The sequence below is a fragment of the Streptomyces sp. NPDC037410 genome (assembly GCF_055602235.1).
In genome coordinates this window covers 1-52198 of sequence record NZ_JBVJWR010000014.1, presented here as the reverse complement: position 1 = coordinate 52198, position 52198 = coordinate 1, and the positions used below count along the sequence as shown (strand labels likewise).

The window sequence follows — 52198 nt, the reverse complement described above, 5'->3', positions numbered from 1 at the left end:
TCGCCACGCCCTATCACGGGGTGCGGAGGAAACTCAAGCCAAACCCCCCCCCCCCCCCCCCCCCCCCCCCCCCCCCCCCCCGCCGTGTCGTCCGTGAGGGAGCGTCACCTCCCGCCGGCCGGGAGCCGCAGGCTCAGCACGGCGGCGGCCGCGTAGGCCGCGAGGACCCAGGGCATCGCGGCGGCGAGGGAGAGGTCCGCGAAGTACGCGGTGCCGATGACGGCCGCGCCGAGGGCGCCGCCGAACTGCTGGGCGGTGGAGAAGACGCCGGAGGCTCCGCCGGCGAGTTCGGCCGGGGCGGCCGAGAGGACGATGCCGACGAGCGGGACGACGAGGAACCCGAGCCCGGCACCGGCGACGGCGAGACCGGGGACCAGGGGCCAGGCGCCGGTGTGGACGGGGGCGGCGGCGTCCATCGCGTACCAGACCCAGCCGTAGCCCCCGGCCATCAGGAGCGCGCCCGCGACGGGGACGTACCGGCCGAGCCTGGCGGCGAGCGGTTCGGCGGCCGGGGCGGTGAGGAAGCCGCCCGCCGAGAAGGCGACCATCAGGACGCCCGCCTGGGTCGGGGTGTAGCCCTGGCCGCCCTGCAGCCAGATCGCGAGGACCAGGAAGAAGCCCTGCATGCCGAGGGCGAAGAGCAGCTGGACGGCGAGTCCGTACGAGAAGGCCGGGGTGGTGAAGATCCGCCGGGGCAGCACCGCGCCGCGCACGGCGACCCCGGTCACCGCCAGGGCGCCGGCCGCGAGGAGGCCCCACCCCCAGAGCGGCCAGCCCCAGCCGTGGCCCTGGACGAGCGGCAGGACGACGGCGACGAGTCCGGCGGCGAGGACGAGGCTGCCGAGCACCGGCGGCCGGGCGGCGGCGCGCTCCCGGGTGTCGGGGACGAGGACGACGGCGGCGGCCAGGGTGAGGACGGCGACGGGCACGTTGACCAGGAAGACGCTGCGCCAGCCGAGCCCGAAGAGGTCGGCGTCGGTGAGGACCCCGCCGAGCAGCAGTCCGATCGCGGAGGCGAAGCCGGCCACCGCCCCGTACATCCCGAAGACCTTGCCGCGGTCCTTGCCCCGGAAGAGGCTCTGGAAGGAGCCGAGGACCTGGGGCATGAGCACGGCGGCGGCGACGCCCTGAACGGCGCGGGCGGCGATCAGCTCGCCGGGGCTCTGGGCGAGGCCGCAGGCGAGGCTGGCGAGGCCGAAGCCGGCGGTGCCGGCGAGGAAGAGCGCTCTGCGGCCGTACCGGTCGCCGAGCCGTCCCGCGACGACGAGGGTCGCGGCGAAGCCCAGGAGGTAGGCGGAGACGGTCCACTGGAGGGCGCTCTCGGAGGCGCCGAGGCCGTGCCCGAGGGAGGGCAGGGCGACGTTGACGATGGTGACGTCCACGAGGTCCATGAGGGCGGCGACCATCATGACGACGGCGGCGGCCCAGCGGCGCGGATGGACGGTGAACGGGTCGCCGGTGGCGGCGGTCGTGACGGTCGTGGACATCTCCACCCCTCCATTTATTTCGTTCGGGCGAACGAAATAAAAGTGCCACACGCCGGCCCGTGATCACAAGTCTTTCGTTCGGCCGAACGAAAGGAATCTTGCTAGGCTGCCGCCATGAGCGAGCGGGGCAGCGGGCAGAACAGCGGGCAGGGCCAGGACCGGGACGCGGCCATCGCCGCCCTCACCGCCGCCGGCCGGGACTCCAGCGCCGCCTCCGTCGCCTTCCACTCGGCGATCGCGGCCCAGCAGGACCTGGGCGCCACCGAGACCAAGACGCTCGACCTGCTCGAACGGCACGGCCCCCTCACCGCCAAGGAACTGGCCGAGCACTCGGGCCTGGCCCCCGCCTCCGTCACCGGACTCGTCGACCGCCTGGAGCGCAAGGGCTTCGTGCGCAGGGTGAAGCACCCGACGGACAAGCGCCGGGTGCTCGTCGAGCCCCGCCCCGAGAAGCTGGCCGAGCTCGCCCCGCTCTTCGACGACTGGGCGCGCGAAGTGACCGAGCTCTACGAGGAGTTCACGACCGAGGAACTGGCGACGATCACCCGCTTCCTGACGGGCGCGACGCAGCGCCAGCGCGCCGCGACCAAGCGCCTCACGGAGTAGCCGCCCGCACACCCGGGCGCGCACACCTCTCCCGTTCGGCCCCTCCGGCTGCTACCTTCCTCGCCGATACACCACCTAACTAACGTTAGATGGAAGAGCCCCGCGGGCCCGTCCGCCCACGGCTGTCCCACCCGAGTCCGTCTGCCGTACCGCCACCGGCCGTACGTCCGTCAGTCCGTAAGGGAGCCCAGCCATGCCCCTGTCCCGACGCGCCCTGCTCGCCACCACCGGCGCCGCGCTGCTCCTCGGCGCCGCGCCGCCCGCCGTCGCCCGCCCCCGTCCCCGCTCCGCGACCGCCACGACGATCCGGCAGATCCCGCTCCAGGGCGCGGTCAACGTCCGTGATCTCGGCGGGTACGTCACCTACGACGGCGCACAGGTCCGGCACGGTCTCGCCTACCGCGGCGACCACCTCGCCAAGCTCACCGACGCCGACCTCACCACCCTCGCCGGGCTCGGCCTCGGCACCGTGGTCGACCTGCGGATCCCCCTGGAGGTCGGCTACGACGGCGCCGACCGGCTGCCCGCGGGACCGGTCCCGGTCGCCCGGCCCGTCACCGACCACGGCCTCTTCGGGCAGCTGATGGCCGCGATCTCCTCCCGCGACCCGGTGCGGCAGGAGGACATGCTCGGCGGCGGCCGGGCCGCCGCCTTCATGCGCGAGGTGTACCGGACCTTCGTCACCGACCCCGCCAACCGGGCCGCCCTCGCGGCGACCCTGCGGGACCTGGCCGATCCCCGCCGGGGGCCGCTGCTCCTGCACTGCACCTCCGGCAAGGACCGCACCGGCTGGACCAGCTGGCTCCTGCTCACCCTGCTCGGGGTGCCCGCCGAGGCCGCCCGCGCGGACTACCTGGCCTCCAACACCTTCCGCGCCGCGTACGACGCGCGCGTCCGGGAGGGCCTCAAGCAGGGCGGGCTCATGCAGAACCCGGACCTGATCGTGCCGCTCCAGGAGGTGCGGGACGAGTACCTGGACACCGCCCTCGACCAGGTCCGCACCTTGTACGGGAGCCTCTTCCGTTACGTGTCGGTCGGCCTCGGCCTGGAGCTGCGCGAGCTCGCGGCGCTCCGCGAACGGCTGGTGCCCGGGGCCTGACGCCCGCCCCGGCCGCCGCCCGCCGCCGCACCGCGCCCGGCGCCCGCGCCGGAACCCCGGCCCGTGCCGGAGCCGCGCCCCGAACCGGCCGCCGCCCGTCCGGAGCCGGTCGCGGCGCCGGAACCCCGGCCCGTGCCCGTCGCGGTTCCGGAGGTCCGGCTTGCGGCGGGGGTGGCGGACCCGCGGCCACCGGACGTGCCGGGGGCGCGGCCCGAGGACGGTGCGGCCGTGCCCGTACCACCGCTTCCGGATCCGGCCGGACGGCGACGGCGGCGGCCACCGCCGGTGCCGCCGGCGGCCGCCGCCGGCTTGCGCGCCGGGGTCGGCTGCGGGGTCTCGATGACGACGGGGACGCCCGAGGGCTCCCGGGCGCCGGTGAGCTCGGCGAGCTCCTCGTCGCTCGACTTGATCTGCGCCATCCGGGGGCGGATGCCCGCGTTCGACATCAGCCGGCCCATGTCCCGCTTCTGCTCGGGCAGGACCAGCGTGAAGACGCTGCCCGACTCGCCCGCGCGGGCCGTGCGGCCGCCCCGGTGCAGATAGTCCTTGTGGTCCATCGGCGGGTCGACGTTCACGACCATGTCGAGGTCGTCGACGTGGATGCCGCGCGCCGCCACGTTCGTCGCGACCAGCGTGGTGACCTGGCCGGTCTTGAACTGGTCCAGGGTCCGGTTGCGCTGCGGCTGCGAGCGGCCGCCGTGCAGCCCGGAGGCCCGGACGCCGTTGGCGAGCAGCCGCTTGACCAGCCGGTCCACGGACCGCTTGGTGTCGAGGAAGAGGATCGTGCGGCCTTCGCGGGCCGCGATCCGCAGCGTGACGGCCTTCTTGTCGGTCTCGTCCATCACGTACAGGACGTGGTGCTCCATCGTGGTCACCGCGCCGGCCGACGGGTCGACCGAGTGCACGACCGGGTCGTCCAGGAACATCTTGACCAGCTTGTCGATGTTCCGGTCGAGGGTCGCGGAGAACAGCAGCCGCTGCCCGCCCGGCTCGACCTGCTTCAGCAGCTTCGTGACCTGCGGCAGGAAGCCCATGTCGGCCATCTGGTCGGCCTCGTCGAGGACCGTGACGGCGACCTGGTCGAGGCGGCAGTCGCCCCGCTCGATGAGGTCGTGGAGCCGGCCCGGCGTGGCGATGAGGACCTCGGCGCCGCGCCGCAGGGACGAGGACTGCCGGGTGATCGACATGCCGCCGACGACCGTGGTGATCCGCAGCCGCAGCGCGGAGGCGTACGGCGTGAGCGCGTCCGTCACCTGCTGCGCGAGCTCGCGGGTCGGCACCAGGACCAGCGCGAGCGGCGCGGTCGGCTCGGCGCGGCGGCCGGCGGTGCGGGCGAGGAGTGCGAGCCCGAAGGCGAGGGTCTTGCCGGAGCCGGTACGCCCCCGGCCGAGGACGTCGCGCCCGGCGATCGAGTTCGGCAGGGTCGCCGCCTGGATCGGGAAGGGCTCGGTGACACCCTGCTCGGCGAGCGTCCGCAGCAGCGCGGCCGGCATGTCCAGGTCCTCGAAGGACGCCACGGGCGGCAGCGCGGGCGTCACCGTCTCCGGCGGAGTGAACTCCTGCGGCGGCGGGGGCGCGGCGGGACGACGGCCGCCGCGGGGGCCCTTCGGCTGGGACGTGGACTTCGCCTGGGCGGTGCGGGGGCCGCGCCTCTGGGAGCGTTCGGAGCGGGTCATTCGTGCCTTCCTGGCCGGTGCGCGGCACAGCCGGGGCCCGCACCTGCGCGATGCGGGCCCCGGCTGTTCTCCCGGAACACGCGGTGCGGGCCCCGGCTGTTCTCCCGGAACACGCGGTGCGGGCCCCGGCTGTCTCTACCCGGGAACACGCGGTGCGAGCCCCGGCTGTTTCTCCCGGAACACCCGATACGGGCCCCGGCTGTCTCTCCCGGGACTCGCGATACAGGTCCCGGATGTCTACCAGGAACAATAGTGCGCCTCAGGACCTTCCCGCCCCGACCCCCCGCTCCCCGGGCTCCCCGGACGCCCCTGGACCGCGTACGGCGATTCCGTCCAGGACCATCGACAGGTACTGGCGGGCGATCTCCTCCGGGCTGTGCTGCCCGCCCGGCCGGTACCAGGACGCGGCGACCCAGACGGTGTCGCGCACGAACCGGTAGGTCAGCCGGACGTCGAGGTCCGCGCGGAAGACCCCGGCGGCGACGCCGCGCTCCAGGGCCCCGAGCCAGGCCTTCTCGAACTTGCGCTGCGAGTCGACGAGGTAGCCGAAGCGGTCCAGGCCGACGAGGTGCTGGGACTCCTTCTGGTAGATGGCGACGGCGGCGCGGTGCCGGTCGATCTCCCGGAAGGACTCGGTGACCAGGGCCTCGATGGTCTCGCGGGGTCCGAGCTCGGCGTCCAGGACTGCGTCGTACCCCTCCCACAGCTCGTTCAGGAAGGTGGCGAGGATCTCGTCCAGCATCGACTCCTTGGAGTCGAAGTGGTAGTAGAGGCTGCCGGCGAGCATCCCGGCGGCGTCCGCGATCTTGCGGACGGTGGTGGCGTTGTACCCCTGGGCGGCGAACACCTCGGCCGCCGTGTCGAGGAGCTCACGGCGCCGCTCGGGCCCGCCGCTCACCTGGTTTTTCTTCTTGCTTGCTGTGTTCGGCACGTGCCCATTCTGGTCCCACCCGGCCCGTGCGACCCAGGGGTCAGGCCTCCTGCCTCGGCGGGCTGTCGTCGTTGCCGCGCCGGATCGTCCGCGTCGGACGCCCCGGCGCCCAGCTGCGGAAGACGATCTCCTCGCCGTCCACCCAGACCCGTACGACCTCCGTCGGCTCCACCCGGAAGAGGTGGAAGGGCTGCGGCGCGCCCGCCTCGGCCGCGTACCGGTCGAGGGCCCCCTGGTCGGTGATCTCGACCGCCCTCCCGGAGATCCGGACGTCCCCGCCGCCCATGTCGGTGCCGGGGCCCGGGTTGGCCATCAGCGCGAACCGGGGGTCGCGGCGCAGGTCGAGCGCCTTGCGGGAGTTCGGCATCATGCCGAGCCAGAGCTCGCCGCCTCGGAAGTCCGCCTCGATGCCGCTGAGGCGGGGCGAGCCGTCCTTCCGCACGGTGGCGAGGGCGTGGTGGGTGTGCTGCCCGAAGCGCTCCCGCACGATCGCGGCGAGCTCGGGTTCGGCGGCCTCGAAGGCCGGCCAGGTGGTGGTCGGGTATCCGGTGTCTCCCATGAGTCCAGGAAACACCTGATACCCGACCACCACGGTCCGGATTACTCCGGACTCGCCAGTGGGTTCAGGCGGTCGCCGCGCGCTCCGCCGCGCTGCGCTCCACGCAGAACTCGTTGCCCTCCGGGTCCGTCATGGTCGCCCAGCCGGTGCCGTCGGCGTTCCGGCGGTCGTCGACCAGGGTGGCGCCGAGGGCGAGCAGCCGCTCCACCTCCTCGTCGCGGGTGCGGTCCTGGGGCTGGAGGTCGAGGTGGACGCGGTTCTTCACCGCCTTCGGCTCCGGGACCTGGATGAAGAGGAGGTTCGCGCCGGGCGAGTCGACGAGGGCCTCCGGGTCGCCGGGGAAGTCGTCGTCGGCGAGCTTGGCGTCGAGGGCGGCGGCCCAGAAGCTCGCCAGGGCGTAGGCGTCGGCGCAGTCGATGGTCACGTGGCGTACGAGAGAACTCATGGCGTCATGATCACTCCCGGCCGCGGCCGGGGGCCAGCCCTTTAGCGGCCATGAGGCTCACGACCGGACGACGCCCTGGGCCCGTGCGGCGGCCAGCCAGGCGGGGAACTCGGACACGAGCCGGTCGTACAGCTCGGCGTCCGGGACCCGGCTCGGGTCCTGGCCCGCGTGGAAGAAGCCGGCGTTGTCCAGGGGCCGCTTCGCCGGCACGTCCAGCTCGTCGAGCCTCCGCAGGAACTCGAACTGCCGGCTCCCGGGGTCGCCGAAGCCGATGAACTGCCAGAAGATCGGCAGCCGGGCCGCCTTGCAGACGTACCGCTCGGCGGCGAGCTTGTTGATCGGCCCGCCGTCCGTCTGGAAGACGACGAGCGCGGGCGCGGTGGAGCCGCTGTCCAGGTAGTGGTCGATGACGGCGTCCATGGCGAGGTGGTAGCTCGTCTTCCCCATGTGGCCGAGGCCGGCGACGATCCGGTCGATCCTGCCGACGTGGTCGTCGAGCCGGATCTCGGTCTCCGCGTCGATGCCGGTGGAGAAGAAGACCACCGGCACCCGCCCGTCGTCGTCGAGGTGCGCGGAGAGCCCGAGGACCCGGTCGGCGAGGGCCTGGACGGCGCCGTTGGCGTAGTACGGCTTCATCGATCCGGAGTAGTCGATGACGAGGTAGACGGCGACCCGCTGCCCGCCCATCCCGTGCCGCGCGAGCGAGGCCCCGGCCTCCTTGTAGAGACTCACCAGCGCGGGCGCGGCCTCCTCGACCTTCCGCAGACTCATAGCCACAGCCGTTCCCCCTTGCTCTTCGACGACATGCCGAGGGTACGGGTCTGGAATCATGGCCGACCGGGGCGGAACGACGGAAACGGGAGCGGGGGCTTGTGAGCACCACGGCGGAAACCGGTACGGAGACGGGGACGGCACCGAAGGGGGGTGTCCGCAGGGCCCTGCTCATCGGGGTCCGGGACACGCCCAACCTGGCCGGCAACCCCCGCCTGGAGAAGCAGTATCCGCCCCTGGAATGCGTCGACGAAGACGTCCGCCGCGTCGAACAGGCCCTGCGCGGAGCCGATTACCGGGTGACGTCCTTCCATCCGGGCCACCGGCTCGAAGAGAACCGCGACACGTCCAAGGACATGGTCACGCAGGCCATGGAGGACTTCCTCGGGGCCTGCGCGCCGGGAGACACCGCCCTCGTCTACGTCTCCGGTCACGGCGTCACCATCGACAACCGCGACTACGTCCTGCCCTCAAGCGCCCGCCACCGGGCCGCCGATGACGCCCTCATCCCCAAGACGCTGATCGAGACGACCGTCCCCGACCTCCTCGGCGACGTTCCCGAGGGTGTGTCCGTCGTCGTCTGCCTCGACGTCTGCCGCACCGACACGCCTGGCGCCGCGCCGAAGGGCGACCGGCCGGTGGTGGGCAACGCGTACGAGAACGTGGCCTGGCTGTTCGCCACCGGCCGGGGTCAGGCGGCGTTCGCGGACCCCGAGCGCGGCAGCTACTTCGGCCACGCCCTGTCCGAGGCCCTGTCGCCGGTCCATCCACCGCAGGCCCTCGGCGAGGTGAAGGACTTCGTCCAGGCCCGCATGAACCGGTTCATGCGGAAGCTGGACGGACGGCCGCCGGCCGTCGAGCTCAAGGCCGCCCCGGGGCGCGAGGGCTGGGCTCGCGAACTGCCCCTGTGCAACGGCTCCGAGGAGACCGACCGCTGGGAGCGGCTCCTCTCGGGCTCGGTCCTGTGGCAGCACACGTCGGGCAGCGCCGAGGCCCAGGAGCGGGTGAAGGAAGCACTCGCGCTGTTGGCGGCCGAGGTCGCGCGGAGCCGCGTCGGTCCGGACGCGGAACTCACCGCGCCGTGGCACGACCCCTCCTACCCCGAGCGCGTCGTGAACCTGCTGGGCCAGCTCGTCGAGCGCGCCCGACTCAAGGGCTCCGAACGGCTCGCGCCGGCCGAGACGGCGGCGCTGCTCGCCGCACCGCTGCTGCACGAGGGCGTCGTCGCCGTCGCCCTCAGCGAACTCGCCGCGCTCCGCCCCGATCGCCTCGACCGGCCGGCGAAGGACGGCTGGGGCCGGGAACCCGCCGAAGGGCACGGCCGGCTGGTGTGCGACGCGGCCGCCGACGTCTGCCGCGCCCACTCCCGGGTCCACCTCACGGCCACGACGCTCCGGCGCCGGAAGCTGACCGACGCGGCCACCGCCGCCGACCACTGGCTGCGCCACCGGTTCATCGCCGACTGGGACCGTCTGTGGGACCGCGCCCCGGACTATCCGGCCGTCAACCAGCTCCTCGACATGGTGGTCGCCGCCGTCTCGGCGGCGGCCGAGGGCGCTTCCCGCCCCCAGCAGTCGGCCGTGGACCGCCATGTCCGCCGGGTGCTGCCGCACATGACGGTCGCCCCGGGCTCCAGCCCGCGCGTCGACGACTCCGGCAGCCCCGACTGGGGCCGCTACGACCGCCCGGTGCCCGGCAACAGCTGGCGCGGCGAGGAACTCGCCTACCTCCTGTGGCTGGCGGCGCTGCTCGCCGCCGACCCGCGCCGCATGTCCAGCGTGCTCGTCGACCACCTGGGCGCGCACGAGCCGTTGACCGCCCCCGATGTGGTGGGCGCACTCGCCGACTTCGGCTGGGAGGTGTTCGAGGCCGAGGGCGACGAGGGCACCACGTATTCACTGCGGCTCGCCTGCCCGCACCCCGCACTCCACGCGGCCCTCGAAGAGCTCGCGGCCACCGCCGACGGCTCGGTCCGCGCCCGGCACCGCCGCTGGCAGGACGAACGGCGCAAGGCGCCCGACCTGCTGCGGGGCGTGCCACGGCGGGTGAACACCGAGTTCCTCGAACCGGCCGACCGGGGATACACGAAGCCGCTGGAACGGTTCCGCCTCGCGGAGGACGAGATCCGCCCGCTGCTCATGGGCACGCAGCTGTACGGCGACCGGATGCTCGCCGTGCGCGAGCTGTACCAGAACGCGCTGGACGCGTGCCGCCACCGGTGGATGCGGAGGGAGTACGGCCGCGACCAGAAGCGCTTCCGGGGCGCGGACGACGAGCTGCCCGGGATTCGCTTCGTCCAGGGGTACGACGGCGACCGGTCCTACATCGAATGCCGCGACGAGGGCTCCGGCATGAGCCGCGAGAAGCTCACGTCGATGTTCGCCCGGGCCGGCAAGCGGTACGAGCAGGACCCCGACTTCGTCCAGGAACGCCGCAACTGGCGCCGGGCCGGCCTGAAGCCGGTCCCTTTCAACAGCCGTTTCGGCATCGGCGTGTTCAGCTACTTCATGCTGGCCGAGGAGGTCGTGGTCAACACCTCCTCCGTCGACGCGTTCGGCAATCCCGCCCATGACGTCGCCCCGCTCAAGGCCACCGTCCAGTCGGGTTCCGGCCTCCTCCAGATCGGCGACTCGAACGACGCACCGGTGCTGGGCGGGACGACCGTCCGCCTCTACCTGAACGCCGATCCGGACGAGGGCCCGCCACCGTCGGTGGTGGAAACGCTGCGGCGGCTGCTGTGGGTGAGCGACTTCCCGGTGACGGCGGTGGAGCGCGACCGGGAGGGCAACGAGATCCGGTCGGAGGTGTGGGAGCCGGGGGTGCTGCGGGCGTCGGCGCGGAGGGCCGGTCAGTGGTTCGGCGCGCCGGTGCGGGCGGGCGAGGACTGCTGGATCGTGCAGGGCACGGGACAACTCCTGCTCGACGGGCTTGTGGTGGAGGAGGCCCCCGAGGTCACGGGCTATGTCTTCAATCTACGGGAGCGGCACCGTCCGGTGCCGAGCGTGAACCGGAACTTCCTGGTGTCCTATGCCGGGAAGGCCGTGCTTGAGGAGATCCTTGACGGGACCCCGGAGGCGGCCCGCGCGATGGACGAGGTCTCCCTGCGCTGGCTGTGGGGTCTGGCGGTGGACGAGCCTCGGATCACCGTCCGTCTCTTCGACCATCTGGCGCCGGAAGCGGTCGGCGTCCTTGAACCCGACGCGGACAGCGATGACACGACCGCCACCCGTACCCCGCTGCGAAGCACAGGCGTTCTCCCCATGGACAACGATCACATGCAGTTCGCGAGCCCCGGTCCTTCCCCCGGGTACGGTGTGAATCTGGTGCGCAGGTGGCGTCTCTCCGCCCTGGGAGTGGGATCGCACCAGAAGTGCCTGCCGACATCCGACCAGTACCCTCGGCCCATCGGCCTTGACGCCGTACTGGTGTCCTCCGACGCCTTCGACAATGGCTGGCTTCCCGCCATGAAAGCAGCGATGGTCGCCGAGATCCCGTTGTCCCAGAGCATCCGGGCACTGCGCCGTTACGCCATCGCGGGGGCCCACGTCCCGGCTGTACGGAGCTTCGCGGAGCTGCGTTCCATAGGAACGCCCGACAGGCCCCTCGTCGACCTGTGCCGCTTCTATCAGGTGGCCGCCGGTCTGCAGCACTCCCCCATGAGACCGGCACCGCACGCCCCTCTCCTGACCGTGGCCGCCCGCCTCGGTGTGTCACCGGCCGAGCTCCTGCCCGGACTGCGCTCCCTCGTTCGCCTCGGTGTCGACATTCCCGACCCGGGTGTCCTGGAGTCCGTCGACCTGAGCTGGAAGATGCGGGCGCCGGAGCTGGCGTTCCTCTCGGCGTTCGACCCCCAGCAGGATGTGTGGCGTCCTGCCACGGTGCACCCGGTCGACCTGATGACGCGTGTGGCCCAGCCCGCGGAGCGACGCCGTCTCACCGAGAGGATGACGGCTCTGGAGCCACTCGGTTTCCTGCGAGGTGACGCGGTGGGCGAGGAGACCCTCGATCACCGACCGCTCACGTTCACCGAACGGAAGCTGCTGTCACGCGACTCCGACGGGTCGCAGCCCTGGCTTCCCGCCGGTCCCCTGTCCATGCAGCAGTTGTTCACCCGGAGCGTCACCCTGCAGCGCCCTCTCGGGGAACTCGCCCGCGAGGTCGACGACCTGGCGCCCGCGACGGGAATCTCCGCGCCGGACGTGCCGCCCGAGTGCTCGTCCTGGACCCCTCCCCCCTGGTCCGTTCTGCGCTCCCCACGCCGTGCGAGCCGCTCCCTCCAGTCACCGCTCGGATCATGGGCACTGGTCCACCGCGCACACTCCCGGGACCCTCGTCCCACCCCTGAGGAGTTCCGGCGCGACATCACCCTGATGCAGAAGTGCGGACTCCTCTCCGATCCCGTCGACGCCATCGTCGATCAGTTCAATCACCACTCCCCCACTCTCGGACACTTGTTCGACTTCGCGTTCCGCCCGGACCTGTTCCACCCGGACCTGAACGGACCCGACGGCGGAGTTGTCAGCGTTCCCCTCCTTCTGTCCTACGCGAGCAGCCGCCGCATCACGCTCGGAACCGTCGTCGACGAACTGGCCTCCGTCGACACCCGGCTGCCCCTGCGGCTGCCCCGGCTTCCCGAGGACGCGCGACGCATCGCGCCCATGCGACGGGGAGAACTGACCTTCCTGACACGCCGATACGGGGGCCACGCGATCTTCCGGAACGCGCTGACCTGCCGCGGCCTCCTCGCGATCGCCCAGGCCCGGCGCAGCACCCTCGGCGAAGCCGCGGCCGCTCTCGACGCGTACCGGGGCATCGGCGGCCCGCCCCTCCCCGGCAAGGTCACCGGCGCCCTCGCCGGCCTCGAACCGAACGACTTCGATCTGGCGGCCTTCGACACGGGGCTCCTCGGCTCCGGTCTCCTCGGCCCCATCGAACTCGTCCTCGTCGCCGGCCGTTTCGGCTGGACGCTGGGCAGGACGTACGACCGCTACGCGCCCTTCGCCGCGCTCGGGCTCGACGTCACCGTCCTCGAACCCGACGTGTTCGAGCGGGACATCGTGCCGCACTGGCGGGACGTCGTCGTACTCACCGTGGAGTTGACCGGACGCGCGCCCGCCCTCTCGGAAACCGTCACACGGGAACACGTCGTTCTCTGTTCCGAGGAGACGGAGGAGAGCGAGGACGAGGTGCTCGCCCGGCTCCGTAGGTATCAGCGACTGTTCCGGCTCGACCTGCCCACCCCTGGAGGACCGTGCGCATGAGTTCCACCGCTCGCTACCGGCAGACGGACCGTCCCGTCACCCAGCCGCTCACCACCTTCCTCTGGGAGTCCCGGGGTGACGGGCGCGTGCAGGCCACCGGGGAGTGTCCGGAGTGCCGGTGCGTGACCACCCGGGTCTGGGAGGACATCCAGTACGTCGCCAAGGGGCCGGCCGGGCCCGGCCCGCGCGGGTTCGACGACGGTGGGCCGAAGTTCGCCATGTGCCAGTGTCCGACCTGGCACGTGGACCGGCCCGCGGCCGTACCGGACGGGTGCGGAGCCTCGTTCTGGATCGCGCTGCCACCGCGCGGGCTCGGTCGGTGACCGTGGACGAGTTCACGACGCAGGAGCTGCGGGACGCCGACATCCGCGTACGGGCCATGGCCACGCCTCCCGAGCAGCTGAGGGCCGCCGTCCTGCAGGCGGAGGGGTACCGGAACTTCCTGGCCACGCTCACCGGACTCCTCACGGTGGTGTTCGTGCTCAAGGGGCAGGAGAACCTGAGCAAGATGACCACCGGGCCGCGCTGGTGGGTGATCGGCCTGCTCGCCGGGGCCTTCCTGCTGCTGCTCGTCGCGTCGTGGCTGATGGTGTCGGCCGTCCACGGCCGGCCGGGAGACGACTTCACGTCCGACGCGAAGAAGCTGCTGAAGTACGAGAAGGACCGGGCGAAGACGGTCCGCCGCATGACGGCCTGGTCCCGTTGGATGGGTCTCGTCGGAGTCCTGGCGGTGTCCGCGGCCTCGCTCATCACCTGGATCTTCCCCGGCGAGAGCTGACGACGAGCGGCAGCGCCCCCCAGTCGTCCGGTCGGGGACGTTCGGGGGGCGCTGCGCTCGATACCGTACGTCTCGTACGGGACGTTCGGTCAGACCGTCAGGGAGCGGTCCGTCGGGCGGATCGGGGCCGGCAGGGAGCTGGCGCCGGTCAGGTAGCGGTCCACGCCTCGGGCGGCGGAGCGGCCCTCGGCGATGGCCCAGACGATGAGGGACTGGCCGCGGCCGGCGTCGCCGGCGACGAAGACGCCGTCGACGTTGGTGGCGAAGTCCTCGTCGCGGGCGATGTTGCCCCGCTCGTCGAGGTCCAGGCCGAACTGCGCGACCAGGCCGTTCTCCACGTCCGTGCCGGTGAAGCCCATCGCGAGGGTGACCAGCTGGGCGGGGATCCTGCGCTCCGTGCCCGGCTTCTGGGTCAGCTTGCCGTCGACGAACTCGACCTCGACGAGGTGGAGGAACTGGACGTTGCCGTCCTCGTCGCCCTCGAAGTGGGTGGTGGAGACGGAGTAGACCCGCTCGCCGCCCTCCTCGTGCGCCGAGGTGACCTTGTAGAGCATGGGGAAGGTCGGCCAGGGCTGGCCGGCGTTCCGCTCCTCGCCCGGCTTGGGCATGATCTCCAGCTGCGTGACCGAGGCCGCGCCCTGGCGGTGCGCCGTACCGACGCAGTCCGCGCCGGTGTCGCCGCCGCCGATGACGACGACGTGCTTGCCCTCGGCGGTGATCGGCGGGGCCACGAAGTCGCCCTCGACGACCTTGTTGGCGAGCGGCAGGTACTCCATCGCCTGGTGGATGCCGTTCAGCTCGCGGCCCGGGACGGGCAGGTCGCGGGCGGTGGTGGCGCCGGCGGCGATGACGACCGCGTCGTACCGGTTGCGCAGCGCCGTCGCCGGCATGTCGCGGCCGATCTCGACGCCCGTGCGGAACTTGGTGCCCTCCGCACGCATCTGCTCGATGCGGCGGTTGATGTGCCGCTTCTCCATCTTGAACTCGGGGATGCCGTACCGGAGGAGACCACCGATGCGGTCCGCGCGCTCGTAGACGGCGACCGTGTGGCCGGCCCGGGTCAGCTGCTGGGCGGCGGCGAGACCCGAGGGGCCCGAGCCGATGACGGCGACGGTCTTGCCGGAGAGGCGGTCGGGCGCCTGCGGCTTGACGTCGTTGGCGTCCCAGGCCTTGTCGATGATGGAGACTTCGACGTTCTTGATGGTGACGGCCGGCTGGTTGATGCCGAGCACGCAGGCCGACTCGCAGGGAGCCGGGCACAGGCGGCCGGTGAACTCCGGGAAGTTGTTGGTGGCGTGCAGGCGCTCCTGCGCCGCCGACCAGTCCTCGCGGTAGGCGTAGTCGTTCCACTCGGGGATCAGGTTCCCGAGGGGGCAGCCGTTGTGGCAGAACGGGATGCCGCAGTCCATGCAGCGGCCGGCCTGCTTGCTGATGATCGGCAGCAGGGAGCCGGGGACGTAGACCTCGTTCCAGTCCCTGACGCGCTCGCCCACCGGTCGGGTCTGGGCGACTTCGCGCCCGGTGGTCAGGAAGCCCTTGGGGTCAGCCATGGGACGCAGCCTCCATCATCTTCTCGGTGGTCTCGGTCTCGGAGAGACCGGCGAGCTCAGCGGCGTCCTTGGCGGCGAGCACTGCCTTGTACGTGGTGGGGATGATCTTGCTGAACCGGGCCGCGGCGGCGTCCCAGTCGGCGATGAGCTTCTCGGCGACCGTGGAGCCGGTCTCCTCGAAGTGGCGGCGCACGACGTCGTGCAGCCAGGTCTTGTCGGTGTCCGACAGGGCCTCGATCGCTCCCAGGTTCCCGGAGTTGACGTTGTCCCGGTCGAGGTCGATCACGTAGGCCACGCCGCCGGACATGCCGGCCGCGAAGTTGCGGCCGGTCTCGCCGAGGACGACCGCCGTGCCGCCGGTCATGTACTCGCAGCCGTGGTCGCCCACGCCCTCCGAGACGACCAGGGCGCCGGAGTTGCGGACGCAGAAGCGCTCGCCGGTGCGGCCGCGGAGGAAAAGCTCGCCGCCGGTGGCGCCGTAGCCGATCGTGTTGCCCGCGATGGTCGAGTACTCGGCCAGGTGGTCGGCGCCGCGGTCCGGGCGGACGATCACGCGGCCGCCGGAGAGGCCCTTGCCGACGTAGTCGTTGGCGTCGCCCTCCAGGCGGAGGGTCACACCGGCCGGCAGGAAGGCGCCGAACGACTGGCCGGCGGAGCCGGTGAAGGTGATGTCGACGGTGTCGGCCGGGAGGCCGGCGCCACCGAACTTCTTCGTCACCTGGTGGCCGAGCATGGTGCCGACGGTGCGGTTGATGTTGCGGATCGCGACCTGGGCGCGGACCGGCTGGGCCTCCTCCGCGGAGGCGGCGTTCAGGGCCTCGGCGGCGAGCTGGATCAGCTCGTTGTCGAGGGCCTTCTCCAGGCCGTGGTCCTGCTCGACGCGGGCGTGGCGGACCGCGCCCTCGGGCAGCTCGGGCACGTAGAAGAGCGGCTCCAGGTCGAGACCCTGCGCCTTCCAGTGCGTGACCGCGCGGCTGGTGTCGAGCAGCTCGGCGTGGCCGACGGCCTCTTCGAGGGTGCGGAAGCCCAGCTCGGCGAGGATCTCACGGACCTCCTCGGCGATGAACTCGAAGAAGTTGACGACGAACTCGGCCTTGCCGGAGAAGCGGTCGCGCAGGACCGGGTTCTGGGTGGCGATGCCGACCGGGCAGGTGTCGAGGTGGCAGACGCGCATCATGACGCAGCCGGAGACGACGAGCGGCGCGGTCGCGAAACCGAACTCCTCGGCGCCGAGCAGCGCGGCGATGACCACGTCGCGGCCGGTCTTCAGCTGGCCGTCGGTCTGCACGACGATCCGGTCGCGCAGGCCGTTGAGCAGCAGCGTCTGCTGGGTCTCGGCGAGGCCGAGCTCCCAGGGGCCGCCCGCGTGCTTCAGGGAGGTCAGCGGGGAGGCGCCCGTTCCGCCGTCGTGGCCGGAGATGAGGACGACGTCCGCGTGGGCCTTGGAGACACCGGCGGCGACCGTGCCGACGCCGACCTCGGAGACCAGCTTCACGTGGATGCGGGCGACCGGGTTGGCGTTCTTGAGGTCGTGGATCAGCTGGGCCAGGTCCTCGATGGAGTAGATGTCGTGGTGCGGAGGCGGCGAGATGAGGCCGACGCCGGGCGTCGAGTGACGCGTCTTGGCGACCCACGGGTAGACCTTGTGGCCGGGCAGCTGGCCGCCCTCGCCGGGCTTGGCGCCCTGCGCCATCTTGATCTGGATGTCGTCGGCGTTGACCAGGTACTCGCTGGTGACGCCGAAGCGGCCGGAGGCGACCTGCTTGATCGCGGAGCGGCGCGCCGGGTCGTACAGGCGGTCCGGGTCCTCGCCGCCCTCACCGGTGTTGGACTTGGCGCCCAGCTGGTTCATGGCGATCGCGAGCGTCTCGTGGGCCTCGCGGGAGATGGAGCCGTACGACATGGCGCCGGTGGAGAAGCGCTTGACGATCTCGGAGACCGGCTCGACCTCGTCGAGGGAGATCGGGGTGCGGCCTTCGGCGGCGAAGCCGAACAGGCCGCGGAGCGTCATGAGGCGCTCGGACTGCTGGTTCACCCGGTCCGTGTACTTCTTGAAGATGTCGTACCGCTTGGTGCGCGTGGCGTGCTGGAGGCGGAAGACGGTCTCCGGGTCGAACAGGTGCGGCTCGCCCTCGCGGCGCCACTGGTACTCGCCGCCGATCTCCAGGGCGCGGTGCGCCGAGGGGACGCCGGAGACGGGGTACGCCTTGGCGTGGCGGGCGGCGACCTCCTTGGCGACGACGTCGAGACCGGCGCCGCCGATCTTGGTGGCCGTGCCGTTGAAGTACGTGGCGACGAAGGTCTCGTCGAGGCCGACGGCCTCGAAGACCTGGGCGCCGCGGTAGGAGGCGACGGTGGAGATGCCCATCTTGGACATGACCTTGAGGACGCCCTTGCCGAGCGCGTAGATCAGGTTCCGGATGGCCTGCTCGGGCTCCAGGCCCTCGATGAAGGTGCCGGCGCGGACGAGGTCCTCGACGGACTCCATGGCGAGGTACGGGTTGACCGCCGCGGCGCCGTAGCCGATGAGCAGGGCGACGTGGTGGACCTCGCGGACGTCACCGGCCTCGACGAGCAGACCCACCTTGGTGCGCTGCTTGGTGCGGATGAGGTGGTGGTGGACGGCCGCGGTGAGCAGCAGCGAGGGGATCGGCGCGTGCTCGGCGTCGGAGTGCCGGTCGGAGAGCACGATGAGGCGGGCGCCGCCCTCGATGGCGGTGTCGGCCTCGGCGCAGATCGCGTCGATGCGGGCGGCGAGGGCCTCGCCGCCGCCGGAGACCCGGTAGAGGCCGGAGAGGGTCGCGGCCTTCATGCCGGGCATGTCGCCGTCGGCGTTGATGTGGATGAGCTTGGCCAGCTCGTCGTTGTCGATCACCGGGAAGGGCAGGGTGACGCTGCGGCACGAGCCGGCGGTGGGCTCGAGCAGGTTGCTGCCGGGGCCGAGGGAGGACCGCAGCGAGGTGACGAGCTCCTCGCGGATGGCGTCCAGCGGCGGGTTCGTGACCTGCGCGAAGAGCTGGGTGAAGTAGTCGAAGAGCAGCCGCGGGCGGGCCGAGAGGGCCGCGATCGGCGAGTCCGTACCCATGGAGCCGAGCGGCTCGCCGGCCGTGCGGGCCATCGGCGCGAGGATGACGCGGAGCTCTTCCTCGGTGTAGCCGAAGGTCTGCTGGCGGCGGGTGACCGAGGCGTGGGTGTGCACGATGTGCTCGCGCTCGGGGAGGTCGGAGAGCTCGATCTCGCCGGTCTCCAGCCACTCCGCGTAGGGGTGCTCGGCGGCGAGGGAGGCCTTGATCTCGTCGTCCTCGACGATGCGGTGCTCGGCGGTGTCGACGAGGAACATCTTGCCGGGCTGGAGGCGGCCCTTGCGGACGACCTTGGCGGGGTCGATGTCGAGGACGCCGACCTCGGAGGAGAGGACGACGAGGCCCTCGTCGGTGACCCAGTAGCGGCCGGGGCGCAGACCGTTGCGGTCGAGGACCGCGCCGACCTGGACGCCGTCGGTGAAGGTGACGCAGGCCGGGCCGTCCCAGGGCTCCATCATCGTGGCGTGGTACTGGTAGAAGGCGCGGCGGGCCGGGTCCATGGTCTCGTGGTTCTCCCACGCCTCCGGGACCATCATCAGGACCGCGTGCGGCAGGGAGCGGCCGCCGAGGTGGAGGAGCTCCAGGACCTCGTCGAAGGAGGCCGAGTCGGAGGCGTCCGGGGTGCAGATCGGGAAGATCCGCTCCAGGGAGCCCTCGCCGAAGGCCGTGGAGTCGAGCTGGGCCTCGCGGGCGGTCATCCAGTTCCGGTTGCCCTTGACGGTGTTGATCTCACCGTTGTGGGCGATGAAGCGGTACGGGTGGGCCAGCGGCCAGCTCGGGAAGGTGTTGGTGGAGAACCGGGAGTGGACCAGGGCCACGGCGGTGGCGCAGCGGCGGTCCGACAGGTCCGGGAAGAAGGGCTCCAGCTGGCCGGTGGTCAGCATGCCCTTGTAGATGATGGTGCGGGCGGAGAGCGACGGGAAGTACGTCGCGGCCTCGCGCTCGGCGCGCTTGCGCAGGACGAACGCCTTGCGGTCGAGGTCGATGCCCGTGGCCTGGCCGGCGGCGTCGGCGACGAAGAGCTGGCGGAAGACCGGCATGGTGGAGCGGGCGGAGGCGCCGAGCAGCTCGGGGGCGACGGGGACCTCGCGCCAGCCGAGGACGTTCAGGCCCTCTTCGGCGGCGGCGGCCTCGATCCGGGCGGCGGTCTCGTCGGTGCCGTCCTCGGGGAGGAAGGCGATGCCGACGGCGTACGCGCCGGCCTCGGGGAGCTCGAATCCGGCGACCTCGCGGAGGAAGGCGTCCGGGACCTGGAGCAGGATGCCGGCGCCGTCACCGGAGTCGGGCTCGGAGCCGGTGGCGCCGCGGTGTTCGAGGTTGCGCAGTACGGTCAGCGCCTGCTCGACCAGCGCGTGGCTGGCAACACCGGTGAGGGTGGCCACGAACCCGACACCGCAGGCGTCGTGTTCGTTACGGGGGTCGTACATCCCCTGAGCAGCGGGGCGACCGTCCATGGGCGACCAGGCGTCGGAACGCATCGGCTCTCCCGTCGTCGTCGTGGCAATGGAGCTGCCGAGGGACGACGTTGGCCCTCCGCGAAATTTCGTGCAGGTTACATGATGGCTGGCTTCTCAGTGAGTGGAAAGCTCGTTCCAGCATGCGGACACCGCCGATACGCAGCGGTGGTGTGGGTTCACCTGTGGGGTGCGGCGACAGGGAGCTGCCCCGCGGGGACGGATCGAGATCCGGAGGCTCTTCGGGACTCCGGCGACCCGTCGCTGAGAGTGGGCTTCATTGCCCGGTGACGCTCAGGCCTCTTTCCCGTTGGTCATGGGTTCGAAACCGCCGAGTAACCGGCTACATATGTGGCGTCCTGCATAGTGTCTCATCGCCGCAGCGGAATGGCCCAGGGATATACGTCACAGCCGATCCGCGGCCTATGTCCCGAAAAGTGGACACGAAAAGACCGAAAGGCCCGCCATGAGGGCCTCTCGGTCTTGTGTGGGGGTACGGAATCCGCACCGGTCCCGGTGGGCTACAAGGCGGCCCCGAAGAGCATGCCGAGCCCGTACGTGACAGCCGCCGCGGCTCCGCCCAGGACGAGCTGCCGCATGCCGCTGAAGAGCCAGCCGCGGGCGGTCACCCGCGCCACCACGGCGCCGCAGGCGAAGAGCCCGAGGAGCGCGAGGAGCACGGCCGGCCAGAGCGCGGTCGCCCCGAGCAGGAACGGCAGGACGGGCAGGAGCGCGCCGAGCGCGAAGGAGCCGAAGGACGAGACGGCGGCGACCACCGGCGACGGCAGGTCGTCCGGGTCGATGCCGAGCTCTTCGCGGGCGTGGATCTCGAGCGCCTGCTCGGGGTCCCGCGACAGCTGCATCGCGACCTCGCGGGCGAGCGCGGGCTCGACGCCGCGGGAGACGTAGAGCGCGGCGAGCTCCTCCATCTCGTCGACCGGGTGCTTGCGCAACTGGCGACGCTCGACATCCAGTTCCGCCTGGACGAGCTCGCGCTGCGAGGCCACGGAGGTGTACTCGCCGGCCGCCATGGAGAAGGCTCCGGCGGCGAGGCCCGCGAGGCCGGTGATGACGACGGTCCCCGAGGAGACCGCGCCACCGGCGACACCGGTCATCAGGGCGAGGTTGGAGACGAGTCCGTCCATCGCGCCGAACACCGCCGGGCGCAGCCAACCGCCGTTCACGTCACGGTGCGTGTGGTTGTCGCGGTGGGCCTCGTGCAGTGGCGCCTGAGCTTCGATGATGGACATGACTCTCCCCTCGATCCGGCGGGCCGGGATGCACCCGCCGCCCCCAACACCCTCGAAAATACGCCCGATGTAAGGGGTGCGCTAGCAAGCCAGGCCGTACTTACTAAGGCCCGCCTCAGTGAGGGCAGCCCAACCTGGCGGGGTGTCAGCCGGGTGACAGAGACGTTTCTTCGGCGAGTTCGCGGCCCGTCGTGGCACAGATCCAGGCATCGGGGCGCCACGGTCGGCGCTCCCGTCGAGGAAGTCGAGGAAGGGGCGCGAGATGGTGACGAGGACGGCCTGCGACACGCGGGAACGGGCGAGAGGAGCGCTCCTCGGCCTCGCCGTCGGCGACGCGCTCGGAGCGCCTGCCGAGAACATGAAGCCCTCCGAGATCCGGCGCCGCTGGGGCCGCATCGAAGGCTTCGTCACGGACAGCCCGGCGGGCACCGACGACACCGAGTACGCCATCTTCTCGGCGCTGCTCCTCGCGCGGCACGGCTCCGCCCTCACCGTCCACCACGTCGAACGGGCCTGGCACCACTGGATCGCCGACCTCGACGAAGGGCCGTTCCGCGGTGCGGGCTTCTCCGAGCGCGGCACCCTGGAGAACCTCCGCCGGGGCCTGGCGGCCCCCATCTCCGCCCAGCACCGCCACGCGTGGAGCGACGGCCTCGCGATGCGCGCGGCGCCGTTCGGGGTGTTCGCGGCGGGCCGCCCGGCGGAGGCGGCCCGCCTGGTCGCCATCGACGGCAGCGTCAGCCACGAGGGCGAGGGCATCTACGGCGGCCAGGCGGTGGCGGCGGGCGTGGCGGCGGCGATGACCGGAGCGACGGTGACGTCGGTGATCGCGGCGGCCCTCTCCGTCATCCCCATGGACTCCTGGACCGCCCGCTCGCTGCGGCGCGCGGTCGTGGCGGCCCAGCGCGTCCAGCCGGACCCGCTCACCCGCGAACGCCAGGTCCGCTCCGCGGTCGTCATCGGCGGCTACCCCTGGACGGACCTGGCCCCGGAGGCGGTGGGCCTGGCCTTCGGCGCCTTCGCGGCCGCCCGGGGCGACTTCCGCACCGCCGTCCTCACGGCCGTCAACATGGGCCGCGACGCCGACACGACGGCGGCGGTGACGGGCGCCCTGGCCGGCGCGGCGGGCGGCGTGCACGCGATCCCACCGGACTGGTCCTCGGCCATCGCCCCGGTCACCGGCAGCTGCCTCCCGTCGATGCGCGGCTACCACGTCCTGGACGTAGCGGACCTCCTGACCCCGGAGGAGGCGGCGTGAGCGCGGACCTGACGACGACGGCGGCTGACGCCGCGCCTCCGGACGCTGCCACCGCTGCCGCCGTACCGGCTGTGGGCCAGGGCCCGGAGGCGGGCGCCATCGCCGCACCCGCTGTGGGCAATCGTCCCGCGGGGCGAGGGGGGTCGCCCCTGGTCGAGCGAAGCCGAGAGCTCGGGGGAGGGTGGGCACAGCCCCCGATGCCGGGTTCCGGCCCCCTGCTCGGTGACCCGCGGGACCGGTGCACGGTGCACGACACCGACGAACTGGACCTGGCCCCGCAGGGCGCCGCCCCGGTTCGGGGCACCGGGTCATGGGGCGGGCACCACAAGGCCCCGCACCCCGACGCCCCTCGCAAGGCCGGGCGCGACGCAGTCGAGGGCCTGCTCCTCGGCATCGCCGCAGGCGACGCCGCCGGCTGGCCCGCGGCACGGCACCGCGCCGCCCGCATGCCCGAATGGACCCGCCGCCTCACCCGCGAACTCGACACCTTCGCCGAGCAGAACGCCACGACCACCCTCCCCGTCCCCATCGCCCTCAACCAGCCCCCCGAGCCCCTCCGCCTCGGCCCCTCCGACGACGCCGAGTGGGCGGTCTTCACCGCCGAGGCGATCCTCGCCGCCGCGGGCCCGGTCTTCGCGGGCCTGCCCGCGGACCGCCGGCTCCGCGCCGCCGTCGACCTCGCCTGGAACGCCCTCGCGGGCCAGGTCGCCGCCGCGGCCGACCGCGCCCCCGAGGTCGAGTCGGCCGTACTCCCCCTCCGCGCCCGCATCTCGGTACGCGCCGGCCTCGGCAACCTCGCCACCGGCCTGCGCCCGCCCGCCACCGGCCACGACAACCCGCACTACTTCGACGACGCGGCCTGCGTCCGGGCCGCCGTCCTCGCCCTGGTCCACCCGGGCGACGCCCGCGCCGCCGCCGAACTCGCCGAGTTCGACGCCCGGTACACGCAGGACGGCGACGGCGTCCACGGCGCCCGCGCGACGGCGGCGGCCGTCGCCGCGGCCCTCGGCGGGGCGGCGGTCGACGAGGCCGTCGAGGCGGCGCTCGCCGAACTCCCGCCGGTCACCGAGATCGGCCGCAACGCCCGGCACGCCGTGAAGCTGGCCCGGGCCGCCGACTCCGCCTTCGAGCTCGTCCCGCTCCTGGAGCACCAGATCGTCGACCACGTCTACAGCTACGGCATCGCCGCCGCCGAGACCGTCCCGGTCGCCCTGGCCCTCGCCACCGCCGCCCGCGGCGAGATGACCGCCGCGGTACCGGCCGCCGTCTGCCTCTCCCGGGTCGCCGACTCGGCCCCCGCGCTCGCGGGCGCGCTCACCGGCGCGCTGGGCGGCGGCCGTTCGGTCCCGGGCAGCTGGCGCGAGGCGTGCAGGACCCTCGCGGGCTGCGCGCTGCCCCGGCTCGCGGGTACGGATCTGGTGGAACTCGCCGGGCTCCTCGGAGCCACGGAACCGGCCACCCCAGGTGGACAATTCCGACATGACACCCACACTGGATGACCGGATCACCGGCAGTCTCCTCGGGGCCGCCGTCGGCGACGCCCTCGGCGGCCCCGTCGAGGGCTACACCCCCGAGCAGATCCTGGAACGCCACGGCGGCCGCGTCACCGGGATCGTCGGCCCCTGGAACGGCGGCGACTGGCGCACCGCGCGGCCCATCGCGCCGTACCACAAGGGCGACGGGCACGTCACCGACGACACCTTGATGACCCACGCACTGATCCGGGTGTACGAGAAGGTCCGCGACCACCTCGACGCCTACGCGGTCGCGGACCACCTCGTCCCCGAACTCATGGGCTCCCCCGTCTGGATCCCGGAGCTGGAGGCCGAGGCGCTCCCCCTCCAGCGGATCTTCCTGGCCGAGAAGTGGATCGTGACCCGGCTCCACTACGGCCATGTGGACCCGCGCGAGGCAGGCAGCGGCAACGTCGTCAACTGCGGGGCGGCGATGTACATGGCGCCCGTCGGCCTGGTCAACGCCGCCCACCCGGCGGCCGCCTACGCCGAGGCGATCGACCTGACGGGCGCGCACCAGTCCTCGTACGGCCGGGAGGCGGCGGGTGTCTTCGCGGCGGCGGTCGCCGCGGCGTGCGCGCCGGGCGCGACCCCGGCGTCGGTGGTGGAGGAGGCCCTGTCCCTCGCGAAGGACGGCACGCGCGCGGCGATCGAGGCGGTCGCCGAAGTGGCCTCCGCGCACACGGACTTCGAGTCCGCCCTCGCCCCCCTCCGCAGGGCGGTCGCCCCCTTCGACACCGTCGGCCCCGACTACCGCGCCCCCTCCCTGGGTGCCCGCCGCCCCTCCCGCCTGCACGCGATCGAGGAACTCCCGATCGCCCTCGGCATGCTGCTCGTCGGCGAGGGCGACTTCCGCCGTACGGTCCTTGGCGCGGTCAACTACGGGCGCGACTGCGACTCGATCGCCACGATGGCGGGCGCGATCGTGGGCGCGCTGCACGGCGAGCGGGCCGTCCCCGCGGAATGGGCGAAGCAGGTGGCGGAGGCGAGCCGCCTGGACCTGCACGCCCCGGCGAGGGCGCTGGCGGGCGTGGCCCGCGAGATCTTCGCCGGGGACACGGAGGTCCGCCGGTCCCACGCGTCGGCCTTCGCCGCCCTGACGAGCGCGGACCGGTGACCCTCCGTCTGACCTGGGTCCAGCCGGAGGACCTGGTGGGCCACGAACTCCGCCAGGCGGCGGAGGACGGCCGCGACGCGGGAGCCCTGGCGGCCCGCTGGACGGCGGCGGGCGGCCCCGCGGCCCCGGAGACGGCCGGCGCCTCCGCCGTCCCCCAGCCGGACCTCCGCCGCCTGGCGGAAGAGCTCCTGGACGCCCTGGCGGCCCTCCCGACTCCCCTGTCGGCCCACGAGCCCACGCCACTCCCCGCGATCCAGGCGTTGACGGCCCCCGAACCGCCGCCCACCTCCGTGTGGGCAATCGTCCCGCTGGGGCGGGACGGGTGGGCACACGGGACGGCGCCCCCTGCCGGGCCTAGGCTCCCGCGCCTGAACCCGCACCCGGCGTGCGGCGCCGTCGTGGGTTGTGCCCACCCTCCCCCAAGCTCTCGGCTTCGCTCGAGCAGGGGGCACCCCCATCGCCCCGGCGGAACGCATGCCCACAACCCGGGCCAGGAGGCGCACAGCCCGCACCCGGCGGAGGCCCACAACCCGGGCCAGGGTTCGGGCAGCCGGCCCGCGAGGCCCGGCGCGGGGAAAGACTCCGCCCTCCTCGACCGCCTCCACGCCGCCTGGCTCGGCCGGGCCGTCGGATGCCTCCTCGGCAAGCCCGTCGAGAAGCTCCCCCTCCACGCGCTCCGCGCCCTCGCCCGCGCCGCAGGCAACTGGCCCCTCGACACCTGGTTCACCGCCCGCGGCGTCCCGCCGGAGCTGCTCGCCGCGCACCCCTGGAACCGTCGCTCCGCCGCCACCTCCCTCGCCGAGAACATCGACGGGATGCCCGAGGACGACGACCTCAACTACCCCCTCCTCAACCTGCTGCTCCTCCAGCGGTACGGCCGCGGCTTCACCACCGCCGACGTCGCCCGCCTCTGGCTCGACGAGCTCCCCGCGGGCCGCACCTTCACGGCCGAGCGCGTCGCCTACCGCAACCTCCTGGACGGCGTGGAACCCCCGCTGACCGCCGTCCGCCGCAACCCCTTCCGCGAGTGGATCGGCGCCCAGATCCGGGCCGACGTCCACGGCTGGACGCACCCGGGCGACCCGGTGGCCGCCGCCGCGCAGGCGCACCGGGACGCGGTGCTCACGCACACCGCGAACGGCGTCTACGGCGCCATGTTCGTCGCCGCCGCCCTCGCCACCGCGGCGACCGGCACGGCCGACGTCCACCGGTCGCTCGCCGCGGGCCTCGCGGTGATCCCGCCGCACTCGCGCCTGGCGGCGGCCGTCCGGCTCGGCATCGCGTACGCCGAGGCGGAGCCCGACTTCGACACCGTCGTCGACGGGCTGCACGCCGAACTCGGCGGGTACCACTGGGTGCATGCCGTCCCGAACGCCGCCCTGCTCGCCGCCGCCCTCACCCACGCCGACGGCGACTTCTCCCGCTCCGTCTGCGCGGCGGTGTCGGGCGGCTGGGACACCGATTCCAACGGCGCCACCGCCGGTTCGCTCGCCGGGCTGCTCGCCGGGCATCCGGACCGCCTGCCGGAACGCTGGACCTCCCCCCTCAAGAACCGCCTCACGACCTCGGTGCCGTCCTTCGACGGCATCGGCTTCGACACCCTGGCCGAACTGACACACCTGGAGGCAGTACGCCCATGACCAGCATCGTCGTGCTCGGCAGCACGAACATGGACCTCGTCGTCTACGTGCCGCGGGCCCCCGCCCTCGGTGAGACGGTCACCGGCCGCTCCTTCCGTACGATCCCCGGCGGCAAGGGCGCCAACCAGGCCGTCGCCGCCGCCCGCGCGGGCGGCGAGGTGGCGATGATCGGCGCGGTCGGCACCGACGGCTTCGGGGCCCAGCTGCGCGCCACCCTGGAGCACTGCGCGGTGGACATCGATCTGCTCCGCACCGCCGAGGGACCCTCCGGCACCGCCCATGTCGTCGTCGACGACGAGGGCGGCAACGCGATCGTCGTCGTCCCCGGCGCCAACGGCACCGTCACCTCCCTCGACCACGGCGACGAGGCCCTCATCGGCACCGCCGACGCCCTGCTCCTCCAGCTCGAACTCCCCCTCTCCGTCGTCGTCGAGGGCGCCGAGACGGCCCGCCGGCTCGGCGTCCGCACGATCCTCACCCCCGCCCCCGCGCAGCCTCTGCCGCCGGAACTCCTGGCCGCGACCGACCTGTTGGTGCCCAACGAGCACGAGGCCGCCGCGCTCACCGGCCTCACCGACCCGCGCGCGGCCGCGCGGGCCCTGCTGCGGTTCGTCCCCGAGGTGGTCGTCACCCTGGGCGCGGCCGGCAGCCTGTACGCGGTGCGCGGCGCCGAGCCGGTCGCCGTGCCCGCGCCCCGGGTCCGGGCCGTGGACACCACGGGGGCGGGCGACACCTTCGTCGGCGCCCTCGCGGTCGCCCTCGGCGAGGGCCGCCCCGCCCCGGAGGCCCTCGCCTGGGCGCAGACGGCCGCCGCGCTCTCCGTCCGGCGCGAGGGCGCGTCGACCTCGATGCCGTACCGCGTCGAGATCGACGCCGCCTTCCTCTCCCCCGACACGCTGGAGGCGAACGCCGTATGACCACCGAGACGTCCACGGCGCCCCTGCACGGGCTGCGCGTCCTGGATCTCGCGACCCTCTTCGCCGGCCCGCTCGCGGCCATGATGCTGGGCGACTTCGGCGCCGACGTCGTGAAGGTCGAGCACCCCCGCACACCGGATCCGTCCCGTGGCCACGGCCCCGCCAAGGACGGCATCGGCCTGTGGTGGAAGGTCCTCGGCCGCAACAAGCGGGCGATCACCCTCGATCTGTCCTCACCGGGCGGCCGCGACACCCTCCTCGCCCTCGCCGCCGACGCGGACGTGATCGTGGAGAACTTCCGCCCGGGCACGCTGGAACGCTGGGGTCTGGGCTGGGAGGAGCTGTCGACCGTCAACCCGCGTCTGGTGCTCGCCCGGGTCACCGGCTTCGGCCAGTTCGGTCCGTACGCCCACCGCCCCGGCTTCGGCACCCTCGCCGAGGCGATGAGCGGCTTCGCCGCCATCACCGGCGAGCCCGACGGCCCGCCGACCCTGCCGCCCTTCGGCCTGGCCGACTCGATCGCCGCCCTCGCCACGGCGTACGCGGTGATGACCGCGCTCACCGCCAGGACCACGACCGGCCGCGGCCAGGTCGTCGACATGGCCATCATCGAACCGATGCTCTCCGTCATCGGACCCCACCCCCTCTGGTACGACCAGCTCGGTTACGTCCAGCCCCGGACCGGCAACCGCTCCCGCAACAACGCCCCGCGCAACACCTACCGGACCGCCGACGGCTCCTGGGTCGCCGTCTCCACCTCCGCCCAGTCGATCGCCGAGCGGGTGCTGCGGCTCGTCGGCCGCCCCGAGCTGATCGACGAGCCGTGGTTCGCCGACGGCACGGGCCGGGCCGAGCACGCGGACGTCCTCGACGAGGCGGTCGGCTCGTGGATCGCCCGCCACACCCGCGAGGAGGCGATGGCGGCCTTCGAGAAGGCGGAGGCGGCCATCGCCCCCGTCTACGACATCCGGGACGTCATGGACGATCCGCAGTACCGGGCGCTCCGCACCGTGACCGAGGTGCAGGATCCCGAGCTCGGCCCGATCAAGATGCAGAACGTCCTCTTCCGCCTCTCCGAGACCCCCGGCGGCATCCGCTGGTCCGGCCGCCCGCACGGCGCCGACACCAACGCCGTCCTCTCCGAACTCGGCCTCACCTCCGCCGAGATCGACGCCCTCCGCGCGCAGGGAGCGGTATGAGCCCGCTCAGCGGCCCCACCGGCTCGGCCGCCGGGCGCGCCGAGGGCGCCACCGCGCACCCCGTCGCGCCCCTCACCTGGCTGTACGCCCCCGGTGACCGCCCCGAGGTCGTGCGCAAGGCCCTGTCCTCCGGCGCCGACGTCGTGATCGTCGATCTGGAGGACGCGGTCGCCCCGCAGCGCAAGGCGTACGCCCTCGACGCCACGGCCGATCTCCTCGCGGACGTCCACCCCGTCCCGGTGCACGTCCGCATCCACACCGCGCGCGACATCCCCACCCTGGCCCCCCTCCCCGGCCTCTCCGGTCTCCGTGTACCCAAGGTGACACACGCCACTGACATCCACCGGATCGCCGGGCTCGCCCCCGGCCGCGCGCTCTATCCGCTCCTGGAGAGCGCTCTCGCCGTGGAGCACGCCTACGCCATCGCCTCCGCCCATCCCGCCGTGCGCGGCATCGCCCTCGGCGAGGCCGATCTCCGCGCCGACCTGGGGGTACGGCAGGACACCGGCCTCGACTGGTCGCGCGGCCGGGTGGTGGTCGCGGCCCGCGCGGCCGCCCTCCCCCCGCCGGCCCAGTCCGTCCATCCGGACATCCGCGACCTGGACGCGCTGGCCGCAGGCTGCGCCCGGGGCCGTGCCATGGGCTTCTTCGGCCGGGCGGCCATCCACCCCCGTCAGCTCCCGGTCATCGAGCGGGCCTATCTGCCCACCCCGGCGGAGGTCGACGCGGCCCGTCAGGTCGTCGCGGCGGCCGCGACCGAGCGGGGCGCCCTGGCCCTCCCGGACGGCCGCTTCGTCGACGCGGCGGTGGTGGAGGGCGCCCACCGGGTCCTCGCGCTCGCGGCCCGCTCCGACTGACCCGTACCCCCGCATGCGAAAGGGCCGCCGGAACCCTTCGTTCCCGGCGGCCCTCGCGACGTACGTCCCGGTCAGCTCTTGGCGGCCGACCCGGCGCCGTGACCGGCGCCGTTGCCCTCGGTGTCCTCGTCCCCGTCCCCGGGCCCTTCGGCCTCGTCCTGAACGGCGTCCGTGACCTCGGCCTCGGCGGCCTCGGCACCCTCGACGGCGTCCGTCTTCCCGGCGGCCTTCTCCGCAGCCGCGGCCGCGGCCCTCGGCTCCACGATCTCCTCGCGGCCCGGACGGATCCGCGGCGAGACGATCAGGTAGACGACGGCGGCCAGGCCGACGAAGATCGCGGTCCACACGTTGAGCCGCAGGCCCATGATGTGGTGCGCCTCGTCGACGCGCAGCGCCTCCGTCCACACGCGGCCCGAGCAGTACGCGGCGACGTACAGGGCGAACGCCCGACCGTGGCCGAGCTTGAAGCGGCGGTCGGCCCAGATGACCAGGAAGCCGACGGCGACGTTCCACAGCGACTCGTACAGGAAGGTCGGGTGGTAGAGGCCGGCCTCGCGGTTGGGCCCCTCGGTGATCTTCAGCGCCCACGGCACGTCGGTCGGCTTGCCGTAGAGCTCCTGGTTGAACCAGTTGCCCCAGCGGCCGATGGCCTGGGCGAAGGCGATGCCGGGGGCGATGGCGTCCGCGTACGCCGGCAGGGAGATCCCGCGCCGGCGGCAGCCGATCCAGGCGCCCACCGCGCCGAGCGCGACGGCGCCCCAGATACCGAGGCCGCCCTCCCAGATCTTGAAGGCGTCGACCCAGTTCTCACCCTCGCTGAAGTACAGCTGGTAGTCGGTGATCACGTGGTAGAGGCGTCCGCCGACGAGGCCGAAGGGCACCGCCCAGACGGCGATGTCGGCCACGGTGCCGGCGGTGCCGCCCCGGGCGATCCAGCGCCTGTTGCCGAGCCAGACGGCAACGAAGACACCGATGATGATGCAGAAGGCATAGCCGCGCAGCGGGATCGGTCCGAGGTGGATCACGCCGGTCGACGGGCTGGGAATGTAGGCAAGGTCCATGGCAGAACCGACGCTACCTTGCCGGGCGGGCATGACGGCAGCCCACCCGGCAACTTCTGGGTAACCAATCCGTCCACGAACCCGCCGGCTAACCCGCCGACGGGGAGGCGGTGCCCGGCTTCTTGCCCTTGTTGGCCTCGGCGACCCACTTCTTCAGGTTCTCCGGGGAGATCTGCTCGTTCCCCTTGGTCGGGAAGATCGATTCTCCGTTGAGGAGGACGGACGGGGTGCCGCGGAAGCCGCCGTTCTGGAAGGCCTCGTTCGACTTCTTCACCCAGCTGTCGTGCGTGCCGTCGTTCACACAGCTGCGGAAGGCCGGCGTGTCGAGCCCGGGGACCTTCGCCGCCAGCTCGATCAGCTTGTCGTTCTTCGCGTAGGCGTCGTCCGTCTCCGGCGGCTGGTTGACGTACAGCGTGTCGTGGTACGCGGTGAACTTCCCCGCGTCCTGGGCGCACGCCGCCGCGTTCGCCGCGCGCAGCGAGCCGCTGCCGCCCATGTTCCCGTCGATGAGGGTGGCGAGGTGGTAGTCGACCCGGAGCGCGCCGGAGGCCTGCAGCTCGTGGATCGTGTCCCGCATGACGTTCTCGAACTGGGCGCACGCCGGGCAGCGGAAGTCCTCCCAGACCGCGAGCGTCGACGGGGCGTCCGCCTTGCCCGTGGGGATGGCGGGCTTGCCGTCCTCGTCGGTCGCGCCCGTCGGCACGACCACCGGCCCGGCCTTGTCGGATCCGCTGTTGTTGTCGCCGCCCGCGGCGATCACGCCGACGACCGCGGCCAGGCCGAGGACACCGACCACCGCCGCCGACACGATCAGGACGCGCCGCTGCTTCTCGCGGGCCTTGTCGCGCTCGCGCTGCTGCTGAAGGCGCTCCCGCGCGCTCCGGTTACCGTCACCACGGTTCTTCTCGCTCACGCCCCAGGCAACGAACCGGGGAGGCACATCCGCGCCTCCCCGGTCCCATATCCACCCGAATGGGCTACGAAGGGCGGCGGACGCCCTCGGCGAGTTCGGCCGCCAGTTCCCTTACGGCGGCGAGTCCGGCCTCCTCGTCGCCGTCGGCGTCGAGGAGGCGCTGCACGAAGGCGGAGCCGACGATGACGCCGTCGGCGAAGCCGGCGACCTCCTTCGCCTGCGTGGCGTTCGAGACGCCGAGACCCACGCACACGGGGAGCTCCGACGTGGCCCGGGTGCGGCGGACCAGGTCGGCGGCCGACTCGCCGACCGACTCGCGGGTGCCGGTGACGCCCATGAGCGAGGCGGCGTAGACGAAGCCGGAGCCGGCCGCGGTGATGGTGGCGAGGCGCGCGTCCTTGCTGCTGGGCGCGACGACGAAGACGGTCGCGAGACCGTGCTTGTCGGCGTGCTCGCGCCAGACGGCGGACTCCTGGACCGGCAGGTCGGGCAGGATGCAGCCCGCGCCGCCGGCCGCGGCGAGCTCCTCGGTGAAGCGCTCGATGCCGTACCGGTCGATCGGGTTCCAGTACGTCATGACGAGGACCGGCTTGCCGGTGGCCGCGTGGGCCTCCTTCACCGTCCGCATGACGTCGGCGATCTTCACGCCGCCGCGCAGCGCGATGTCGTCGGCGGTCTGGATGACCGGCCCGTCGAGGACCGGGTCGCTGTGCGGGAGCCCGACCTCGACGACGTCGGCGCCGCCGTCGAAGACGGCCTTGATGGCGGCGATGCCGCCGTCGACGGTCGGGAAGCCGGCCGGCAGGTACGCGATGAGCGCGGCCCGGTTCTCGGCCTTGGCCTTGGCCAGGGTGTCGCCGAGGAGCTGGATGTTTCCGGTGGTCACTTGGAGCCCCCCTCGGCGCCGTTGTCGTAGAGCCCGAAGTAGCGAGCGGCGGTATCCATGTCCTTGTCGCCGCGCCCGGAGAGGTTCACCAGGAGCAGGGCGTCCTTGCCGAGCTCCTTGCCGACCTCCAGGGACCCGGCGAGGGCGTGCGCCGACTCGATGGCCGGGATGATGCCCTCCGTACGGGAGAGCAGGCGCAGCGCCTGCATGGCGGCGTCGTCGGTGACGGCGCGGTACTCGCCGCGGCCGCTGTCCTTCAGGTACGCGTGCTCGGGGCCGATGCCCGGGTAGTCGAGGCCGGCCGAGATCGAGTACGGCTCGGTGATCTGCCCCTCCTCGTCCTGGAGGACGTAGGAGCGGGACCCGTGGAGGATGCCGGGCTCGCCGGCGGTGAGGGTGGCCGCGTGCTCGCCGGTCTCGACGCCGTGGCCGGCCGGCTCGCAGCCGATCAGGCGCACGTCCGCGTCCGGGACGAAGGCGTGGAAGAGGCCGATGGCGTTGGAGCCGCCGCCGACGCAGGCGATGGCCGCGTCGGGCAGCCGCCCGGCGCGCTCCAGGATCTGGCGGCGGGCCTCGACGCCGATGACCCGGTGGAAGTCGCGGACCATGGCGGGGAAGGGGTGCGGTCCCGCGACCGTGCCGAACAGGTAGTGCGTCCGGTCCACGTTCGCGACCCAGTCGCGGAAGGCCTCGTTGATGGCGTCCTTGAGGGTGCGGCTGCCGGACTTCACGGCGATGACCTCGGCGCCGAGCATCCGCATCCGGGCCACGTTGAGGGCCTGGCGCTGGGTGTCGACCTCGCCCATGTAGATGGTGCACTCGAGGCCGAACAGGGCGCAGGCGGTGGCCGTGGCCACGCCGTGCTGGCCGGCGCCGGTCTCGGCGATGACGCGCGTCTTGCCCATGCGCTTGGTCAGGAGGGCCTGGCCGAGCACGTTGTTGATCTTGTGCGAGCCGGTGTGGTTGAGGTCCTCGCGCTTGAGGAAGATCCGGGCACCGCCGGCGTGCTCGGCGAACCGCGGGACCTCCGTGAGGGCGCTCGGGCGGCCGGTGTAGTTGACCATCAGGTCGTTGAGCTCGCGGGCGAACTCGGGGTCGTGCTTGGCCTTCTCGTACTCGACGGCGACCTCGTCGACGGCGGCGACGAGGGCCTCCGGGATGAACTTGCCGCCGTAGGCGCCGAAGTAGCCCTCCGGGCTGGGGACCTGGCCTTCCAGGTCCGGGATGAAGAACTCGCTGGACATGCGGATGCGCTCCTCGCGGGGCGGGTGCCCCGGGATACGTGGGGTTGATGGTCACGTTATGCGCGTGACGCACTCACGTACGGCAACGTCGTCGCCCCCGTTGTGGGCACAACGGAACGGCGCCCTTGCCGGCGCCAGAGGCTCCTGAGCCTGAACCAGCACCACGTTGTGCGCCGCCGCTGGGGGGCGGGTCAGGCACAGGGGGCCAGGCGCCGCGAAGGGCGCCGTTCCGTGTGCCCACCCGTTCCGCCCTGCGGAACGATTGCCCACACGGACGCGGGCGCGGGCCCACACGGGGGGTGGCGGTCAGGCGTCGTACGTGAAGTCGCGCGCGAGGCGCAGGCGCCATCGCATCCCGTTGACCTGTCCCGGCTCGGAGCCGATGACGTAGCGGACCCGGCGGCCGTGGACACGGCGGGCGGGCGCGCGGCAGCCACGCGGGCGGCAGCCCCTGGCCAGCGGCGCGTGCTTGGAGACGGGGGCCGCGGCGGTACGGAGCCGGCCGCGGCGGCCCGAGGCGTCCGCGGGCACGACCGGGCCGCCCGGGGCGGAGCCCTGGGCGGTCGGCGTGGCGCGGACGGGGGTCATGACGGTGTCAGCTCCGGCCGTGGCGGAGGGCCGGGTGCGCGCCGGCGGCGACGAGGTCGGCGACGGCGGCCTTCGGGTCGCGGCCGGTGACGAGGGACTCGCCGACGAGGACCGCGTCGGCGCCCGCGTTGGCGTAGGCGATGAGGTCGTGCGGGCCGCGGACGCCGGACTCGGCGACCTTGACGATGTGCGCGGGGATCTCGGGGGCGACGCGCTCGAAGGTGGAGCGGTCGACCTTGAGGGTCTTGAGGTTGCGCGCGTTGACGCCGATGATGCGGGCGCCCGCGTCGACGGCGCGCTCGACCTCGTCCTCGTCGTGGACCTCGACCAGCGGGGTGAGACCGATGGACTCGGCACGCTCGATGAGGGAGACCAGCGCCTCCTGCTCCAGGGCGGCGACGATGAGGAGCGCGAGATCCGCTCCGTACGCCCGCGCTTCCCAGAGCTGGTACGCGGTGACGATGAAGTCCTTGCGCAGCACGGGGATGTCGACCCGGGCGCGGACGGCCTCCAGGTCGGCGAGCGAGCCGCCGAAGCGGCGCTGCTCGGTGAGGACGGAGATGACGGCGGCGCCGCCCGCCTCGTAGTCCGCGGCGAGTCCGGCCGGGTCGGCGATCGCGGCGAGTGCGCCCTTGGACGGGCTGGAGCGCTTCACTTCGCAGATCACCTTGACGCCGTCCCCGCGCAGTGCGGCGACGCCGTCCTTGGCCTGCGGCGCCTTGGCGGCGCGCTCCTTGAGCTCGTCGAGGGTGACCCGCGCCTGCCGCTCTGCGAGGTCGGCGCGCACGCCTTCGATGATCTCGTCGAGCACACTCACGCGAGGGGCCCCCTTCCGGGACGGTGATGATGAACCAGGTTCAGCCACTTCGATCCTATCCGCAGGACGGCCCCGGATTCGCATCGGCCGGAGGCGCGTCCCACCTGCTGGGACTCCCGAGGGGTGCTCAGGGAGCGAGGGCGGAGCCGAAGGGAAGGTTCCGGACCAGGGTGAAGAGGACGAGGACGGCCCCGATCCCCCAGGACAGTCGTGGGGAGATCGCGAGGCGCATGGGCACGCCGCGGACGGCGCGAATCAGCCAGACGGCCATGACGACGGCGAAGATGCCGTAGCCGGCGACGGCGAGGGCGTTGGCGCCGAGGGCGGCGCCCAGGTCGCCGTGGGCGACGGCGTGCGCGCTGCGGAGCCCGCCGCAGCCGGGGCAGTAGATGCCGGTGAAGCGCAGTAGCGGGCAGACGGGGTAGTGCCCGGGCTCGTTGGGGTCGACGGCCCCGACGTACGCGAACGCGGCGACGACCCCGCCGAGGAGCGCGACGGGCGTGAAGAGCCGCCGCGCGAGCGACCGCGGCGGGGGTGGTACGGGTACGGATGCGGGCACGTACGGCCCGTCCCAGACGGCGGCCCCCGCCGGCACGGGCGCCCCAGGCACAGGCGTCCCAGGCACGGGTGTCCCAAGCACAGGTGCACCAGGCACGGGCGCCCCAGGCACAGGCGCCGTCCCAGGCGCAGGCGCCCCAAGCGCTGGCATCCCCGGCACCGGCGCCCCAGGCACAGGCACGGGCACGGCCGCCCCAGGCACAGGCACGGGCACGGCCGCCCCGGCCTCGGCGGCCTGCGGTCGCGCCGGGTCCGGATCGGCCGGATTCGGGCGGGTGGGTTCACCCGGTCGGGTGGGGGAATCGTCGGTCACGGCTTCGGCCGTCGGCTGCGCGTCCACGCGGTGATTGTCGCCGCTGACGCGCGAGGGCGCAGCCCGGCGTCGCCGGACCGCGCCCTCGGGTGCGTCGTGTCGCGTCAGGCGCGGGCCCGGGCGGTCTCGGACGCGGCCTCACGGGCGGCGACGACGGCGTCCGTGTCCTTCGGCATGCCGAGGCCGGCGATCTTCATCGCACCGCCCACGAGGCCGCCGAGGATGATGACGCCCACGCCGGCCCAGAAGCCGGGCAGGTTGGCGGCCACCATGAAGACGCCGGCGATGCAGAAGCCGACGAAGGAGATGATGACACCGGTCCAGGCGGCCGGGGTGTGTCCGTGGGCGCTGCCCGCCATGAGTTGCTCCTCGTTGCAGTTGCTCGATGGTGAGGTCTCGCGTGCGCGGACACTCGGCGCTCATTGTCCCGCACGCGGGCGCGCGAGGATGAATCGGGGGTGCCGGGACGATCACGCGTCGCGGTCAGCCGCCCTGCGTGGGGTCCTCGCCGCGGTCCAGGGCCTTCCACAGGTCCTCGGGACGGTCCGGGTCGGTCGTGGGGGCCTTGCGGCCGGCGCGCGGGGCGCCGGAGCGCTCGTAGCGGCCTGACATCGCCGGCCAGTTCTTGCCGAAGCGGAGGGCGAAGAGACCGGCGAGCAGGATGAGGACGGCGCCCGCCGCGGTCACGTACGGCCAGACGGTGTGGGTGAGGTGCGCGACGGCCGCGGCGGTGTCGCCGCTGATCCGGGCGGCCTCGGCGTCGAGCGCGGCGCGGTCGGAGGCGCCGAGGACCGCGGCGAGCGCGGCGCCCGCGCCGCTGAGCGCGAGGAGCGCGGAGACGAGCGTGCGGCCGGTGCGGCGGACGGCGAAGACGGCGAAGAGCGCGGCGAGGCCGACGATCGCGAGGGCCGTGGGCACGCCGGTGACGGTGCCGCCGTCGGCCTCGACGGGGACGGTGCCGCCGCCGACGGACGCGGTGCCCTCCGCCCAGATCTGGCCCGCGGAGAGCAGGACGACGGTGGCGCCGAGGGCGCCGAGGAGGAGGGCCGCGGCCAGGCTGCGGCGGCCGCCGGTGGGGACGGCCGCGCGGGCGGCCCGGGGCTGGGGTACGGGAACGGCACTCACGTACCCCACTATCCCCTACGTCCTCAGTTGTCGTTCATCCGGTTGGCGGTGTGCACGGCGCGGAGGACGGCCGCGGCCTTGTTGCGGCACTCGTTGTCCTCGGCGACGGGGTCGGAGTCGGCGACGACACCCGCTCCGGCCTGCACGTACGCCGTTCCGTCCCGGAGCAGGGCGGTGCGGATGGCGATGGCGGTGTCCGCGTCTCCGGCGAAATCGAGATAACCGACACACCCGCCGTAGAGGCCGCGCCGGGAGGGTTCGAGCTCCTCGATGATCTGCATGGCGCGGGGCTTGGGCGCGCCGGAGAGCGTGCCGGCGGGGAAGCAGGCGGTGAGGACGTCGAAGGCGGTGCGGCCGTCGGCGACCTCGCCGGTGACGGTGGAGACGATGTGCATGACGTGCGAGTAGCGCTCGACCGACATGAAGTCGACGACCTCGACGGAGCCGGGGGTGCAGACGCGGCCGAGGTCGTTGCGGCCGAGGTCGACGAGCATGAGGTGCTCGGCGCGCTCCTTGGGGTCGGCGAGCAGTTCCTCGGCGAGGTCGTGGTCCTCCTGCGGGGTGGCGCCGCGGTGCCGGGTGCCGGCGATGGGGTGGAGCATCGCGCGCCCGTCCTCGACCTTGACGAGGGCCTCGGGCGAGGAGCCGACGACGTCGAAGCCGTTCTCGAAGCGGAAGAGGTACATGTACGGGGAGGGGTTGGTGGCCCGCAGGACCCGGTACACGTCGAGCGCGGAGGCGGTGCAGGGGGTCTCGAAGCGCTGCGAGGGCACGACCTGGAAGGCCTCGCCGGCGCGGATGCGCTCCTTGACGTCCTCGACGGCGTCCTGGTAGGCCCGGCCGCCCCAGAGGGCGGAGAACTCGGGGAGTTCGGAGGCGGGGAGGGCGGCGGGGACGGTGGCGACCGGGCGGGCCAGGTCGGCCTCCATGGCGTCGAGGCGGGCGACGGCGTGCGCGTACGCCTCGTCGATGCCGGTCTCCAGGTCGTTGTGGTTGATCGCGTTGGCGATCAGGAGGACCGAGCCGTCCCAGTGGTCGAGGACCGCGAGGTCGCTGGTGAGGAGCATGGTGAGCTCGGGGAGCCGCAGGTCGTCGCGGGTGGAGTCCCCGATCTTCTCCAGGCGGCGGACGATGTCGTAGCCGAGGTAGCCGACCATGCCTCCGGTGAACGGCGGCATGCCGGACGCGAGGTCGCGAGGGGTGTGGAGGGTCTCGACGGTGGCGCGCAGGGCGGCGAGCGGGTCGCCGTCCGTGGGGACGCCGACGGGCGGGGTGCCGAGCCAGTGCGCCTGTCCGTCCTTCACCGTCAGGGTCGCGTCGCTGCGGACACCGATGAAGGAGTAGCGGGACCAGCTGCGGCCGTTCTCCGCGGATTCGAGGAGGAAGGTGCCGGGGCGTTCGGCGGCGAGCTTGCGGTAGAGCCCGACCGGGGTGTCGCCGTCCGCGAGGAGCCTGCGGCTGACGGGGATGACGCGGCGGTCGGCCGCCAGCTTGCGGAAGGTCTCGAGATCCATGGCACGCGACCTTACTGGGATACGGGGAGCACGTCGGTGTCGAAGCAGGTGCGGGTGCCGGTGTGGCAGGCGGCGCCGACCTGGTCGACCTTGACGAGGAGGGTGTCGGCGTCGCAGTCGAGGGCGACGGACTTGACGTGCTGGACGTGCCCGGAGGTGTCGCCCTTGACCCAGTACTCGTTCCGGCTGCGGGACCAGTAGGTGCAACGGCCGGTGGTGAGGGTGCGGTGGAGGGCCTCGTCGTCCATCCAGCCGAGCATCAGCACCTCGCCGGTGTCGTACTGCTGGGCGATGGCGGGGACGAGCCCGTCGGCGCTGCGCTTGAGGCGGGCCGCGATGGCGGGGTCGAGGTCGCTGGGGGTCCGGGGCGTGCTCATGGGGACATTGTGCCGCGCTCGGGGGCGGTGTCCGGCGGGGCGTCCACTGGGCGGACGGCCCCCGTCGGCCGTACGCTGGCGGGCATGTCGACCCATGCGAAACGTGAACGGCTTCTGCTCGCCGATCTGTTGGAGGCGGCGGGCCCGGACGCGCCGACGCTCTGCGAGGGCTGGCGGACCCGGGACCTGGCGGCCCATGTGGTGGTGCGGGAGCGGCGTCCGGACGCGGCGGCGGGGAACCTCGTACCGGCGCTGAAGGAGCGGCTGGACCGGGTGCAGGCGGAGTTCGCCGACAAGCCGTACGAGGAGCTGATCCAGCTGATCCGTACGGGTCCTCCGCGGTTCTCGCCGTTCACGATCAAGCAGGTGGACGAGGGGGCGAACGTCGCCGAGTTCTATGTGCACGCGGAGGACGTGCGCCGTGCGCAGCCCGACTGGTCGGCCCGCGAGCTGGACCCGGTCTTCGCGGACGCCCTGTGGTCGCGCCTGGAGCGGATGGCCCGGCTGCTCGGCCGGAAGGCCCCGGTCGGCCTGGTGCTCCGCCGCCCGAACGGCCAGACGGCGGTCGCCCACCGCGGCACCCCGGTGGTGACGGCCTCCGGGGAGCCGGGCGAGCTGATGATGTACCTGTACGGCCGCCAGGACTCGGCGAAGGTGGCGCTGGAGGGCGAGCCGGAGGCGATCGAGCGGCTGCGGGAGACGAAGCAGCTGGGGATCTAGGGCCGTCTGGCGATTCGCGTCGGATCAGGCCGGGAAACGCCGGCGAACGCGGGGGCCGCCCGTTCTCAGCTGCGGCCCCGCCACAGGAGTACGAGGCCGGTCAGGAGCAGACAGATCCTGGCGGTCTCGCCGGCGGCCCCGTCCGCCGGCCCCCAGGACAGCAGCGGGCGGCTCACGGACGCGGCGAACACGCCGAGCAGAGCGATACCGGCGCCCCACGGACGCGGGCGGGTCACCGTCCCGCCGAGCCACCCGGGGGCCCGGTCCTTCGCGACGGCGAGGATTCCCGCCCCGGTCACGAGCAGGTCGACCACGATGACCACCGCCGAATCCACGGTTCCCATGTCTTTCCCTCCCCTTCCAAGGGCAGGAGCATGACATGCGGCTCGCTCTATCAGGAGGGCAGGTCGGCCTTGCGCAGGGCGGGTACCAGCAGGGCGAACACTCCCGACAGTGCGCAGACCGCCGCGCTGACGACGAAGACCGGGCCGGTGCCCCACAGGCCGATGGCGGCGCCGGCGAGCGGGAAGCTCAGCGGGGCGAGGCCGAGGCTGGCGAGGCTGGAGACGGCGGAGACACGGCCCAGGTACGCGGGGTCGGACTCGGTCTGGACGAGGGCGCCGCACAGGACCCCGTTGAGTCCGGCGAGCAGGCCGACGGATCCGGCGACGAGCACGGCGAGGGGCAGCTGCGGTACGAAGGCGAGGGCGCCGATCGACACGGCGCCGAGGGTCATGCTCCAGCCCATGACGGCGCCGGCCCGGGGGACGCGCCCGCGCACGGTGAGGAGCAGCGAGGCGGCGCCCGCGCCCGTACCGAAGCCGAAGAGCACCCAGCCCATGCCGGCGGCCTCCCAGCCGCGCTGTTCGGCGAGGAGCGCGAGGCCGACGTTGAGGGGGCCGACGAAGCCGAGGTCGGCGAGGAGGATGACGATCATCAGCGGGCCGAGGACGCGGTGGCCGCGGAGGTAGCGCAGGCCGTCGGTGAGGTCACGCAGGGCGGTGCCGCCGGCCTGGCCGTCCTCCTCGGGAAGGGACCGCAGCGTGAGGGTGCCGAGCAGGGGCAGGGAGAGCGCGAAGAGGACGCCGGCGACGGTGAAGGCGGTCGCGGAGCCGCCGAGGGCGACGGCGAGGCCGCCGAGCGGGGCGCCGAGGACGGCGCCGGCGCGGTGGCCGATGCCGCGCATGCCCTGGACCCGGGCGAGCTGGTCGCGGTCGGCGATCCGGGGTGGCAGGGCGCCCACGGCGGGCAGGAAGAGGGCGTCGACGGTGCCGAAGACGAGGGCGATCGCGGCGAGCACCCACAGGCCGGGGGCGGTGAGGAAGAGGATCGCGGCGAGGCCGAGGGCGGACAGGCAGCGGACGGCGTCGGAGGCGATGACGACCCGGCGCGGGCCGAGCCGGTCGGCGACCACTCCCCCGATGAGCATGAGCAGCGCGCGGGGGACGGCGGAGACGGTCATGACGAGCCCGGCCTGGGCGGGGGTGCCGTTGGTGACGGCGGTCCAGGAGAGGGCGATGTAGTAGACGCCGTCGCCGAGCGTGGAGGCGGTGTAGGCGCCGAGCCAGCGCAGGACCTGCGGGTTGCGGTGGGCGGGGCGGGCGGGGGCGGTGACGGTGGTGGTGGTCATCGCGGCCCGCCCCGGTAGGGGAAGCCGTGGAGGTGGACGGCGACGTTCTCGCGGCCCTCGGTGTCGCCGGCGGCCTCGGCGGCGCGGGCCCGCTGGTCGTACTTCTTGAGGAGCGCGTCGAGTTCCTCGCCGAGGGCGCCGAGTTCGGCGGCGGTGAGGCGCGGCAGCCACTCGGAGCTGATGGAGGCGGAGCGCCACTCGTCGGACCAGGTGAGGCGCTCGTCGAGGAAGCGGCGGTGGAGTTCGGTGCGCTGCTCGTTGACGGTGCGGCCGACGGCGTCGCTCGCGGCGGCGAGTTCGGGGCTGTCCCGGACGTCCTCGTCGCGGATGCTCACGCCGTACGAGCTCGGCTGCCACCAGCGCTCGCGCCCGTCCGCCGACTGCGTCTCCGCCTCCTCGATGAGGCCGTGCTCGGCGAGCTTGCGCAGGTGGTAGCTGACGAGGGAGACGGCCTCGTCGACCTGCTCGGCGAGCTGGGACGCGGTGGCGGTGCGGGCCACGAAGAGGGAGCGGTAGAGGCGCATCCGCAGGGGGTGCGAGATGGCCTTGAGGGTGCCGAGATCGGTGATGCGGCGGTTCTCCGACGAGGTCATGACATCGACCCTAGGTACGAAAGAAAACTTGCGCAACAAAAACTGCGCAACCGATCCTGCACATCCGGGCACGAAGAAGGGCCCCCGAAGGGGCCCTTCCCACAAGCGGAACGACGGCTCAGCGGACCGGGTGACCGGCTTCCCGCAGCGTGTCCTTGACCTGCGAGATCCGCAGATCGCCGAAGTGGAAGACGGAGGCCGCGAGCACCGCGTCCGCGCCCGCCGCCACGGCCGGCGGGAAGTCGGCGAGCTTGCCGGCGCCGCCGGAGGCGATCACCGGGACCGTCACGTGCTTGCGCACGGCCGCGATCATCTCGGTGTCGTAGCCGTCCTTCGTGCCGTCGGCGTCCATCGAGTTGAGCAGGATCTCCCCCGCGCCGAGCTCGGCGGCCCGGTGCGCCCACTCGACGGCGTCGATGCCGGTGCCCTTGCGGCCGCCGTGCGTCGTCACCTCGAAGGAGCCGGACTCGGTACGCCGGGCGTCGACCGACAGGACGAGGACCTGGCGGCCGAAGCGCTCCGCGATCTCCCGGATCAGCTCGGGGCGCTCGATCGCCGCGGTGTTGACGCCGACCTTGTCGGCACCGGCCCGCAGCAGCTTGTCGACGTCCTCGGCCGAGCGGACGCCGCCGCCGACCGTGAGCGGGATGAAGACCTGCTCGGCGGTGCGGCGCACCACGTCGTAGGTGGTCTCCCGGTTGCCGGAGGAGGCGGTGATGTCGAGGAAGGTCAGCTCGTCGGCGCCCTCGGCGTCGTACAGCTTGGCCATCTCGACGGGGTCGCCCGCGTCGCGCAGGTTCTGGAAGTTGACGCCCTTGACGACCCGGCCGTTGTCCACGTCCAGGCAGGGGATCACGCGTACGGCGAGGCTCATGCCGCATCACTCCTGTAGGCCTCGACCTCGACCTCGACCACCAGGCGGGGGTCGACGAAGCCCGAGACGATGATCATCGAGGCGGCCGGGCGGACCGCGTCGAACAGCTCCTTGTGGGCGCGGCCCACCTCGTCCACGTCCCGCGCGTGGGTGATGTACATGCGGGTGCGGACGACGTCCTCGGGGCCGAGGTTCAGCTGCTTCAGGGCGTCGAACGCCACGTTGAAGGAGTTGACGGCCTGCTCGTACGGGCCGCCGTCGGCGATCGCGCCGCCCACCACGGACGTACAGCCGGAGACCAGGACGGTCCCGTTGGGCAGCTCGACCGCGCGGGAGTAGCCGAACTGCTCCTCCCAGGGAGCGCCGGTCACGACCTTGCGCACGCTCATGCCGACGCCACCGCCGCGAGCGCCTCTTCGAGGGTGAAGGCCTTGGCGTACAGCGCCTTGCCGACGATCGCGCCCTCGACACCCAGCGGGACGAGTCCGGACAGGGCCCGCAGGTCGTCCAGGGAGGACACGCCGCCGGAGGCGACGACGGGCCGGTCGGTGGCCGCGCAGACGTTCTTCAGGAGCTCCAGGTTGGGGCCCTGGAGGGTGCCGTCCTTGGCGATGTCGGTGACGACGTACCGGGAGCAGCCCTCGGAGTCGAGGCGGGCCAGCGTCTCGTACAGGTCGCCGCCGTCGCGGGTCCAGCCGCGGCCGCGCAGGGTCGTGCCGCGCACGTCGAGGCCGACGGCGATCTTGTCGCCGAACTCGGCGATGACCTTGGCGACCCACTCGGGGGTCTCCAGGGCGGCGGTGCCGAGGTTGACGCGGGTGCAGCCGGTGGCGAGGGCGGCGGCGAGCGAGGCGTCGTCGCGGATGCCGCCGGAGAGCTCGACCTTGATGTCCATGGCCTCGCTGACCTCGCGGACCAGGGCGCGGTTGTCGCCGGTGCCGAAGGCGGCGTCCAGGTCGACCAGGTGGAGCCACTCGGCGCCGGCGCGCTGCCAGGCCAGGGCGGCCTCCAGCGGGGAGCCGTAGGAGGTCTCGCTGCCGGACTCGCCGTGGACGAGCCGGACGGCCTGGCCGTCGCGGACGTCGACGGCGGGGAGGAGTTCGAGAGTGCTCACAGGGTTCCGATCCAGTTGGTGAGGAGCTGGGCTCCGGCGTCGCCGGACTTCTCGGGGTGGAACTGGGTGGCCCACAGGGCGCCGTTCTCCACGGCGGCGACGAAGGGCTCGCCGTGGGTGGCCCAGGTGACCTTGGGGGCGCGGATGTTGGGGTTGCCGACCTCCAGGGTCCACTCGCGCACCGCGTAGGAGTGCACGAAGTAGTACCGGGCGTCGGCGTCGAGCCCCGCGAAGAGCTGGGTGTCGGCGGGCGCGTCGACCGTGTTCCAGCCCATGTGGGGGACGACGGGGGCGTTCAGCGGCTCGACCCTGCCGGGCCACTCGTCGAGGCCCTCGGTCTGCACGCCGTGCTCGATGCCCTCGGCGAAGAGGATCTGCATGCCGACGCAGATGCCCATGACCGGGCGTCCGCCGGAGAGCCGGCGGCCGATGATCCAGTCGCCGCGGGCCTCCTTGAGGCCCTTCATGCAGGCGGAGAAGGCGCCGACGCCGGGGACGAGGAGCCCGTCGGCGTTCATGGCCGTGTCGTAGTCGCGGGTGATCTCGACGTCGGCGCCGACGCGGGCGAGCGCCCGCTCGGCGGAGCGCACGTTGCCGAAGCCGTAGTCGAAGACGACGACCTTCTTAGGGGAGTTCGCGCTCATGACCACACGTCCAGACGCAGCACGCCGGCGGAGAGGCACATCGCGGCGCCGATGGAGAGGAGCACGATGAGGCTCTTGGGCATCTGCTGCTTGACGAAGGAGTAGATGCCGCCGAGCAGGAAGAGCCCGACGAGGATGAGGATGGTGGAGAGGCCGTTCACGACTAGAGCGCGCCCTTCGTGGAGGGGAGGATTCCGGCGGCGCGCGGGTCGCGCTCGGAGGCGTAGCGCAGAGCGCGGGCCAGGGCCTTGAACTGGCACTCCACGATGTGGTGGGCGTTGCGGCCGTACGGCACGTGGACGTGCAGCGCGATCTGGGCCTGGGCGACGAAGGACTCCAGGATGTGCCGCGTCATCGTCGTGTCGTACGAGCCGATCATCGGCGCCATGTTCTCGGGCTCGGTGTGCACGAGGTACGGGCGGCCGGAGAGGTCGACGGTGACCTGGGCGAGCGACTCGTCCAGCGGGACGGTGCAGTTGCCGAAGCGGTAGATGCCGACCTTGTCGCCGAGGGCCTGCTTGAAGGCGGCGCCGAGGGCGAGGGCGGTGTCCTCGATGGTGTGGTGCGAGTCGATGTGCAGGTCGCCGTCGGTCTTGACGGTCAGGTCGAAGAGGCCGTGCCGGCCGAGCTGGTCGAGCATGTGGTCGTAGAAGCCGACCCCGGTCGACACGTCGACCTTTCCGGTGCCGTCGAGGTCGATCTCGACGACGACCGAGGTTTCCTTGGTGGTGCGCTCAACGCGGCCTACGCGGCTCATCGTTCCTGCTCCTTCATCAGTTCACGGACCGCGTCGAGGAACGCGTCGTTCTCTTCGGGGGTGCCGGCGGTGACCCGCAGCCATCCCGGTACGCCGTTGTCCCGGACCAGGACGCCCCGGTCGAGGATCTTCTGCCAGGCCTCGTGCGGATCGGGGAACCTCCCGAACTGCACGAAGTTGGCGTCGGACTCGGTGACCTCGCAGCCCAGGGCGCGCAGCTCGGTGACGAGCCGGTCGCGCTCGGCCTTGAGCTGCTCGACGTACCCGAGGAGGGTGTCGGTGTGCTCCAGGGCGGCGAGGGCGGTGGCCTGGGTGACGGCCGAGAGGTGGTACGGCAGCCGGACCAGCTGCACGGCGTCGACCACGGCCGGGTGGGCGGCGAGGTAGCCGAGGCGGAGCCCGGCGGCGCCGAAGGCCTTGGACATCGTCCGGGAGATCACCAGGTGCGGGCGGCCCTCCAGGAGCGGCAGCAGCGAGTCGCGGTGGCTGAACTCCACGTACGCCTCGTCCACGACCACCATCGAGGGCTTGGCCGCCTGGGCCGCCTCGTACAGGGCGAGGACGGTGCTCGCCTCGACCGCGGTGCCGGTGGGGTTGTTCGGCGAGGTGATGAAGACGACGTCCGGCGCGTTCTCCGCGATGGCCTGGACGGCCGCCTCGACGTCGATCGAGAAGTCCTCGTTGCGCGGTCCGGAGATCCAGCCGGTGCCGGTGCCGCGGGCGATCAGCGCGTGCATGGAGTACGAGGGCTCGAAGCCGATCGCGGTACGGCCGGGGCCGCCGAAGGTCTGCAGCAGCTGCTGGAGCACCTCGTTGGAGCCGTTGGCCGCCCAGACGTTCTCCACGCCGACGCGGTGCCCGCCGGTGCGGGTGAGGTAGGCGGCGAGCTCGGTGCGGAGCTCGATCGCGTCCCGGTCGGGGTAGCGGTTGAGGCCGCGGGCGGCCTCGGCGACCCGCTCCGCGATCCGGGCCACCAGGGGCTCGGGCAGCGGGTAGGGGTTCTCGTTGGTGTTCAGCTGGACGGGGACGTCGAGCTGGGGCGCGCCGTAGGGGGACTTGCCGCGCAGCTCGTCCCGGACGGGCAGATCGTCGATCTTGATGTCGCTCACGTGCTCTACGGGACCTTCCATCCGAACCGTGCCTTGATCGCCGCGCCGTGGGCCGGGAGGTCCTCGGCCTCGGCGAGGGTCACCACGTGGTGGGCCACGTCGGCGAGGGCGTCGCGCGTGTAGTCCACGATGTGCACGCCGCGCAGGAAGGACTGCACGGAGAGACCCGAGGAGTGGCAGGCGCAGCCGCCGGTGGGCAGGACGTGGTTGGAGCCGGCGCAGTAGTCGCCGAGCGAGACCGGCGCCCAGGGGCCGACGAAGATCGCGCCGGCGTTGCGGACGCGGTCGGCGACGGCGGCGGCGTCGGCGGTCTGGATCTCCAGGTGCTCCGCGCCGTACGCGTCGACGACCTTGAGGCCGTCGGCGAGGTCGCGGACGAGGACGATCGCGGACTGGCGGCCGGCCAGGGCCGGGACGATCCGGTCGTCGACGTGCTTGGAGGCGGCGACCTGGGCCTTCAGCTCGGCCTCGGTGGCGGCGGCCAGTTCGTCCGAGTCGGTGACGAGGACGGAGGCGGCCATCGGGTCGTGCTCGGCCTGGCTGATGAGGTCGGCGGCGACGTGCACGGGGTCGGCGGTGGAGTCCGCGAGGATCGCGATCTCCGTCGGGCCGGCCTCGGCGTCGATGCCGATACGGCCCTTGAGGAGGCGCTTGGCGGCGGCCACGTAGATGTTGCCGGGGCCGGTGACCAGGTTGACGGGGGCGCAGCCGGGCTCGTCGGCGGTGTCCTCCGTGCCGTACGCGAACATGGCGATGGCCTGGGCGCCACCGGCGGCGTAGACCTCGTCGACGCCGAGGAGGGCGCAGGCGGCCAGGATCGTCGGGTGCGGAAGCCCCCCGAACGCCTTCTGCGGGGGCGAGGCGATGGCCACGCCCTCGACGCCGGCCTCCTGGGCGGGGACGACGTTCATCACGACGGAGGACGGGTAGACGGAGCGGCCGCCCGGCACGTACAGACCGACGCGCTCGACCGGGATCCACTTCTCGGTGACCGTGCCGCCGGGGACGACCTGGGTGGTGTGGGTGGTGCGGCGCTGCTCGCGGTGGACGAGCCGGGCGCGCCGGATGGACTCCTCGAGGGCGGCCCGGACGGCCGGGTCCAGCTCGTCGAGGGCGCGGGTGATCGCCTCGGCGGGGACGCGGAGGCCCGGGACGCGGACGCCGTCGAATTTCTCCCCGTAGTCGATCACCGCTGCGGCGCCATGATGCCGGACGTCCTCGCAGATCGGCCGCACCTTCTCCAGGGCGGCTTCCACGTCGAACTCGGCACGGGGCAGCAGGTCGCGCAGGGCTGAACCCTCGGGGAGGGTCTCACCGCGCAGATCGATTCGAGAGATCACGGGTCAATTCTCGCAGACGGCCCACAGCGCCGGTCGTCCGTATCACTGGCTGATACATGCCTCGGTGGCGTCTCCTCGCCACTCCTGACCGTTAGCGTTCAGCCCGTCACAGCGCGGGAAGAACGACTGTACGAATCCACGAATCCCGGGGAAGCGGAATCGTGGGAGCGGACGTGGAAAGCGAGGGGGCGGCAGTGACCGAGCCGCACGAGGACGGGATGCCGGACGGTCTCACGGGCCCTGAGCGGGCCGTGTGGCGGGCGTTCCGGATCGGCAGGACCTGCGATCTGACGGAGGGGATCGCGGAGCGGGACGATCCTTTCGGGGCGAGGGAATGGGGGGAGGAGCGGAGCGTCCGCGCCGACGTGGTGGCGCTGCTGCTGCTCGACGGGCCGCCGGCCCGGTCGGGGCGGGTGGCCGCGCTGAAGCTGCGCGGGGTCAGGATCACCGGCGTGTTGAACCTGGCGGGCGGGACGATAGGACCGTACGTGGAGCTGCACGGCTGCCGGTTCGACGGCGAGGTGGTGCTGCCCGAGGCCCGGTTCGGCACCCTGCGGATGGTGGAGTGCGCGCTGCCGCGCCTGGAGGCGGCCCGGCTGCACACGGAGGGGGACCTGCATCTGCCGCGCTGCCGGGTGCGGCGGGGCATCCGGCTGACGGACGCCCAGATCGGCACGGACCTGCTGATCAACCAGATCCAGGTGTGGCCGGACCGGCGGGGGCGGGCGATCACGGCCGACGGGATGGTGGTCGCCCAGGACCTCCAGGCCGAGCTGATCGAGACGCACGGGGAGCTGAGCCTGCGCGGGGCGAAGGTCGGGGTCTCGCTCAGCCTGCGGGGCAGCGTGCTGCGCGGGGCACAGGGCCGCCGCGCGCTGAACGCGCCGCAGCTGACGGTGGAGCGCTCGCTCTATCTGAACGCGGCCTGGGTCTACGAGGACCGGGAGAACCGGGGCGGTTCGACGGCCACTCCGCCGTACGGGGTGACGCCTGCCCAGGGCACCCGGCGCAAGCCCGTGGAGTGCCACGGCGGGGTGCGGCTCGACGACGGCCGGTTCGGGGACGCCGTGGACCTGCACAGCGCCCGTTTCCTGCTGAACGGCGCCCGGCGGGACGAGCTGTCGCTGCGCCGGATCGTGACCCCGGAACTCCGGTTCAACGGCGAGCGCCCGGAGGAGGGGCGCGTCGTGCTGAACGGCGCGAAGGTCGTCACCCTGATCGACCTGTCGACCAGCTGGCCGGGGCCCGGCGGGCTCGCGATGGGCGGCTTCGCCTACGAGAACCTCGTGCCGTACGGGCACTTCCCGCTGGCCCGGCGCCTGGAGTGGGTGGCGGCGGCGACCCCGGAGTACGCCCCCGAGCCGTACGAGCGGCTTGCGACGGTCCTGCGGAACAGCGGCGAGGACGCGGACGCCCGCGAGGTGCTGCTCGCCAAGCAGCGGCGCAGACGGGAGACCCTGCCGATCGCGGGGAAGCTGTGGGGCTACGTCCAGGACTGGACCGTGGCGTACGGCTACCGGCCGGGCCGGGCCGCACTGTGGATGGCCGTGCTGTGGGGGGCGGGCACGGTGGTGTTCTCCCACTACCGCCCGATACCGATGAAGGTGGGCGAGGGGCCCGAGTGGAACGGCACGCTGTACGCGCTCGACCTGCTGCTGCCCGTGATCACCCTGGGCCAGGACGGCTACTGGCGTCTTGAGGGCATCTGGCAGTGGGTGGCGGCGGTGCTGATCCTCCTCGGCTGGATCCTGGCGACGACGGTGGCGGCGGGGGCGACCCGGCTGCTGCGGAGGGGGTGACCGGCTTGTGCGGAGGGGGTGAGGGCGGCGGTTCGGGCTCGGAGGAGTGAAAGCGGTGTCACCGAGAGGTGAGGGTGCTGTCGTGGCCTCGTGACGCGGCTGCCGGGGAGGGCGGCGGCGGGGGACAATACACAGCACCATGTCCTTGCTCCGCGCCCTGCTCGGCACCGTCCGCTCGGTCCGGCACGCACCACGGCTCGCCGCGGCGCTCGTGCCGGACGACGACGTGCTGCTCGACGCCCCGGACGAGCGGCTCGCCCCCGCCATGGTCGCCGCCGCGCTCGGCGACCCGGAGCCCGCGGCGAAGCTGCTCGCCACCACCCGGGACGCCGGCGAGTGGGAGGACCGCGACCGGTACGTCACCCGGCTCGCCACCTTCGCGTACGGCAGGGGCGACTGGCTCACCGGGTGGCTCGCCGCGGCGCCCGGCGATCCCGACGCCCTCCTCGTCATGGCGCAGCTCGCCGTCCGCCGGGCCTGGGAGTCGCCGGCGCGGGCCGAGCGGCTGCGCGAGCTCGCCCCGCTGGTGCGGGAGGTCGCCGGGGAGGCCCCGCACGACCCGGTGCCGTGGCGGCTGGCCCTGGATCACGCGCGCGGGGCGCACGCCGGGCACGCGGTCTTCGAGTCGCTGTGGGAGCAGGCCGTGCGCCGCTCCCCGCACCACTACGGCTGCCATGTCGCCGCGCTGAAGTACCTGTCCGCCCAGTGGTACGGCTCGCACCGCGCCGCCTTCGACTTCGCCGAGCAGGCCGCCGACGACTCGGCGCCGGACTCGCTCGTCAGGGCGCTGCCGGTCCGCGCGGCCTATGACGGGCTCCGGGTGCCGCCGGGTCCCGACGGGTCCGTGCCCGCCGACCGGGTCGACCGGGCGGTGGCCGGCGCCCTGGCCCTGTCGGCGGCCTTCCCCGCGGGCGACCCGTGGCCGGCCGAGGTCCGGAATCTGCTCGCGTACGTGCTGGTCGAGCGGGGGCGCTGGGAGGAGGCGTGGGAGGAGTTCGGGCGGATCGGCCCGTTCGCGACCTCGGTCCCCTGGGGTGCCGCGCGGGGCGGCGCCCCGGGTGACCCTCCCCCGGGCTCTCGGCTTCGCTCGAACAGGGGGGACCCCCTCCTCCGGTTCCTGGCCGCGCGGGACCGGGTGAGGGGCGAACTGGCCCGCCGGACGCCGCTGCGGGGCACCGGTCGTGGACGGGCCGGACGGGGCGGGCCCGGCGGCCGTTAGGCTAAGCGGCTGTGACCACCGCTCGCCTGCCTCTCTTCCCGCTCAACGCGGTGCTGTTCCCCGGCCTCGTGCTGCCGCTGAACGTCTTCGAGGAGCGTTATCGCGCCATGATGCGCGAGCTGCTCACCCTCGACGACGCGGAGCCGCGGCGCTTCGCCGTCGTCGCCATCCGCGACGGCCGCGAGGTCGCGCCGACGGCTCCCGGCATGCCGGACCAGACGGCGCTGCCGGAGAAGGGCCCGGCAGCGGGCTTCGGCCCCGATCCCATCCAGTCCTTCCACCGCGTCGGCTGCATCGCCGACGCGGCGTCGATCCGGGAGCGCGCCGACGGCAGCTTCGAGGTGATGGCCACCGGTACGACCCGGGTGAAGCTGCTGTCCGTCGACGCGTCCGGTCCGTTCCTGACGGCCGAGGTCGAGGAGATCCCCGAGGAGCAGGGCGAGGAGGCGGGCACGCTCGCCGAGGGCGTGCTGCGGGCCTTCCGCAGCTACCAGAAGCGCCTCGCGGGGGCCCGGGAGCGTTCGCTGACGACCAGCGAGCTGCCGGACGAGCCCTCCGTCGTGTCGTACCTGGTCGCGGCGGCCGCGGTCCTCGACACCCCGTCGAAGCAGCGGCTGCTCCAGGCGCCGGACACGGCGACCCGGCTGCGCGAGGAGCTGACGCTGCTGCGCGCGGAGACCGCGGTGCTGCGGCATCTGCCGTCGCTGCCGGTGGTGGACCTGACGCAGACCCCGACGTACCCGAACTGATCCGACCGGGCCCGGCCCAGGAGAGCTCGCGTGGCGAAGAAGCAGAAGAAGAACAGCGGCGGCACCCCGGCGACGGTGGCCCTGACGGCGGCCGGCACGCCGTTCACGGTGCACGCGTACGAGCACGACCCGGCCTCCCCCTCGTACGGCGAGGAGGCGGCGGAGGCGCTCGGCGTCTCCCCCGACCGGGTCTTCAAGACGCTGGTCGCGGACGTCGACGGGGAGCTGACGGTCGCGGTGGTCCCGGTGGCGGGCCAGCTGGACCTGAAGGCGCTGGCCTCGGCGGTCGGCGGGAAGCGGGCCGCGATGGCCGACCCGGCGGCGGCGGAGCGCACCACGGGGTACGTCCGGGGCGGCATCTCTCCGCTGGGCCAGCGCAAGCGGCTGCGTACCGTGCTCGACTCCTCGGCCTCGGACCACGCGACCGTGTGCGTCTCGGCGGGCCGCCGGGGCCTGGAGGTGGAGCTCTCCCCCGCGGACCTGGCGGCGCTCACCTCGGCCGTCGTGGCCCCCATCGGCCGCGCCTGACGCCCGGCGCGGCCCTAGGGCCTGTCTGACAATTCGCGTCGGATCAGGCCGGGTCGTCCGGTGCGTGCGATCGGCGTGCGGCCGGGACACCCTCGTAGCGGAGCTACTTGGGTGTTTCGGCCGTGCGGCGAGCGTGCGTGCCGGGCGGGCCGGACCCGACGGGAATTGTCAGACAGGCCCTAGCTTGATCTTTAACCTGTGCGGCGAGGCCGTGGGGTCGTCGACTTCTTGTTCCGGGACGTGGCGGTGTCGGTTTTGCGGACTGTGTGGACGT

General features: G+C 73.1%; 48 protein-coding genes. 17 read left to right on the top strand and 31 right to left on the bottom strand.

Annotated features, from left to right (window positions below; translation table 11 throughout):
- Window positions 1–104: 104 nt before the first annotated feature.
- Window positions 105–1487 carry an MFS transporter gene (locus tag ACZ7HT_RS23275; RefSeq protein WP_471168971.1) on the bottom strand — a complete coding sequence of 461 codons (1383 nt, stop codon included), beginning with the start codon at window positions 1485–1487 and terminating at the stop codon, window positions 105–107.
- A gap of 114 nt (window positions 1488–1601) precedes the next feature.
- Here ACZ7HT_RS23275 and ACZ7HT_RS23270 point away from each other — a divergent pair, with 114 nt between their 5' ends.
- On the top strand, window positions 1602–2093 hold the full coding sequence (locus ACZ7HT_RS23270) for a MarR family winged helix-turn-helix transcriptional regulator (protein ID WP_471168968.1): 492 nt from the start codon (window positions 1602–1604) through the stop codon (window positions 2091–2093).
- A gap of 193 nt (window positions 2094–2286) precedes the next feature.
- Window positions 2287–3192, top strand: a complete 906-nt coding sequence (locus ACZ7HT_RS23265; RefSeq protein WP_471168965.1) for a tyrosine-protein phosphatase — start codon at window positions 2287–2289, stop codon at window positions 3190–3192.
- Here the strand turns inward: ACZ7HT_RS23265 and ACZ7HT_RS23260 are convergent.
- From ACZ7HT_RS23260 to ACZ7HT_RS23240, 5 genes are all read right to left on the bottom strand, one after another.
- The gene (locus ACZ7HT_RS23260; protein ID WP_471168962.1) at window positions 3117–4868 is read right to left on the bottom strand and encodes a DEAD/DEAH box helicase; all 1752 of its coding nucleotides are present in this window, start codon (window positions 4866–4868) and stop codon (window positions 3117–3119) included. The genes ACZ7HT_RS23265 and ACZ7HT_RS23260 overlap by 76 nt on opposite strands.
- 259 nt (window positions 4869–5127) lie before the next feature.
- Window positions 5128–5799: a TetR/AcrR family transcriptional regulator gene (locus tag ACZ7HT_RS23255; RefSeq protein WP_471168960.1), complete on the bottom strand. Its 672-nt coding sequence runs from the start codon at window positions 5797–5799 to the stop codon at window positions 5128–5130.
- Window positions 5800–5839: 40 nt separating this feature from the next.
- Entirely contained in the window at window positions 5840–6358 is a 519-nt protein-coding gene (locus tag ACZ7HT_RS23250; RefSeq protein WP_471168958.1) for a pyridoxamine 5'-phosphate oxidase family protein, read from the bottom strand.
- A gap of 64 nt (window positions 6359–6422) precedes the next feature.
- Window positions 6423–6803 (bottom strand): VOC family protein, encoded by a 381-nt coding sequence (locus tag ACZ7HT_RS23245; RefSeq protein WP_471168955.1) that lies wholly within the window; start codon window positions 6801–6803, stop codon window positions 6423–6425.
- A gap of 57 nt (window positions 6804–6860) precedes the next feature.
- Entirely contained in the window at window positions 6861–7574 is a 714-nt protein-coding gene (locus tag ACZ7HT_RS23240) for a vWA domain-containing protein (protein ID WP_471168952.1), read from the bottom strand.
- Between the two features lie 101 nt (window positions 7575–7675).
- Here ACZ7HT_RS23240 and ACZ7HT_RS23235 point away from each other — a divergent pair, with 101 nt between their 5' ends.
- Genes ACZ7HT_RS23235 through ACZ7HT_RS23225 form a run of 3 tightly spaced genes read left to right on the top strand, consistent with a single transcriptional unit; the run spans window position 7676 to window position 13613 of the window.
- Window positions 7676–12835 (top strand): HD domain-containing protein, encoded by a 5160-nt coding sequence (locus ACZ7HT_RS23235; RefSeq protein ID WP_471168950.1) that lies wholly within the window; start codon window positions 7676–7678, stop codon window positions 12833–12835.
- Window positions 12832–13158 (top strand): hypothetical protein, encoded by a 327-nt coding sequence (locus ACZ7HT_RS23230; RefSeq protein WP_471168948.1) that lies wholly within the window; start codon window positions 12832–12834, stop codon window positions 13156–13158. The genes ACZ7HT_RS23235 and ACZ7HT_RS23230 overlap by 4 nt, the downstream gene beginning before the upstream one ends.
- 2 nt (window positions 13159–13160) lie before the next feature.
- Window positions 13161–13613 (top strand): hypothetical protein, encoded by a 453-nt coding sequence (locus tag ACZ7HT_RS23225; RefSeq protein ID WP_471168946.1) that lies wholly within the window; start codon window positions 13161–13163, stop codon window positions 13611–13613.
- An 89-nt stretch (window positions 13614–13702) separates the two neighbouring features.
- On the opposite strand, the gene ACZ7HT_RS23220 is transcribed toward ACZ7HT_RS23225, so the two are convergent.
- From ACZ7HT_RS23220 to ACZ7HT_RS23210, 3 genes are all read right to left on the bottom strand, one after another.
- Window positions 13703–15163 (bottom strand): glutamate synthase subunit beta, encoded by a 1461-nt coding sequence (locus tag ACZ7HT_RS23220; RefSeq protein ID WP_471168943.1) that lies wholly within the window; start codon window positions 15161–15163, stop codon window positions 13703–13705.
- Window positions 15156–19724, bottom strand: coding sequence for a glutamate synthase large subunit (gltB, locus tag ACZ7HT_RS23215; protein ID WP_471168941.1), 4569 nt, complete (start codon window positions 19722–19724; stop codon window positions 15156–15158). Before gltB ends, ACZ7HT_RS23220 begins: the two co-directional genes overlap by 8 nt.
- A 497-nt stretch (window positions 19725–20221) precedes the next feature.
- Window positions 20222–20950: a VIT1/CCC1 transporter family protein gene (locus ACZ7HT_RS23210; RefSeq protein WP_471168939.1), complete on the bottom strand. Its 729-nt coding sequence runs from the start codon at window positions 20948–20950 to the stop codon at window positions 20222–20224.
- 262 nt (window positions 20951–21212) lie between these two features.
- Here ACZ7HT_RS23210 and ACZ7HT_RS23205 point away from each other — a divergent pair, with 262 nt between their 5' ends.
- The 7 genes from ACZ7HT_RS23205 to ACZ7HT_RS23175 all read left to right on the top strand — a co-directional run bounded on the left by ACZ7HT_RS23205 (window position 21213) and on the right by ACZ7HT_RS23175 (window position 29452).
- Window positions 21213–22208 (top strand): ADP-ribosylglycohydrolase family protein, encoded by a 996-nt coding sequence (locus ACZ7HT_RS23205; protein ID WP_471168936.1) that lies wholly within the window; start codon window positions 21213–21215, stop codon window positions 22206–22208.
- Window positions 22209–22405: 197 nt separating this feature from the next.
- Window positions 22406–23707 carry an ADP-ribosylglycohydrolase family protein gene (locus tag ACZ7HT_RS23200; protein ID WP_471168933.1) on the top strand — a complete coding sequence of 434 codons (1302 nt, stop codon included), beginning with the start codon at window positions 22406–22408 and terminating at the stop codon, window positions 23705–23707.
- Window positions 23688–24839 (top strand): ADP-ribosylglycohydrolase family protein, encoded by a 1152-nt coding sequence (locus ACZ7HT_RS23195; protein WP_471168930.1) that lies wholly within the window; start codon window positions 23688–23690, stop codon window positions 24837–24839. The genes ACZ7HT_RS23200 and ACZ7HT_RS23195 overlap by 20 nt, the downstream gene beginning before the upstream one ends.
- Window positions 24836–26479 (top strand): ADP-ribosylglycohydrolase family protein, encoded by a 1644-nt coding sequence (locus ACZ7HT_RS23190; RefSeq protein WP_471168927.1) that lies wholly within the window; start codon window positions 24836–24838, stop codon window positions 26477–26479. Before ACZ7HT_RS23195 ends, ACZ7HT_RS23190 begins: the two co-directional genes overlap by 4 nt.
- The gene (gene rbsK, locus ACZ7HT_RS23185) at window positions 26476–27396 is read left to right on the top strand and encodes a ribokinase (RefSeq protein ID WP_471168924.1); all 921 of its coding nucleotides are present in this window, start codon (window positions 26476–26478) and stop codon (window positions 27394–27396) included. The genes ACZ7HT_RS23190 and rbsK overlap by 4 nt, the downstream gene beginning before the upstream one ends.
- Window positions 27393–28595: a CaiB/BaiF CoA transferase family protein gene (locus ACZ7HT_RS23180; protein ID WP_471168921.1), complete on the top strand. Its 1203-nt coding sequence runs from the start codon at window positions 27393–27395 to the stop codon at window positions 28593–28595. Before rbsK ends, ACZ7HT_RS23180 begins: the two co-directional genes overlap by 4 nt.
- Window positions 28592–29452 carry an HpcH/HpaI aldolase/citrate lyase family protein gene (locus ACZ7HT_RS23175; protein WP_471168918.1) on the top strand — a complete coding sequence of 287 codons (861 nt, stop codon included), beginning with the start codon at window positions 28592–28594 and terminating at the stop codon, window positions 29450–29452. The genes ACZ7HT_RS23180 and ACZ7HT_RS23175 overlap by 4 nt, the downstream gene beginning before the upstream one ends.
- Window positions 29453–29523: 71 nt before the next feature.
- Here the strand turns inward: ACZ7HT_RS23175 and lgt are convergent, their stop codons facing one another.
- The 11 genes from lgt to hisI all read right to left on the bottom strand — a co-directional run bounded on the left by lgt (window position 29524) and on the right by hisI (window position 38848).
- Window positions 29524–30513, bottom strand: coding sequence for a prolipoprotein diacylglyceryl transferase (gene lgt, locus ACZ7HT_RS23170; protein WP_471168915.1), 990 nt, complete (start codon window positions 30511–30513; stop codon window positions 29524–29526).
- Window positions 30514–30601: 88 nt separating this feature from the next.
- The gene (locus ACZ7HT_RS23165) at window positions 30602–31426 is read right to left on the bottom strand and encodes a DsbA family protein (RefSeq protein WP_471168911.1); all 825 of its coding nucleotides are present in this window, start codon (window positions 31424–31426) and stop codon (window positions 30602–30604) included.
- 64 nt (window positions 31427–31490) lie between these two features.
- Window positions 31491–32312 carry a tryptophan synthase subunit alpha gene (trpA, locus tag ACZ7HT_RS23160; protein ID WP_471168908.1) on the bottom strand — a complete coding sequence of 274 codons (822 nt, stop codon included), beginning with the start codon at window positions 32310–32312 and terminating at the stop codon, window positions 31491–31493.
- On the bottom strand, window positions 32309–33556 hold the full coding sequence (gene trpB / locus ACZ7HT_RS23155) for a tryptophan synthase subunit beta (RefSeq protein WP_471168905.1): 1248 nt from the start codon (window positions 33554–33556) through the stop codon (window positions 32309–32311). The genes trpA and trpB overlap by 4 nt, the downstream gene beginning before the upstream one ends.
- 306 nt (window positions 33557–33862) lie before the next feature.
- The gene (gene trpM, locus ACZ7HT_RS23150; RefSeq protein ID WP_471168902.1) at window positions 33863–34144 is read right to left on the bottom strand and encodes a tryptophan biosynthesis modulator TrpM; all 282 of its coding nucleotides are present in this window, start codon (window positions 34142–34144) and stop codon (window positions 33863–33865) included.
- Between the two features lie 7 nt (window positions 34145–34151).
- Window positions 34152–34961: an indole-3-glycerol phosphate synthase TrpC gene (gene trpC / locus ACZ7HT_RS23145; protein ID WP_471168899.1), complete on the bottom strand. Its 810-nt coding sequence runs from the start codon at window positions 34959–34961 to the stop codon at window positions 34152–34154.
- A gap of 127 nt (window positions 34962–35088) precedes the next feature.
- Window positions 35089–35556, bottom strand: coding sequence for a DUF2752 domain-containing protein (locus tag ACZ7HT_RS23140; RefSeq protein ID WP_471168896.1), 468 nt, complete (start codon window positions 35554–35556; stop codon window positions 35089–35091).
- 380 nt (window positions 35557–35936) lie between these two features.
- Complete coding sequence (locus ACZ7HT_RS23135) at window positions 35937–36191, bottom strand: HGxxPAAW family protein (protein ID WP_471168893.1); 255 nt, start codon at window positions 36189–36191, stop codon at window positions 35937–35939.
- Between the two features lie 124 nt (window positions 36192–36315).
- Window positions 36316–36966 carry a TIGR02234 family membrane protein gene (locus tag ACZ7HT_RS23130; protein ID WP_471168890.1) on the bottom strand — a complete coding sequence of 217 codons (651 nt, stop codon included), beginning with the start codon at window positions 36964–36966 and terminating at the stop codon, window positions 36316–36318.
- A 14-nt stretch (window positions 36967–36980) separates the two neighbouring features.
- Complete coding sequence (locus ACZ7HT_RS23125) at window positions 36981–38471, bottom strand: anthranilate synthase component I (protein ID WP_471168888.1); 1491 nt, start codon at window positions 38469–38471, stop codon at window positions 36981–36983.
- An 11-nt stretch (window positions 38472–38482) separates the two neighbouring features.
- Complete coding sequence (gene hisI / locus ACZ7HT_RS23120) at window positions 38483–38848, bottom strand: phosphoribosyl-AMP cyclohydrolase (RefSeq protein WP_471168885.1); 366 nt, start codon at window positions 38846–38848, stop codon at window positions 38483–38485.
- 84 nt (window positions 38849–38932) lie between these two features.
- Here hisI and ACZ7HT_RS23115 point away from each other — a divergent pair, with 84 nt between their 5' ends.
- Window positions 38933–39568 (top strand): TIGR03085 family metal-binding protein, encoded by a 636-nt coding sequence (locus ACZ7HT_RS23115; protein WP_471168882.1) that lies wholly within the window; start codon window positions 38933–38935, stop codon window positions 39566–39568.
- Between the two features lie 65 nt (window positions 39569–39633).
- On the opposite strand, the gene ACZ7HT_RS23110 is transcribed toward ACZ7HT_RS23115, so the two are convergent.
- The 11 genes from ACZ7HT_RS23110 to hisD form a co-directional block, all read right to left on the bottom strand.
- Entirely contained in the window at window positions 39634–39912 is a 279-nt protein-coding gene (locus ACZ7HT_RS23110) for a hypothetical protein (protein ID WP_471168879.1), read from the bottom strand.
- 50 nt (window positions 39913–39962) lie between these two features.
- Window positions 39963–41198 carry an MFS transporter gene (locus ACZ7HT_RS23105; RefSeq protein WP_471168876.1) on the bottom strand — a complete coding sequence of 412 codons (1236 nt, stop codon included), beginning with the start codon at window positions 41196–41198 and terminating at the stop codon, window positions 39963–39965.
- Entirely contained in the window at window positions 41195–41791 is a 597-nt protein-coding gene (locus ACZ7HT_RS23100; RefSeq protein ID WP_471168873.1) for an ArsR/SmtB family transcription factor, read from the bottom strand. Before ACZ7HT_RS23100 ends, ACZ7HT_RS23105 begins: the two co-directional genes overlap by 4 nt.
- Before the next feature lie 118 nt (window positions 41792–41909).
- Window positions 41910–42665: an imidazole glycerol phosphate synthase subunit HisF gene (gene hisF, locus ACZ7HT_RS23095; protein WP_471168871.1), complete on the bottom strand. Its 756-nt coding sequence runs from the start codon at window positions 42663–42665 to the stop codon at window positions 41910–41912.
- Window positions 42662–43054, bottom strand: coding sequence for a RidA family protein (locus ACZ7HT_RS23090; protein WP_471168868.1), 393 nt, complete (start codon window positions 43052–43054; stop codon window positions 42662–42664). The genes hisF and ACZ7HT_RS23090 overlap by 4 nt, the downstream gene beginning before the upstream one ends.
- Window positions 43051–43779, bottom strand: a complete 729-nt coding sequence (priA, locus tag ACZ7HT_RS23085) for a bifunctional 1-(5-phosphoribosyl)-5-((5-phosphoribosylamino)methylideneamino)imidazole-4-carboxamide isomerase/phosphoribosylanthranilate isomerase PriA (RefSeq protein ID WP_471168866.1) — start codon at window positions 43777–43779, stop codon at window positions 43051–43053. The genes ACZ7HT_RS23090 and priA overlap by 4 nt, the downstream gene beginning before the upstream one ends.
- The gene (gene hisH, locus ACZ7HT_RS23080) at window positions 43776–44423 is read right to left on the bottom strand and encodes an imidazole glycerol phosphate synthase subunit HisH (RefSeq protein WP_471168864.1); all 648 of its coding nucleotides are present in this window, start codon (window positions 44421–44423) and stop codon (window positions 43776–43778) included. Before hisH ends, priA begins: the two co-directional genes overlap by 4 nt.
- The gene (locus tag ACZ7HT_RS23075; protein ID WP_471168861.1) at window positions 44420–44584 is read right to left on the bottom strand and encodes a hypothetical protein; all 165 of its coding nucleotides are present in this window, start codon (window positions 44582–44584) and stop codon (window positions 44420–44422) included. The genes hisH and ACZ7HT_RS23075 overlap by 4 nt, the downstream gene beginning before the upstream one ends.
- Before the next feature lie 2 nt (window positions 44585–44586).
- On the bottom strand, window positions 44587–45180 hold the full coding sequence (hisB, locus tag ACZ7HT_RS23070) for an imidazoleglycerol-phosphate dehydratase HisB (protein ID WP_030492957.1): 594 nt from the start codon (window positions 45178–45180) through the stop codon (window positions 44587–44589).
- Window positions 45177–46310 (bottom strand): histidinol-phosphate transaminase, encoded by a 1134-nt coding sequence (locus ACZ7HT_RS23065; protein WP_471168858.1) that lies wholly within the window; start codon window positions 46308–46310, stop codon window positions 45177–45179. The genes hisB and ACZ7HT_RS23065 overlap by 4 nt, the downstream gene beginning before the upstream one ends.
- Window positions 46295–47629: a histidinol dehydrogenase gene (gene hisD / locus ACZ7HT_RS23060; RefSeq protein ID WP_471168855.1), complete on the bottom strand. Its 1335-nt coding sequence runs from the start codon at window positions 47627–47629 to the stop codon at window positions 46295–46297. The genes ACZ7HT_RS23065 and hisD overlap by 16 nt, the downstream gene beginning before the upstream one ends.
- A 194-nt stretch (window positions 47630–47823) precedes the next feature.
- Here hisD and ACZ7HT_RS23055 point away from each other — a divergent pair, with 194 nt between their 5' ends.
- The 4 genes from ACZ7HT_RS23055 to ybaK all read left to right on the top strand — a co-directional run bounded on the left by ACZ7HT_RS23055 (window position 47824) and on the right by ybaK (window position 51924).
- Window positions 47824–49428 carry an oxidoreductase gene (locus tag ACZ7HT_RS23055; protein ID WP_471168853.1) on the top strand — a complete coding sequence of 535 codons (1605 nt, stop codon included), beginning with the start codon at window positions 47824–47826 and terminating at the stop codon, window positions 49426–49428.
- A 139-nt stretch (window positions 49429–49567) separates the two neighbouring features.
- A complete protein-coding gene (locus ACZ7HT_RS23050; RefSeq protein WP_471168850.1) occupies window positions 49568–50647 on the top strand; it encodes a hypothetical protein in 1080 nt (359 codons plus the stop codon).
- A gap of 11 nt (window positions 50648–50658) precedes the next feature.
- A complete protein-coding gene (locus ACZ7HT_RS23045; RefSeq protein WP_471168848.1) occupies window positions 50659–51396 on the top strand; it encodes an LON peptidase substrate-binding domain-containing protein in 738 nt (245 codons plus the stop codon).
- 30 nt (window positions 51397–51426) lie between these two features.
- Window positions 51427–51924, top strand: a complete 498-nt coding sequence (ybaK, locus tag ACZ7HT_RS23040; RefSeq protein ID WP_471168845.1) for a Cys-tRNA(Pro) deacylase — start codon at window positions 51427–51429, stop codon at window positions 51922–51924.
- Window positions 51925–52198 lie beyond the last annotated feature (274 nt).

Excerpts from the sequence above, each read along its gene's own strand:
- ACZ7HT_RS23275 (WP_471168971.1), bottom strand. The coding sequence starts at position 1,487 with ATGTCCACGACCGTCACGACCGCCGCCACCGGCGACCCGTTCACCGTC.
- ACZ7HT_RS23270 (WP_471168968.1), top strand. The coding sequence starts at position 1,602 with ATGAGCGAGCGGGGCAGCGGGCAGAACAGCGGGCAGGGCCAGGACCGG.
- ACZ7HT_RS23265 (WP_471168965.1), top strand. The coding sequence starts at position 2,287 with ATGCCCCTGTCCCGACGCGCCCTGCTCGCCACCACCGGCGCCGCGCTG.
- ACZ7HT_RS23260 (WP_471168962.1), bottom strand. The coding sequence starts at position 4,868 with ATGACCCGCTCCGAACGCTCCCAGAGGCGCGGCCCCCGCACCGCCCAG.
- ACZ7HT_RS23250 (WP_471168958.1), bottom strand. The coding sequence starts at position 6,358 with ATGGGAGACACCGGATACCCGACCACCACCTGGCCGGCCTTCGAGGCC.
- ACZ7HT_RS23245 (WP_471168955.1), bottom strand. The coding sequence starts at position 6,803 with ATGAGTTCTCTCGTACGCCACGTGACCATCGACTGCGCCGACGCCTAC.
- ACZ7HT_RS23240 (WP_471168952.1), bottom strand. The coding sequence starts at position 7,574 with ATGAGTCTGCGGAAGGTCGAGGAGGCCGCGCCCGCGCTGGTGAGTCTC.
- ACZ7HT_RS23230 (WP_471168948.1), top strand. The coding sequence starts at position 12,832 with ATGAGTTCCACCGCTCGCTACCGGCAGACGGACCGTCCCGTCACCCAG.
- ACZ7HT_RS23220 (WP_471168943.1), bottom strand. The coding sequence starts at position 15,163 with ATGGCTGACCCCAAGGGCTTCCTGACCACCGGGCGCGAAGTCGCCCAG.
- gltB (WP_471168941.1), bottom strand. The coding sequence starts at position 19,724 with ATGCGTTCCGACGCCTGGTCGCCCATGGACGGTCGCCCCGCTGCTCAG.
- ACZ7HT_RS23210 (WP_471168939.1), bottom strand. The coding sequence starts at position 20,950 with ATGTCCATCATCGAAGCTCAGGCGCCACTGCACGAGGCCCACCGCGAC.
- ACZ7HT_RS23205 (WP_471168936.1), top strand. The coding sequence starts at position 21,213 with ATGGTGACGAGGACGGCCTGCGACACGCGGGAACGGGCGAGAGGAGCG.
- ACZ7HT_RS23200 (WP_471168933.1), top strand. The coding sequence starts at position 22,406 with ATGCCGGGTTCCGGCCCCCTGCTCGGTGACCCGCGGGACCGGTGCACG.
- ACZ7HT_RS23195 (WP_471168930.1), top strand. The coding sequence starts at position 23,688 with ATGACACCCACACTGGATGACCGGATCACCGGCAGTCTCCTCGGGGCC.
- rbsK (WP_471168924.1), top strand. The coding sequence starts at position 26,476 with ATGACCAGCATCGTCGTGCTCGGCAGCACGAACATGGACCTCGTCGTC.
- ACZ7HT_RS23180 (WP_471168921.1), top strand. The coding sequence starts at position 27,393 with ATGACCACCGAGACGTCCACGGCGCCCCTGCACGGGCTGCGCGTCCTG.
- ACZ7HT_RS23175 (WP_471168918.1), top strand. The coding sequence starts at position 28,592 with ATGAGCCCGCTCAGCGGCCCCACCGGCTCGGCCGCCGGGCGCGCCGAG.
- lgt (WP_471168915.1), bottom strand. The coding sequence starts at position 30,513 with ATGGACCTTGCCTACATTCCCAGCCCGTCGACCGGCGTGATCCACCTC.
- trpB (WP_471168905.1), bottom strand. The coding sequence starts at position 33,556 with ATGTCCAGCGAGTTCTTCATCCCGGACCTGGAAGGCCAGGTCCCCAGC.
- trpM (WP_471168902.1), bottom strand. The coding sequence starts at position 34,144 with ATGACCCCCGTCCGCGCCACGCCGACCGCCCAGGGCTCCGCCCCGGGC.
- ACZ7HT_RS23135 (WP_471168893.1), bottom strand. The coding sequence starts at position 36,191 with ATGGCGGGCAGCGCCCACGGACACACCCCGGCCGCCTGGACCGGTGTC.
- ACZ7HT_RS23125 (WP_471168888.1), bottom strand. The coding sequence starts at position 38,471 with ATGGATCTCGAGACCTTCCGCAAGCTGGCGGCCGACCGCCGCGTCATC.
- hisI (WP_471168885.1), bottom strand. The coding sequence starts at position 38,848 with ATGAGCACGCCCCGGACCCCCAGCGACCTCGACCCCGCCATCGCGGCC.
- ACZ7HT_RS23115 (WP_471168882.1), top strand. The coding sequence starts at position 38,933 with ATGTCGACCCATGCGAAACGTGAACGGCTTCTGCTCGCCGATCTGTTG.
- ACZ7HT_RS23110 (WP_471168879.1), bottom strand. The coding sequence starts at position 39,912 with ATGGGAACCGTGGATTCGGCGGTGGTCATCGTGGTCGACCTGCTCGTG.
- ACZ7HT_RS23105 (WP_471168876.1), bottom strand. The coding sequence starts at position 41,198 with ATGACCACCACCACCGTCACCGCCCCCGCCCGCCCCGCCCACCGCAAC.
- ACZ7HT_RS23100 (WP_471168873.1), bottom strand. The coding sequence starts at position 41,791 with ATGACCTCGTCGGAGAACCGCCGCATCACCGATCTCGGCACCCTCAAG.
- hisF (WP_471168871.1), bottom strand. The coding sequence starts at position 42,665 with ATGAGCCTCGCCGTACGCGTGATCCCCTGCCTGGACGTGGACAACGGC.
- ACZ7HT_RS23090 (WP_471168868.1), bottom strand. The coding sequence starts at position 43,054 with ATGAGCGTGCGCAAGGTCGTGACCGGCGCTCCCTGGGAGGAGCAGTTC.
- hisH (WP_471168864.1), bottom strand. The coding sequence starts at position 44,423 with ATGAGCGCGAACTCCCCTAAGAAGGTCGTCGTCTTCGACTACGGCTTC.
- hisB (WP_030492957.1), bottom strand. The coding sequence starts at position 45,180 with ATGAGCCGCGTAGGCCGCGTTGAGCGCACCACCAAGGAAACCTCGGTC.
- ACZ7HT_RS23065 (WP_471168858.1), bottom strand. The coding sequence starts at position 46,310 with ATGGAAGGTCCCGTAGAGCACGTGAGCGACATCAAGATCGACGATCTG.
- ACZ7HT_RS23050 (WP_471168850.1), top strand. The coding sequence starts at position 49,568 with ATGTCCTTGCTCCGCGCCCTGCTCGGCACCGTCCGCTCGGTCCGGCAC.